55 protein-coding genes (2 of these 55 cut by a window edge) are annotated in these 57671 nt (G+C 50.7%); 28 read left to right on the plus strand and 27 right to left on the minus strand.

What is annotated here, in order from left to right:
• The 3 genes in view from ACO0LE_RS04955 to ACO0LE_RS04965 are tightly spaced (at most 34 nt apart) and all read left to right on the plus strand, a layout consistent with a single transcriptional unit that may run on beyond the window.
• Positions 1–270, plus strand: partial view of a TetR family transcriptional regulator gene (locus ACO0LE_RS04955; RefSeq protein WP_422959313.1) — the end only. It extends 480 nt beyond the left edge of the window; 270 of the gene's 750 nt are visible here — the last part of the coding sequence; the start codon falls outside the window, past its left edge; the stop codon is at positions 268–270.
• Positions 271–274: 4 nt separating this feature from the next.
• Positions 275–1606, plus strand: coding sequence for an ABC1 kinase family protein (locus tag ACO0LE_RS04960; RefSeq protein ID WP_422959314.1), 1332 nt, complete (start codon positions 275–277; stop codon positions 1604–1606).
• A gap of 34 nt (positions 1607–1640) precedes the next feature.
• The gene (locus tag ACO0LE_RS04965; protein WP_422959315.1) at positions 1641–2198 is read left to right on the plus strand and encodes a DUF2867 domain-containing protein; all 558 of its coding nucleotides are present in this window, start codon (positions 1641–1643) and stop codon (positions 2196–2198) included.
• Between the two features lie 202 nt (positions 2199–2400).
• On the opposite strand, the gene ACO0LE_RS04970 is transcribed toward ACO0LE_RS04965, so the two are convergent.
• Both ACO0LE_RS04970 and ACO0LE_RS04975 read right to left on the minus strand, forming a co-directional pair.
• Positions 2401–2934: a PaaI family thioesterase gene (locus tag ACO0LE_RS04970; protein ID WP_422959316.1), complete on the minus strand. Its 534-nt coding sequence runs from the start codon at positions 2932–2934 to the stop codon at positions 2401–2403.
• Positions 2931–3368, minus strand: coding sequence for a PaaI family thioesterase (locus ACO0LE_RS04975; RefSeq protein WP_422959317.1), 438 nt, complete (start codon positions 3366–3368; stop codon positions 2931–2933). The genes ACO0LE_RS04970 and ACO0LE_RS04975 overlap by 4 nt, the downstream gene beginning before the upstream one ends.
• 142 nt (positions 3369–3510) lie before the next feature.
• Between ACO0LE_RS04975 and ACO0LE_RS04980 the strand changes: the two genes are divergently transcribed.
• On the plus strand, positions 3511–4593 hold the full coding sequence (locus tag ACO0LE_RS04980; protein ID WP_422959318.1) for a GlxA family transcriptional regulator: 1083 nt from the start codon (positions 3511–3513) through the stop codon (positions 4591–4593).
• Here ACO0LE_RS04980 and ACO0LE_RS04985 read toward each other — a convergent pair.
• Positions 4549–5277, minus strand: a complete 729-nt coding sequence (locus tag ACO0LE_RS04985) for a glycine-rich domain-containing protein (RefSeq protein ID WP_422959319.1) — start codon at positions 5275–5277, stop codon at positions 4549–4551. The genes ACO0LE_RS04980 and ACO0LE_RS04985 overlap by 45 nt on opposite strands.
• 349 nt (positions 5278–5626) lie before the next feature.
• On the opposite strand from ACO0LE_RS04985, the gene ACO0LE_RS04990 reads away from it, so the two are divergent.
• The 3 genes from ACO0LE_RS04990 (at position 5627) to ACO0LE_RS05000 (ending at position 9352) form a co-directional block, all read left to right on the plus strand.
• Entirely contained in the window at positions 5627–7312 is a 1686-nt protein-coding gene (locus tag ACO0LE_RS04990) for a methyl-accepting chemotaxis protein (RefSeq protein ID WP_422959320.1), read from the plus strand.
• 77 nt (positions 7313–7389) lie between these two features.
• Positions 7390–8247 (plus strand): HDOD domain-containing protein, encoded by an 858-nt coding sequence (locus ACO0LE_RS04995; RefSeq protein WP_422959321.1) that lies wholly within the window; start codon positions 7390–7392, stop codon positions 8245–8247.
• 100 nt (positions 8248–8347) lie between these two features.
• The gene (locus ACO0LE_RS05000; RefSeq protein ID WP_422959322.1) at positions 8348–9352 is read left to right on the plus strand and encodes an MBL fold metallo-hydrolase; all 1005 of its coding nucleotides are present in this window, start codon (positions 8348–8350) and stop codon (positions 9350–9352) included.
• 98 nt (positions 9353–9450) lie between these two features.
• Here ACO0LE_RS05000 and ACO0LE_RS05005 read toward each other — a convergent pair whose 3' ends face one another.
• Positions 9451–9669, minus strand: a complete 219-nt coding sequence (locus ACO0LE_RS05005; RefSeq protein ID WP_422959323.1) for a SlyX family protein — start codon at positions 9667–9669, stop codon at positions 9451–9453.
• Between the two features lie 91 nt (positions 9670–9760).
• On the opposite strand from ACO0LE_RS05005, the gene ACO0LE_RS05010 reads away from it, so the two are divergent.
• The 3 genes from ACO0LE_RS05010 to ACO0LE_RS05020 all read left to right on the plus strand — a co-directional run bounded on the left by ACO0LE_RS05010 (position 9761) and on the right by ACO0LE_RS05020 (position 12762).
• On the plus strand, positions 9761–9967 hold the full coding sequence (locus tag ACO0LE_RS05010) for a hypothetical protein (protein WP_422959324.1): 207 nt from the start codon (positions 9761–9763) through the stop codon (positions 9965–9967).
• Positions 9945–11321, plus strand: coding sequence for a glycoside hydrolase family 18 protein (locus ACO0LE_RS05015; protein WP_422959325.1), 1377 nt, complete (start codon positions 9945–9947; stop codon positions 11319–11321). Before ACO0LE_RS05010 ends, ACO0LE_RS05015 begins: the two co-directional genes overlap by 23 nt.
• 139 nt (positions 11322–11460) lie before the next feature.
• Complete coding sequence (locus tag ACO0LE_RS05020; RefSeq protein WP_422959326.1) at positions 11461–12762, plus strand: GGDEF domain-containing protein; 1302 nt, start codon at positions 11461–11463, stop codon at positions 12760–12762.
• Positions 12763–12777: 15 nt separating this feature from the next.
• On the opposite strand, the gene ACO0LE_RS05025 is transcribed toward ACO0LE_RS05020, so the two are convergent.
• A complete protein-coding gene (locus tag ACO0LE_RS05025) occupies positions 12778–13761 on the minus strand; it encodes an alpha/beta hydrolase (protein ID WP_422959327.1) in 984 nt (327 codons plus the stop codon).
• 142 nt (positions 13762–13903) lie between these two features.
• Between ACO0LE_RS05025 and ACO0LE_RS05030 the strand changes: the two genes are divergently transcribed.
• A complete protein-coding gene (locus ACO0LE_RS05030) occupies positions 13904–15109 on the plus strand; it encodes an HDOD domain-containing protein (RefSeq protein ID WP_422959328.1) in 1206 nt (401 codons plus the stop codon).
• Between the two features lie 192 nt (positions 15110–15301).
• On the opposite strand, the gene ACO0LE_RS05035 is transcribed toward ACO0LE_RS05030, so the two are convergent.
• A complete protein-coding gene (locus ACO0LE_RS05035; RefSeq protein WP_422959329.1) occupies positions 15302–15619 on the minus strand; it encodes a hypothetical protein in 318 nt (105 codons plus the stop codon).
• A gap of 260 nt (positions 15620–15879) precedes the next feature.
• Between ACO0LE_RS05035 and ACO0LE_RS05040 the strand changes: the two genes are divergently transcribed.
• Entirely contained in the window at positions 15880–17442 is a 1563-nt protein-coding gene (locus ACO0LE_RS05040; RefSeq protein WP_422959330.1) for a DUF4080 domain-containing protein, read from the plus strand.
• 30 nt (positions 17443–17472) lie between these two features.
• On the opposite strand, the gene ACO0LE_RS05045 is transcribed toward ACO0LE_RS05040, so the two are convergent.
• From ACO0LE_RS05045 to ACO0LE_RS05075, 7 genes are all read right to left on the minus strand, one after another.
• A complete protein-coding gene (locus ACO0LE_RS05045; protein ID WP_422959331.1) occupies positions 17473–19134 on the minus strand; it encodes a M28 family peptidase in 1662 nt (553 codons plus the stop codon).
• Positions 19135–19405: 271 nt separating this feature from the next.
• Positions 19406–19720, minus strand: a complete 315-nt coding sequence (locus ACO0LE_RS05050) for a metal-sensitive transcriptional regulator (protein WP_422959332.1) — start codon at positions 19718–19720, stop codon at positions 19406–19408.
• Positions 19721–19822: 102 nt separating this feature from the next.
• Entirely contained in the window at positions 19823–21280 is a 1458-nt protein-coding gene (locus ACO0LE_RS05055) for a sensor histidine kinase (RefSeq protein ID WP_422959499.1), read from the minus strand.
• A 19-nt stretch (positions 21281–21299) separates the two neighbouring features.
• Entirely contained in the window at positions 21300–22376 is a 1077-nt protein-coding gene (locus ACO0LE_RS05060; protein WP_422959333.1) for a GNAT family N-acetyltransferase, read from the minus strand.
• 201 nt (positions 22377–22577) lie between these two features.
• A complete protein-coding gene (locus ACO0LE_RS05065; protein ID WP_422959334.1) occupies positions 22578–23027 on the minus strand; it encodes an STY0301 family protein in 450 nt (149 codons plus the stop codon).
• A gap of 7 nt (positions 23028–23034) precedes the next feature.
• Positions 23035–23421, minus strand: coding sequence for a BPSL0067 family protein (locus tag ACO0LE_RS05070; RefSeq protein WP_422959335.1), 387 nt, complete (start codon positions 23419–23421; stop codon positions 23035–23037).
• A gap of 313 nt (positions 23422–23734) precedes the next feature.
• Positions 23735–24409: a response regulator gene (locus ACO0LE_RS05075; RefSeq protein ID WP_422959336.1), complete on the minus strand. Its 675-nt coding sequence runs from the start codon at positions 24407–24409 to the stop codon at positions 23735–23737.
• A gap of 314 nt (positions 24410–24723) precedes the next feature.
• Between ACO0LE_RS05075 and ACO0LE_RS05080 the strand changes: the two genes are divergently transcribed.
• The 7 genes from ACO0LE_RS05080 to ACO0LE_RS05110 all read left to right on the plus strand — a co-directional run bounded on the left by ACO0LE_RS05080 (position 24724) and on the right by ACO0LE_RS05110 (position 35477).
• The gene (locus ACO0LE_RS05080; RefSeq protein ID WP_422959337.1) at positions 24724–25695 is read left to right on the plus strand and encodes a Bug family tripartite tricarboxylate transporter substrate binding protein; all 972 of its coding nucleotides are present in this window, start codon (positions 24724–24726) and stop codon (positions 25693–25695) included.
• A 119-nt stretch (positions 25696–25814) separates the two neighbouring features.
• Positions 25815–26915, plus strand: a complete 1101-nt coding sequence (locus ACO0LE_RS05085; RefSeq protein WP_422959338.1) for an ABC transporter substrate-binding protein — start codon at positions 25815–25817, stop codon at positions 26913–26915.
• 221 nt (positions 26916–27136) lie between these two features.
• The gene (locus ACO0LE_RS05090; RefSeq protein WP_422959339.1) at positions 27137–28915 is read left to right on the plus strand and encodes an ABC transporter permease; all 1779 of its coding nucleotides are present in this window, start codon (positions 27137–27139) and stop codon (positions 28913–28915) included.
• 78 nt (positions 28916–28993) lie between these two features.
• A complete protein-coding gene (locus ACO0LE_RS05095; RefSeq protein WP_422959340.1) occupies positions 28994–30064 on the plus strand; it encodes an ABC transporter ATP-binding protein in 1071 nt (356 codons plus the stop codon).
• 221 nt (positions 30065–30285) lie between these two features.
• Positions 30286–31326, plus strand: a complete 1041-nt coding sequence (locus ACO0LE_RS05100; protein WP_422959341.1) for an AbrB family transcriptional regulator — start codon at positions 30286–30288, stop codon at positions 31324–31326.
• A gap of 84 nt (positions 31327–31410) precedes the next feature.
• Positions 31411–34383 carry a bifunctional diguanylate cyclase/phosphodiesterase gene (locus ACO0LE_RS05105; protein WP_422959342.1) on the plus strand — a complete coding sequence of 991 codons (2973 nt, stop codon included), beginning with the start codon at positions 31411–31413 and terminating at the stop codon, positions 34381–34383.
• A gap of 14 nt (positions 34384–34397) precedes the next feature.
• The gene (locus tag ACO0LE_RS05110) at positions 34398–35477 is read left to right on the plus strand and encodes an HDOD domain-containing protein (RefSeq protein ID WP_422959343.1); all 1080 of its coding nucleotides are present in this window, start codon (positions 34398–34400) and stop codon (positions 35475–35477) included.
• Here ACO0LE_RS05110 and ACO0LE_RS05115 read toward each other — a convergent pair.
• From ACO0LE_RS05115 to ACO0LE_RS05130, 4 genes are all read right to left on the minus strand, one after another.
• Positions 35474–36358 (minus strand): Dyp-type peroxidase, encoded by an 885-nt coding sequence (locus tag ACO0LE_RS05115; protein WP_422959344.1) that lies wholly within the window; start codon positions 36356–36358, stop codon positions 35474–35476. The genes ACO0LE_RS05110 and ACO0LE_RS05115 overlap by 4 nt on opposite strands.
• 120 nt (positions 36359–36478) lie before the next feature.
• On the minus strand, positions 36479–37012 hold the full coding sequence (locus tag ACO0LE_RS05120) for a GNAT family N-acetyltransferase (protein WP_422959345.1): 534 nt from the start codon (positions 37010–37012) through the stop codon (positions 36479–36481).
• The gene (locus ACO0LE_RS05125) at positions 36939–37472 is read right to left on the minus strand and encodes a hypothetical protein (protein ID WP_422959346.1); all 534 of its coding nucleotides are present in this window, start codon (positions 37470–37472) and stop codon (positions 36939–36941) included. Before ACO0LE_RS05125 ends, ACO0LE_RS05120 begins: the two co-directional genes overlap by 74 nt.
• Positions 37473–37542: 70 nt before the next feature.
• Positions 37543–38034, minus strand: a complete 492-nt coding sequence (locus ACO0LE_RS05130) for an asparaginase domain-containing protein (RefSeq protein ID WP_422959347.1) — start codon at positions 38032–38034, stop codon at positions 37543–37545.
• Between the two features lie 248 nt (positions 38035–38282).
• Between ACO0LE_RS05130 and ACO0LE_RS05135 the strand changes: the two genes are divergently transcribed.
• From ACO0LE_RS05135 to ACO0LE_RS05145, 3 genes are all read left to right on the plus strand, one after another.
• On the plus strand, positions 38283–39059 hold the full coding sequence (locus ACO0LE_RS05135) for an L-asparaginase (protein WP_422959348.1): 777 nt from the start codon (positions 38283–38285) through the stop codon (positions 39057–39059).
• Positions 39060–39232: 173 nt separating this feature from the next.
• A complete protein-coding gene (locus tag ACO0LE_RS05140; protein WP_422959349.1) occupies positions 39233–40045 on the plus strand; it encodes a substrate-binding periplasmic protein in 813 nt (270 codons plus the stop codon).
• A 128-nt stretch (positions 40046–40173) separates the two neighbouring features.
• Positions 40174–41559 carry a M20/M25/M40 family metallo-hydrolase gene (locus tag ACO0LE_RS05145; protein ID WP_422959350.1) on the plus strand — a complete coding sequence of 462 codons (1386 nt, stop codon included), beginning with the start codon at positions 40174–40176 and terminating at the stop codon, positions 41557–41559.
• A gap of 143 nt (positions 41560–41702) precedes the next feature.
• Here the strand turns inward: ACO0LE_RS05145 and ACO0LE_RS05150 are convergent, their stop codons facing one another.
• Entirely contained in the window at positions 41703–42143 is a 441-nt protein-coding gene (locus ACO0LE_RS05150) for a DUF3592 domain-containing protein (RefSeq protein WP_422959351.1), read from the minus strand.
• A 150-nt stretch (positions 42144–42293) separates the two neighbouring features.
• Between ACO0LE_RS05150 and ACO0LE_RS05155 the strand changes: the two genes are divergently transcribed.
• Positions 42294–42416 carry a hypothetical protein gene (locus tag ACO0LE_RS05155; RefSeq protein WP_422959352.1) on the plus strand — a complete coding sequence of 41 codons (123 nt, stop codon included), beginning with the start codon at positions 42294–42296 and terminating at the stop codon, positions 42414–42416.
• 27 nt (positions 42417–42443) lie between these two features.
• Here the strand turns inward: ACO0LE_RS05155 and ACO0LE_RS05160 are convergent, their stop codons facing one another.
• Positions 42444–42710, minus strand: coding sequence for a hypothetical protein (locus ACO0LE_RS05160; RefSeq protein WP_422959353.1), 267 nt, complete (start codon positions 42708–42710; stop codon positions 42444–42446).
• Positions 42711–42876: 166 nt separating this feature from the next.
• A complete protein-coding gene (locus ACO0LE_RS05165; protein WP_422959354.1) occupies positions 42877–44001 on the minus strand; it encodes a serine hydrolase domain-containing protein in 1125 nt (374 codons plus the stop codon).
• Positions 44002–44188: 187 nt separating this feature from the next.
• On the opposite strand from ACO0LE_RS05165, the gene ACO0LE_RS05170 reads away from it, so the two are divergent.
• On the plus strand, positions 44189–44599 hold the full coding sequence (locus ACO0LE_RS05170; protein WP_422959355.1) for an IS110 family transposase: 411 nt from the start codon (positions 44189–44191) through the stop codon (positions 44597–44599).
• Positions 44600–45355: 756 nt separating this feature from the next.
• Here ACO0LE_RS05170 and ACO0LE_RS05175 read toward each other — a convergent pair.
• The 5 genes from ACO0LE_RS05175 to ACO0LE_RS05195 all read right to left on the minus strand — a co-directional run bounded on the left by ACO0LE_RS05175 (position 45356) and on the right by ACO0LE_RS05195 (position 50630).
• On the minus strand, positions 45356–46606 hold the full coding sequence (locus tag ACO0LE_RS05175; RefSeq protein ID WP_422959356.1) for an RCC1 domain-containing protein: 1251 nt from the start codon (positions 46604–46606) through the stop codon (positions 45356–45358).
• 461 nt (positions 46607–47067) lie between these two features.
• A complete protein-coding gene (locus tag ACO0LE_RS05180; protein WP_422959357.1) occupies positions 47068–47721 on the minus strand; it encodes a hypothetical protein in 654 nt (217 codons plus the stop codon).
• A gap of 125 nt (positions 47722–47846) precedes the next feature.
• The gene (locus tag ACO0LE_RS05185) at positions 47847–48527 is read right to left on the minus strand and encodes a hypothetical protein (RefSeq protein ID WP_422959358.1); all 681 of its coding nucleotides are present in this window, start codon (positions 48525–48527) and stop codon (positions 47847–47849) included.
• A gap of 239 nt (positions 48528–48766) precedes the next feature.
• On the minus strand, positions 48767–49450 hold the full coding sequence (locus tag ACO0LE_RS05190; RefSeq protein WP_422959359.1) for a hypothetical protein: 684 nt from the start codon (positions 49448–49450) through the stop codon (positions 48767–48769).
• 199 nt (positions 49451–49649) lie between these two features.
• A complete protein-coding gene (locus ACO0LE_RS05195) occupies positions 49650–50630 on the minus strand; it encodes a D-2-hydroxyacid dehydrogenase family protein (protein WP_422959360.1) in 981 nt (326 codons plus the stop codon).
• 409 nt (positions 50631–51039) lie between these two features.
• On the opposite strand from ACO0LE_RS05195, the gene ACO0LE_RS05200 reads away from it, so the two are divergent.
• Entirely contained in the window at positions 51040–52890 is a 1851-nt protein-coding gene (locus ACO0LE_RS05200; RefSeq protein ID WP_422959361.1) for a phosphoenolpyruvate carboxykinase (GTP), read from the plus strand.
• Between the two features lie 293 nt (positions 52891–53183).
• On the opposite strand, the gene ACO0LE_RS05205 is transcribed toward ACO0LE_RS05200, so the two are convergent.
• On the minus strand, positions 53184–53597 hold the full coding sequence (locus ACO0LE_RS05205; protein WP_422959362.1) for a DUF2798 domain-containing protein: 414 nt from the start codon (positions 53595–53597) through the stop codon (positions 53184–53186).
• Between the two features lie 52 nt (positions 53598–53649).
• The gene (locus ACO0LE_RS05210) at positions 53650–53967 is read right to left on the minus strand and encodes a hypothetical protein (protein ID WP_422959363.1); all 318 of its coding nucleotides are present in this window, start codon (positions 53965–53967) and stop codon (positions 53650–53652) included.
• Between the two features lie 288 nt (positions 53968–54255).
• Here ACO0LE_RS05210 and ACO0LE_RS05215 point away from each other — a divergent pair, with 288 nt between their 5' ends.
• The 3 genes from ACO0LE_RS05215 to ACO0LE_RS05225 form a co-directional block, all read left to right on the plus strand.
• Positions 54256–55230, plus strand: a complete 975-nt coding sequence (locus tag ACO0LE_RS05215; RefSeq protein ID WP_422959364.1) for a LysR family transcriptional regulator — start codon at positions 54256–54258, stop codon at positions 55228–55230.
• A gap of 25 nt (positions 55231–55255) precedes the next feature.
• Positions 55256–55783 carry a DinB family protein gene (locus ACO0LE_RS05220; protein WP_422959365.1) on the plus strand — a complete coding sequence of 176 codons (528 nt, stop codon included), beginning with the start codon at positions 55256–55258 and terminating at the stop codon, positions 55781–55783.
• Positions 55784–55947: 164 nt separating this feature from the next.
• Positions 55948–57671: the 5' portion of a sensor histidine kinase gene (locus ACO0LE_RS05225; protein ID WP_422959366.1), read on the plus strand. It continues 289 nt past the right edge of the window; 1724 of the gene's 2013 nt are visible here — the first part of the coding sequence; the start codon lies at positions 55948–55950; its stop codon lies off the right edge, out of view.

Genomic DNA, 57671 nt, shown 5'->3' on the forward strand with positions numbered 1-57671 from the left:
TTCGCGGACTATCTGTTTGCCGTGATCGCCTATTGGCTCAAGGATGAGTCCGAAGAATTTTCTGATACCACCCAGCTGGTAGATCTGACGCTGGCAGTACTGGTGCTGGCGCTGAAGAGCGGCGTGGTGAATAAACTATCGGAACTGGCCAGCTTCTTAATCCGGAATCAATTGTCGCGTGTGATGCAAAACGGCTCAGGTTTGTTGACTATGCTCAAACTTGCTAAACACGGCTTCAGTACTGAAGCGGGTGTCAAAACACGGATCTGATTTGATGAGCAAAAATCCTCCTTCCAGCAAACTCGGTCGCAGCGCAGTCAGCGGACTGGCACTCGCCCAGGTCGGCATCAGCCATGTCGGCCACAAAGCACGTCAGCTCACGCGCAGTGACGAGGCCAAAATCACGGCTCAGGATGAGCATGAAGCCGAGTTGGGGCGCATCTTGTTTCGCGCTCTCAATCAACTAAAAGGCACCGCGCTCAAGATCTCGCAATTGCTGAGCATGGAGGCAGATTTTCTTCCGGCTGGCATCCGGCGCGAATTAGCCAAAGGCTGTTATCAAGTGACGCCGCTGAACCGGGCACTGGTGCATAAAGTCTTCAGCCGCGAATTCGGACAAGCACCTGAGCATGTGTTTGCTCAATTTGATGCGACCTCGTTTGCGGCGGCTAGTCTGGGACAGGTCCATCACGCGAGTCTGGCCGACGGTACGCAACTCGCGGTCAAAATTCAATACCCCGGCATTGCTGCGTCGATCAGCAGCGATGTCCGTATGCTGCGCGGCTTGCTGCATACCATGTCACTTGGCTCTGATCTGATTCCGCGTAAAGAACTGGTGGATCGCAACATGAGCGAACTCGAACATAAGCTCGCCGAAGAACTCGATTACGAGCATGAAGCCGCGCAACTGCGCTGGTTCGCCAGACACGTACGCTTGCCGGGCATCGTGATTCCGGTACCAGTCGCAAGTCATTCCAGCCAGCGCATATTGAGCATGCAGCGGCTAGATGGATTGCATCTCGATGAATGGCTGGCGACCAATCCGGATCAGGCTACGCGCGATCATTTCGGGCAATTGCTCTTCGACTGGTTCTGGCACAGCGTCTGCGAACTTGGTCGTCTGCATGCCGACCCGCATCCCGGTAATTTTTTATTCATGGCGGATGGACAATTGGGTGTGCTGGATTTTGGTTGTACCAAATCGATCTCTAAGAGTTTTTGTACCTCAATGGCGAAAGCCTGGCGCGGATTATTGGACCAGAACAGAAGCTCGTTTGCTCCCGTGCGGCTTGCGTATATCGAACTCGGACTGATACGAGCCGATCTGAGTCTGGAGGATTTTGAAACGCAATTAATACCCGCCGCGACGGCGCTGGTTGAATGGCAGCTACAGCCTTTTACGATGCAGCGTTTCGACTTCCGGCATAAAACATCCTACCCGGCACCAGATACCGGTCATGGAAAAATCCTGGTCAAACTCGCGCTGAGCTATCACGAGGACATGCCATATTTTGATCGTGCCTACATGGGCATGATGCATATGCTGAAAAAAATTGGTGCCGTCGTTGATACCCGTAATCCCTGGTTGAATCCTGAGTTGCACTGATTAGATCACCGTCACCGTTATCAAGGGAGTACTCATGCGTCGCGTCTATCAATATGCTTACCACTATGCCATCGCCAGCGATTTGCCAGAGCATTCGCGCATCACCCATGTATACGACAAGCCGGATCTGGCCGATGCATACGCTGTGCGCCTGCCGGCAAACGCCATCGACGATCCGGAACTGCTGGCACGATTTATCTTTGCCCAGCAAGCACCCTGGGTCAAGTCGTTAATGGGATTGCGCGATGTGCTGGTGGCAGGTTTTGGGCTAAAGACCTCGCGCCAGCTAGAAGCTGCCGGTGCCAGAGATGGCCAGCATATTCAGATTTTCAGGATCATAGAAAAAAGTGCCGGTGAAATCGTCTTAGGCGAGAACGACAAACATCTGGATTTCAGGCTGTCGGTCATGTTGCATACGACAAGCACGAATAATGAACTGCAGCGGTATCTGACCTTATCGACCGTCGTACATTGTCATAACACGCTGGGGCATGCCTACATCCGCCTGATCGCACCATTTCACCGTGCAGTTGTGCAATCGTTCTTGCGCAGAGCGGCGTTAAAGGGATGGCCAGTAATTAAAACGGACTAGAACACTTCTCACCTTATTTTGATCAAAAAATTCTACCGTATCAGCCTCTTCAAACTTGGTAGTATTTTCAGCAAATTAGTTGACCAAATGTCAGGCGTTTTTCCTAGCAATTCGGTGCTTATGTTCCATGGTGTTGTTTCAGCGTCCTTCTGCAAATAAAATTATGGTGTACAGATCAAGAACGCCCAAAACCATACCTGACTTATGGCAGTGGAAACACCAGACATGTGGTGGTCGCATGCGCATAGATTTTGCCGCTGGCATCCACGATGCGGCCTTCGGCAGTACCGACCTGACGGCCGACCTGGATCACTTTGCCTTCGGCGCGCACGGGTCCGGTTTTATCGGTTAATGCACGGATCAGGTTGACCTTGATTTCCAGCGTTGTATAGCCCACGCCTTTTGGTAACATCGACTGCACCGCGCAACCCACAGCGGAATCGAGCAGGGTACAGAAATAGCCGCCGTGCACGCTGCCCAGCGGATTGTAATGCTGACGTCCTGGTGTGCCCTGAAACACGATGCGGCCAGCCTCCCCTTCAACTGGAAAAAAATCCAGCGTCTTGCCGATATGTGCCACCGGAAAATCGCCTCTCAGGATGCATTGTAAAAATTCCAAGCCGCTGAGCTCTTTCATTTTTTCCAGCGGAATCACGCCGGGCTCTTGCATCCGTGCGCGGACTTCCGCTTCTTTTGCCAGCCATTGTTCCAGGACTGTGGTGTGGGTGTCGCTCATTTTGCTTCCTTCGGAAATAAGACCATTTGCGTACAACGGAACAAAGCGATGGTTTTGCCTTTGTGAGTGACGGTGGCATCCCAGACCTGGGTCGTGCGCCCCAGATGAACCGCATGGGCTTTGACCTCGACCAAGCCCTCGCGGGCAGTGCCGAGATGATTAGATTTGAGTTCGATCGTGGTAAAGCTGCTGGCGCCTTCCGGGAGATTGCTGATGCAGCCATAACCGCAAGCGGTGTCGGCCAGCGTCACCACACTGCCTGCATGCAGGAAACCATTCGGTGCCAGCAATTGCGGCGTGACGGTGAGTTCGGCACTGACAGTATTGCCTTCCAGCGCAGTGATGCGTATGCCGAGATGTCCGGGCAAGAACTGGTTGCCGAATTGGTTTAAGCCTTCAGGTGTGAGGCTGCGTTTGGTGTGCGCTGTATCCATGGGGTTCCTGGCGATAATGTAATTGGGGGGTCATTGTAGATATTGCGGAAAGACTCGCATAGTGTCAGTATTGACGCAATTAGTGCAAATACTGACACGCATTCTGTAAGTCTCTGACCTTAACAACCCGAACAACCGCCAAATGACTCATATCGCCGTCTGGATTTACCCGCAATGTATGGCTTCGCCGGTGACTGCACCGCTGGATGTGTTCGCGATTGCGAATGCGATCTGGATCGCGCAGGGTCAGGCGAAGGAGCAACGCCAGCCTTTGTTTAGCTGGTCTATCCATTCTGCCGACGGAGCGGCGGTAAAGACACCGACCGGCGTGGTGCTGCAGGTGGATGGCGATTTCAGCTGCAATATCACCAACGATATTGCCAACGATATTCAGGCGGATGTGTTGATGCTGCCGGGTATTTTTCTTGGAAACGGCATGCAGGATCTGTGGCGCACGCTAGATGAGTTGCGTCCTTATTTTCCGCTGCTCAGGGAAAAACATGCGCAAGGCAGTTTGCTGGTCAGTAATTGCAGCGCGAGTTTTGTATTTGCCGAAGCCGGTCTGCTGGATCATGGTCATGCGACCACCGCCTGGTGGCTGGAACGGGTGTTTAAAGCACGCTATCCGCAGGTGGAGTTGCGTCTGGGTGAGGTGCTGGATGACTACCGTGACATCGTAACCAGCGGTGCCGCGAGTGCGTATATGAATCTGGCACTCGATATCGTGCGCCGCTTTGCCGGTCCGGAAGTCACCGCCAGTGTCGCAAAAACCATGCTGATTGATGCGAACCGGGCGACCCAGACACCGTATATGAACTTGTCCGGTATGACCCAGCAAGAGAGTCAGTCACACGCCGACGATCTGGTGATCCGGGCGCAAAAATGGTTGCGGCAACATCGGCATATGGCGTTCCGTTTGCCGGCGCTGGCCGATTATCTGGCGGTCAGTGAACGCACGGTGATACGGCATTTTCATCAGGCGCTCGGTACGACACCGGCGAGTTATGCGCAGTTACTGAAAATTGATCTGGCCAAGCGTTTAATGGAAACCACTACACTGACATTGGACGAAGTTGCAGAGCGCACCGGCTATACCGATCTGAGCTCGTTCCGGCGTCTGTTCAAACGGCATACCAGCCTGTCACCCGCGGCCTACCGCGAGCAATTTAAACCACAAAAATCAGTCGCCGCCGCAACCACCACTACAGCCGCCGCTACAACCTGAAGAGCCGCTGTCGCCGCCACTGTCGGCGCTGCCACCAAAATCATTGCTGTCGCTAAAGCTATAGGGGCTGTCACTACTATCTGGATTGCCCGAACTACCGCCGGTGCCAATGTCAGAAAAATCTCCGCCGCAATACACGGTGCCGTCACCGTTTTTACGCAAAGCGCTGCAATCAGGTTCATAGCGAAAGCCATCGGCGATATTCCATTTGCCATCGAGTGCAAACAACAAAGGCAGACGCGTCGCGCGACGTGGGTTGATGTTCTCTTCAAGACAGGCAAACCACCAAGTCCGGCGCAGGCCATCATTATTGCGCTGGCTGGCACCCAATACCGCTGCCGGCGTGTGATGCATATAACGGCCAAAGGCCTTATTGCAAAACTGTTCGTAATGCTTGGTGTACAGAATAAATTCATGCCACAGATCATCCACGACTTGCGAGGGCATGGACACATGCCGATAACCGCTCTTCAGGTACACCAGAAAATACTGCCGCAAGGCCCGCGCTACCAGTTGCCGGTCTTTCAGCGATAACTCTGGCCTTAGCTTGACCAGGCGCTCCAGCAAACCGGTGGGAAACATATACGTGCGGATATAGTCAGCTCTGGCGGCTGCACGCGATCTTAACCAGAGATAAAAAAGCGCAATTGATAAAACAATCGTTAAAGCGATAATAAAAACCATACGCAGTCAGGGGAAAGTGAAGGGTGTAAATACCGATAAATACAAACAACTAACCGACGGATCAATCGAATTAACAATGTATCTAAATTTCCAATCGGCTTATTAGCATGATCAGAATGATATGCACAATAATGCCACAAGTAAAAACCAGAATAATCAAAGCCTGGTGCACCGCAGTAAGAATTCACGTAACATAAGACTGCGTACCCTTACTAAACAACGCTCACCATAGCTTGTTTGCTGATTGGTTCCCGATTCGAGATTTTCTACGCTTTAAGTTCTGTTACGTTGTTGATACACCCGCCACCTGAGACGTGTTGGAGCGACATTCTTACATTAAGGAGCTGCTATGAATCTGCGCAATCTACGCATAGGTACTCGTCTCGCCGTTGGCTTCGGTGGGATTCTGGCGATGTTAATTCTCCTGCTGATTACTGACAGTTTTTTTAGTGCCAGTAATCGGCGCCAGATGATCGCAGGTCTCGAATATTCCAATAGCAAAACTTCACTCGCCGCTGCGATGAAAAGTGGTCTGCTTGAAGGTGGACTGGCATTGCGCAATATCGGCTTGCAATCCGATATTGCTGAAATCGATAAGCAAAAAGCCATCGTCAAAACCCACCGTACCCGCTTTCTGGAAGCCCGCGACAAACTCATTGCACTCGGCCTCAGCGACGAAGAAAAGAAGATCATTGATACGATCAATAAATTAGATCAACAAACCGACGAGCCAAATAAAGAGGCTTATAAAATGATTCTGAACTTCAACAGCGAAGAGGCCGTCAAGGTCATCGCGACGAAGATCGATCCTTTACAACAACAAGCGTTAATCGAGATCAACAAGCTTGTTGACGTACAAAGCAAAGCAGCGCATGAATTGTCCGGCGATATGGATAGCAAAGGCAAACGCTTGTCTACTCTCCTCTTTGGTATCGGCGCTGTGATGCTGGTGATGGGTGCGGCGTTTTCTATGCTGATGACACGCAGTATTACAACGCCTTTACAAGATGCCGTCGAAATAGCAAAACGCGTCGCTGCCGGTGAGTTGTCATTCCGCGAAACCACCAGCGGTTCGGACGAAATTAGTGAACTGCTGAATGCACTTAAAGAAATGAACGACAATCTGCATCATATCGTGAGCGAAGTACGTCACGGTACCGATGCAATTGCGATTGCATCGGCTGAGATTTCTACCGGTAACGCAGATCTTTCCTCACGTACTGAGACACAAGCCGGCGCACTGGAAGAAACGGCCAGTTCGATGGAAGAAATTACCGCCACCGTACGACATAACGCAGACAACGCCAGACAAGCGAACACCCTGGTGGTATCAGCGTCGAATTTTGCGGTCAAGGGTGGTCAGGAAGTCGGTCAGGTCGTCAGCACCATGAGTTCGATTAAAGAGAGCTCACGTAAGATTGTCGACATCATTGGCGTAATCGACGGCATTGCTTTCCAGACCAATATTCTGGCGCTAAATGCAGCAGTCGAAGCAGCGCGGGCTGGCGAGCAGGGACGTGGCTTTGCCGTAGTGGCATCTGAAGTGCGCAATCTCGCACAACGCAGTGCCAGCGCCGCGAAAGAAATCAAAACTTTGATCGGCGACTCGGTCGAGAAAGTAGATGCCGGTGGAAAGCTCGTCGATGCCGCAGGCAAGACCATGGGCGATATCGTCAATTCAGTGAAACAAGTTGCCGACATCATGGCAGAAATCACTGCAGCTGGTCAGGAACAAAGTTCTGGCATTGAGGAAGTGAACCGCGCGATTACTCAGATGGATGAGATGACGCAACAAAATGCGGCACTGGTCGAACAAGCGGCAGCAGCGGCAGAGAGTATGGAAGAACAGGCCGACGCGCTGGCTAAAACAGTATCCACATTCAAACTGGATACCAATGCACAGCCTGTACGCAAAACACCGATGGCGACGTCTTCTGTTGCCGCCGAGAACCGAAAACCGTCTTTGGTTGTCAGTACGGCAAATAAGCTGACAAATAAATTAACTAAAGCGTTGAAATTTGACAAGAACTACTAACAACTTTGCAGAGCTTTCTATTGATTTGAGTATTTTCCCTACGCTGAGCTAACCTGCACGAGAGTATAATTTCATGCATGAAAAAGTCCGAAGCACTCAAAAGTATCGTTGTAGAAGCAAATCAAGGTGAGTTAATTTTTCCCACCAACGTCAACGCATCTCTGAAAATTCAGCAGTTACTCGATGATCCTAATTGCAGCCTGGAAGATGCAGCAAAACTGACCTTAACCGAACCGCTGCTTGCATCACGCGTTGTGGCTATTGCCAACTCTGTTGCGTACTCGCGTTTTGGCGGCGGCGTAACCAACGTCAGAACTGCGGTCACAATTCTTGGTTTTAGCACCTTGCGCTCTATCGTCGCCTCGGTCGTCGTGAGGCAACTCAGTTGTGCGATTAGCGATCCGGTGCTACGTCAAAAAGCACATCAGTTATGGGAACATTCTGCGCATGTCGCCGCACTTGCACATCTGCTAGCGAGAAAGGTCAGCAACACTGACCCTGAGACGGCAATGTTTGCTGGTATTGTGCATGAAGTCAGCGGCTTTTATCTGTTATCACGCGCTGATCAATTACCCGCGCTGATGGAGCCAAATACCTCCGAAGACACGGATAATGAAGGTGAATTTTCTGAGCCAGATGAGGTTGTTATAGGTCGTGCCGTATTAAAAAAATTGATGCTGCCAAAACGCATCATCACCGCCGTAGAGGCACTCTGGTCAGGCGTCCGTGTCATGCCTCCGGAAACCCTCGGCGACACGCTGGTACTGGCTAACGATCTGGCATCTGTCCCATCACCGCTGGACATTCGTTCTGAAGCGACTATACGACATGCTGCATCGGAAATTGATTTTCTGGTCGGCGACGGCACTATTCATCATATCCTCGAAGAGTCGGACAAAGAGGTCAAAGCACTCACCATTTCCCTGATGACCTAGGAATCTCTCCTCGATCCAAAGAAACCGGTCGCGCAAAGCAGCAAATTCCGAAAGTCGGCATAATAACGCCACGCTATTTTGCGCATATCGGAGATTCAACGTGACTACAGTTCACCACACTAACCGTTTTTTGCGCGCCAGCAGTTTGGCGCTGATCACCGCTACAACCTCGTTCTCCCTCGCTGCATTTACAGCCGTCATCGCACCGGCAGCACACGCCGCCGCACCGATAGTCAAAACGTCGGCACCAGGCTATTACCGCGTCATGCTGGGCGATTTTGAAGTCACAGCCTTGTCTGATGGCACCGTGCAATTGCCGGTAGATAAACTGCTGACCAATTCTTCACCGGAAAAAATCGCCAAAGGCCTGAGCAAATTTCACCAGAAAAGTCCGCTGGATACCTCTGTCAACGGCTACCTGATTAATACTGGCACTAAGCTCATATTGGTCGATACGGGTGCCGCTGGTCTGTTCGGTCCAACCTTAGGCAAGCTTGCGAGTAACTTAAAAGCCTCAGGTTATCAGCCAGAGCAAGTTGATGAGATCTACATCACTCACATGCACCCAGATCATGTAGGTGGTCTGGTCGATGGCGACAAACTGGTATTTCCGAATGCGGTCGTTCGCGCCGATAAGCATGATGCCGATTTCTGGCTGAGTCAGGCAAATCTGGATAAGGCACCGGCAGAGTCCAAAGGCTTTTTCCAAGGAGCGATGGCCTCATTGAATCCTTACGTCAAAGCTGACAAGTTCAAGGCCTTTGAAGGAAATACCGACCTGGTGCCGGGAATCAAAGCGATTGCTAGTCATGGCCATACAGCAGGACACAGTATTTACCAAGTAGAAAGCAAGGGACAAAAACTCATGCTGTGGGGCGACCTGATGCATGTGGCAGCAGTTCAGTTTGATCATCCTGAAGTCACTATCCAGTTTGATTCTGATAGCAAATCAGCCGCGGCAGAGCGTAAAAAAGCGTATGCCGATGCAGCAAAGCAAGGCTATATGGTTGGCGCATCGCATTTGTCTTTTCCTGGCTTAGGCTATGTACGGAATGAAGGCAAAGCGTACGCGTGGACACCACTGAACTACGCACCTGCGCCGTAATCTGTATTTACACGAAATAAAAAAAGGAACCTTGCTGGTTCCTTTTTTTTACCAAACGAAATTGCCATATTCACTCGGATTAAATTTCCTTCAGTTTTTTAATAATGTGGTGGTCTTTCATCAATAATCCGCTGCTGACTAGCATTGATCGCCATTTCTTTCATACGTCCGACCAGGGCCGTACATAAGGCCTCCAGCTCAGCAATTTTTTTCTGCTGCTCATAAACGAGCTGGTTTAAGGTATCAACGATATCTTCCTGGCGCGATATTTTGATTTCTAATTCTTCTAAGCGATGATCAATTACCTTGACGTCCATGCTCTTACTTTCTGATGTAACAAACCACGCAGTATAAAGTAAATGCGATCCGTATCATGGATGTCATGGAACAACATACCAGATACCAGCATTGGAAAGAAATGATCTGGTATTGCCCGAAACGACATTGCAAGCACGGGAAATTGGCACTGGTATGCAGCTTTCGAACGCGATCAAAAAATCTGTTGACCGGCCTCCGCTGACACCGCATTCTCACCACCATGTCAAATATGCGCTGCAACCCGATTGCAGCGCCAGTCATGAGAATGAAACGTATGCGCCATCCATTTCTGTTTAATTTGTTGTTACTCTCAGCTATCCTGGTGCCGCTCAAAGGCATTGCTAACACCAGCACTCGCCAGCACGTGGTGATCGGCTATTACCTGCTCGAAAAAGAGCAGATTAATCACTATCCAGAGGCTGCCGAATTCCCGGTGTCGTACATTACGCCGCGCAAGGCAGCAATGCTGACACATATCAACTTTTCCTTTATCAATATTAATGCAAATGGCGAATGCGATCTACCTGAGGGAGTGGAGACAGACAGGGCGGCAAAGGTATTCAGCGAACTAATGGCATTAAAAAAAAATCACCCCAAGCTGCGTATTTTGTTCTCTCTGGGTGGCTGGACGTATAGTAATGACAGCAGCCCTACCGTGACACGCTATCGCGATGCCGTCAGCACGCCAGAGCAGCGGTTAAAGCTGGCAAACTCGTGTGTCGCATTCATGAAACATTACGGTTTCGATGGAATCGATATCGACTGGGAATATCCACGCCCGGAAGATGCCGATCAGTTCGTCGCCCTGCTGACAGAAATCCGTCATCAACTGACCCAAGAGAATCTGCAAAGGCAAAAAAAACCCTATCAGCTCACCGTTGCCGGGCCAGGCGACGTCGCGAATATGACACGCTATTACCCGCAACTACCTGCGATCGTAGCGCAACTCGACTACATCAATTTAATGACCTACGACCTGAACGGTGTCTGGCAACCACGCAGCAATCACAATGCCCCCCTATTTGGTCACCCGGATGAGCCGCTGATCTCCAATCCCTTACGCAGCTTGCCTTCTGTGTCGGGAGTCAGTCAGGCCAGTGTGGACAAACTATTTCCTTCTCCGATCGCCAGCACGATCGATGCGGCGGTGACGCACTATTTACGCACCGGTATTCCGGCGAAAAAGATGGTATTGGGCGTACCATTTTATGGCAGGGCATTTTTTCAGGTAACACCGGAGAACTCTGGTCTGTATCAGACATTTGTCACTGAATCTGCAGAAAATTATCAGGGTGATCCGGCCTTACTAATCGGTTGCGATAGTTGTACCAAGCGCAAAGAGCCCCGCATGGCAAGCTATGCAGAAATCCAGACGATGCTCAAAGCACCACTGGGCTACGTGCGCCATTTCAGTCATGAGACGAAAGTTCCCTGGCTCTGGCATCCGGAAAAACATATTTTTGTCAGTTATGACGATACGGTATCTCTGGAATACAAAATTGCCTACCTAAAACAACAAGGAATGGCGGGGGTCATGTTCTGGCACCTCGGTCAGGATGACCGGCAAGGCAGCCTGTTAGGTAGTTTGTATCGAGGTTTGGTGCAGCCGGTACCTCGTCGCATCAGTTTATATGGTGGTCTGCACTACTAAGTCTTGCCAAATAGCAATTCACGTCCTATTTACACATGACTTGTTAAATCACGAAAAATGAGGCTTGTGGTAAAAGCGGCATTGAGGAATACTTTGCTTTCTGCAATGAGATTTCTTTTGCAATACATCTGGCGCCACTATGACCTCATCTCTACCTGTTAGCTTCTACAAGAATAACGTCTTCATGCTCGCAGAACGGTTTTTCATCCAGGATGAAAGCACCACTTTAAAACTGCATGCACACAAATATAATTTTGACATTATTTTTTTCAGTCAGATAGATCCCTTTATTAAGGCAATCGCATCTGCAAATGATGAAGATTTGTTCGTCGTTGATTTAGATGTGCTGCATGATTTGCATGCGGTAAAAGATAAACGCAATATGTTCCTGCAAGATCTGCTGAAGCCTTTACCGGATAACCGTCAATACGTCTATCTGGAGACTGCAAAGCAAGGCAGCCGGTATCTGTTGCAAAAAATGTTGCTGGATACGAATTGTATGGCGTATGCAGAAAAGCCGTTCAGCAGCGAGGATCTGGTCGACAACCTGTTTAATCTTTTTGCCCAGCGCAAACGTGACGATCAAGGCAAGATCTTGTTCCATGGCATCTCCGAATGGCTGGACGAGCCGATGCTGGCAGAACACAAAATCAGCCTGATCCGGCACGATGATTATAAAACCTTACATACGCAGGTAAAATTTTCACTGCCGGATGTGGTGGTTATCGATAGCGAGAGTTATAAAAATGCTGAATCGATTGCCGAAATTATTCAAAAAAATATTGCTGCAGATCCGAGTTTGGAAATTGTCATGCTGCAGACAAGCAACGATAACGCGTTATCTGAACGTGGTGTCAAAGCAGGGTTTGATGTTGTGATGATGCATCAGACGAATCAGATTACGACTGCGCAACTGATCAACCGTATCAACAAAATCCGCACCAATAAAAACCTGATTTCCAGAGACCGCGCGACCGGTTTATTGAATAAAGTCGGCTACAAAAAACGCGCACAAGAAAGAATCTACGAAGCGGACAAAGCAAAAACGGCATTAGCTGTTGTCATCTTCGATATCGATAAATTTAAGACGATTAACGACACCTGGGGACATCATTTCGGTGACGTCGTCATCAAGCGGCTGTCCATGTATTTAGGGCAATTTTTAGAAGACAAATACTTACTAAGCCGTTTCGGTGGTGAAGAATTCGTGATGTTGTTCTGGAACGCCGATCATGATGCGGTGATGCGCACCTTAAACGACATCCGTGAAGGCTTTAATCAGATCGAATTTGAAATCGCGCCCGGCGAAATCAAGCGCTTTTCAATCAGCGGCGGGGTGGCTTTTTATCCTAAGCACAAAACTGAAAATGCCTTGTTTTTGCATGCAGACGAAGCACTCTACCGGGCAAAAACAGGCGGGCGTAATCAGATTTGTGAATAGGCGGGGGACGGCATTTTATTCAAGATGCCGCCTGATTGCCGGTGACAACGAGGCCATGAAATCTTCGACGGCCTGCGTGTAAGAATTCTCCAGACCAAGCTGCTGATTAATATCTCCATGACTGCGCGCCTGCGGCAATACACTGGCCCGCATGCCAATAGCGTTGGCACGCTTCACAAAATAATCGGCCTGATCGCAAGGATGATCCGGACGTTTGCTGGAGCAGACTGCCAGAAACGGCGCACCGGCAGTACTGAGGGCATGCAGAGGAGAGCTGCGTCGCCAATAGGCAGGATCGGTACCAAAGGCTTTGTCATAGAAGCCGTAATGCTTGGTCGCCATGATCGCCGGAATATCATACGCAGCGCTGTCCAGTGACACACTGCCCAACCAGGGGCGTACGCCGAACTGCGCGACAATATCCGGCGAGGTGCTCAGCAAAGAAATTAGATGCGCTCCCGCAGAATGCCCCATGACAATAAACTGATCTGGATCGCCGCCCCATTCGGCGGCCTTGGATTGCGCCATTGCCAGAGCGCGTGCAACATCCTCGGCCTGTTCTCTGGCCAATAACTGCGGCAACATCCGGTAATTAATCGAGACAAAAATAAAGCCTTTCGGAAGCCAGCGGGCAACTTTGTTTTCGACGACTTTATTATGGGTTTTACTACCGATGGCCCAAGCACCACCATGGACCATAAAAATAACCGGTAACCTGACAGCGCTGTGATCACCTGCACTGGCCGGTAGATAGACGTCCATTTTTTGTTTGGCGTCGCTGCCGTAAGCGACATCTTCGAGAACCCTCGCTCCCGGTGGCAACTTGAAACGAGGGCCGTTGGTTGCTGCCTCTTCTTCCTCCATCTCCGATTGCTGAGCGCGACGTTCCATGAGTTTGTCGCGGATCACTCCCGCCTGGCTTAACTGACAGACGAACTGACATGCGATGAATGCCGTACAGCAAATCAGCAGTCTGCTACTTTTACCGGGTCTGGACATGGTATCTCCCTTCAGGTTGGTAATGAAACGACACATTAGCCTCACAATAGCACCAGACTAACGCGAAAATTAAAGTTACACTGCACAAGACATCTCAGCAACACCTGGTAAGCCTGACTCATGACTAACTGAAAGGGATATTGTGCAGAATTTCCTGTCCAAGTTGTTCATTCAAGTATTCAGCAAAACACCCACGTCCAAAACGGTCCCCCGTGCAACTCCGGCAGCGGAAGCAGCAGAGGCGCCAGCAACACCCGCCACACTACCCACGCCGTCACAAGAGCTTATCGTAGCGCAAAGCACACCAGGGGTAGGTTCTTCTGTAACAGCCATTACACCTGTTACAACTGCGGCAACGGAAATCGTCCCTCCCGTATTGAAGGCATGGCGTCCGCAGATCGCAGTTGATCCCCTGTTTTTTTCCTGGCTCATGGGCAATCCCGGCGAAGGCAGCAGCATGGACATAGAGCAAAAAGTACTGCAAGCCTTATACGCTTTGCTGGCATCCGATCTGAACGACGCGGTGGTAGTTCCCCGTGTACCGACTGTGATCCCGCAATTGTTAGGTAGCCTGCGCAATAAAACCGTGTCGGCAGGGGAATTGTCTTCGCATATTGTCAAAGACGTTGTGCTAGTAGGCGAGGTCATCAACGCTGTGAACAGCGCGCTCTATAATCCGGCAGACCGCATTAATAGTTTGGAGAAAGCCGTCATGGTGCTGGGAGAGGATGGCTTGCGCCTGCTGATCGCAAAAGTCGCCTTCCGTCCCATCATTAACCTGAATGCCGGCAACTTCACCCGCAGGGCGGCACCGCATCTCTGGAACCAGTCTGAAAAATGTGCTCTGGCCTGCTATCAGCTCGCGACCGCGCTCGACCCTTTTCAGGCGTTTCTGACAGGTTTGATGAAAAACGTGGGATTGATCATTGCGTTCCGCTTACTCGATCAGCAATGTGATGAAGCAAAATTCAAATACTCCAGTAGCTTTTACCATGCGTTCACGTCCGTCGCCGCAACGCTGTCGTACCGGATAGCGCAACGCTGGGAATTTCCTGTGACGGTAATTCAGGCCTTGCAACAACAGGCGGGCGGCAGCAAAGCCCCTGTCTGGTCCCCTTTAGGGCATCTGCTGCACAGCGCCGACCTGCTTGCAAAAATGCGTGTGATGGTCAATCACGGTCAATTGAAATCGAGCGACGAGCGGCTATTCGCCGGACTTCCGGCTGATGCCATCGACTATTTTGCGATGTTGAACCATGCACAGTTATACGATACCGCGTCGGCACTACAAAAAACCATGCCACCTCAGGCGCATGAGCTACCCGGGCGGCATGGTTTGTCTCGTTAAAGAAGTAATCTGGACGGTCCTGGTTCATGTCCAAATCAAAATCATCTAGATAAAAATGGCTTTGACTTGGATACGAACTGGTCTTACTGTGCCGTCCCGCCAATGGCGGCTGTTTCTGCATTCTTCACCGCGATGGTAATGACGTTTTCGTTCACATTTTTCTGCATCTTGTGACTCTTGTGCAATCCGTGTTTACCCATTATTTTGGGAAGTACGGATCGCTTTAGCGGCAATACCGTGCAATACCTGGTCTTGCTGAGCCATTGCCATTTTTTGTTCTTCAGTCAAACGTTTTGCACTGATCACGACTGTTTGCACACCGGCGGCTTCTGTATCGAAAGCCAGCTTTTGATCAGCACTCATGCGTTGAGCAACGATAGTGACTGTCTGTATCTGTGCTACTGGAGCAGGTGCGCTGACGGCAACTGGCTGGAAGGCTGCACCGACGGCAAAGATACCGGCAACTAAAGCTGAGCTCAATATCGCGGATGTTTTAAAAGTTGTTTTCATTTGATTTACCTCTGTCATTTATGGTTAATTTGGATCGATAGTGCCTAGTGTGAATCTGTATTTGCTCTGTCGATGTATGCACTGTAGACAATGTGTTTGTCACTTGCGATGGCAATGCGACGAAATGCAAAAAGTGGAGGATGAAAGTCACGAATCTGCGGCCGAGCCGTTTTGACAACAATAGGATGTCGCCCGGATTTCGCGACAGAGCAGCGTACAATACGGACTTCCCCCTTACTGATCGCTGTACGCCCTGCCTCATGACCATATTGCTTTCCACCCTCAACGCCCGCTACGCCCACGCATCACTGGGTCTGCGTTATCTGCTCGCGAACATGGGTGCCTTACAAGAGCAAACCCGGTTGCAGGAATTTGTGACCGGTGCGAAAACCACCGAAATCGTAGAAAAACTTTTGTCGCACCGTCAGGCCGGACAAAAACTCGTTGTCGGCTTCGGCGTGTATATCTGGAATATCGAAGAAATCACCAAGGTCGTTGCCTTGCTGAAACGCGTTGCACCTGAGGTCGTCGTGATTCTCGGTGGACCAGAAGTCTCGTACGAAACCGCCGAACAAGACATCGTCAAATTAGCCGATTACGTCATCACAGGCTGGGGCGATGTGACGTTCCCGGAGATTTGTCGCCAGGTATTACATGGCCCGAAACCTTTGATGAAAATCCACGCCGGTGTGCAGCCGCCCATGGCCGACATTAACTTGCCCTACGATCTCTACAGCGATGAAGATATCAAGCACCGCACCTTGTATGTCGAGGCATCACGCGGCTGTCCGTTTAAATGCGAATTTTGTTTATCCGCGCTGGATAAAACTGCCTGGCCGTTTGAAATTGACCGGTTTCTGGCTGAAATGGAACAACTACATGCCCGCGGAGCACGGCTGTTCAAGTTTGTTGACCGCACCTTCAATCTGAACATCAAAACCAGCCTGAAGATCATGCAATTCTTCCTCGATAAACTGGAAGCACATCCGGAGGATCCGGTATTCGCGCATTTTGAAGTCGTGCCTGATCATCTGCCTGACGCCTTGAAAGAGGGCATTAAAAAATTCCCGCCAGGGACACTGCAATTTGAACTTGGCATCCAGAGCTTCAACCCGGAAGTACAGGCACGCATCAGCCGTAAACAGGATAATCAAAAAGCCGCCGATAACATCCGCTGGCTATGCGAGAACGCAGAAGCGCATTTACACGTCGACCTGATCGCCGGATTGCCCGGAGAGACGGTAGAAAGCTTCGCCGCAGGCTTTAACAAGCTGTACGCGCTCAAACCGCATGAGATCCAGTTCGGTATCCTGAAACGCCTGCGCGGCACACCGATCATCCGTCACACCGAAGAATGGGGCATGGTCTTCGATCCTTATCCGCCTTATACCATTCTGGCAAACAGCACGATTGACTTCAGCACGATGCAGCGCCTGGTGCGCTTTGCCCGCTACTGGGATCTGGTGGCGAACTCGGGGCGCTTTGGTCATACCTTGCCGTATGTGCTGGGCGAAACGCCGTTTGAACACTTTATGGATTTGTCCGACTGGCTATACCAGCGCACCGATGCTACTCACCGGATCGCGCTAGAACGCCTGGCGGCTCTGGTCGGAGAATGGTTACGCAGCGAACGCCATATGGACGATGCCTTGGTCGAACAGATTCTAGGCAGCGATTACGCCGGTCAGGCAAATCGTAAAAATGTCAGCGATAAGTCTGCCGCCAAATTGGACAAGGTAGATAAAGGCACGCAAAAAAGCGCAGAGAAAAAAACCGACGCCAAATCCCTGCCGCAACGACAGGCACGGCATCTGGCGGCCTGATCACGTTGATAAGGTAACTGCTCAGACGAATCAACGCCGGATCTTGCCAAACGCGTCGCCTGCCTTCCAGGTTGCCATGCGCGGCGCATTGGCAACGGCATAGCCTAGGTTCAGGGTAAATTGTGCCTGCTGCACCATGCCTGATAAATCCCATTTAGGATCATATCGATCCGTCTCCTGATGATAATGCCTTGTGAAACCGTGCATGATCGCATTCGAGGCGGCATCGTTTTGCTCAAATTCAAAATGACCGTCGCCCGAAAACACGGCGGAACCCACATTGAATGCCGGAATCCCTGCACGGGCAAAGTTAAAATGATCGGCACGGAAATAACTGCCGGACAAGTCTGGCACTTGCGGCGCCAGATGCATGCCCATCTGCTTTGCCACGAGAGCGGCGGTGGCATTGAGGCTGCTGCGCTCACTGCCTGCGACGCCGATATCACGGGTTTTGCCAACGAAATTCATGCTGTCGAGGTTGAGGTCGGCACTGGTTTTTGCCAGTGGCCAGAGCGGATTTTTCACATAGGCGGCGCTGCCGAGGAGATATTGCTCCTCCGCGCAAGGCCATAAAAATATCAGGCTGCGGCGGGCCGGATGCGCCACTGCAGCCTGCGCCATCGCCATGAGAGAAGCGGCACCCGAGGCGTTGTCGATCGCGCCGTTCCAGATGTGATCCGCCTTTTCACCGCTGGTAGCGGGCACTTTGCCCAAATGATCCCAGTGGGCGGAATAGATCACGGCCTCTTCTTTCAGCTTGGGATCGGTTCCCGGCACGATGCCCACCACGTTGAATTGCTCAACCTTGCGCACTGCGACTTTCAACTCTGCCTGTACCGTGGCATTCAGCAAAACCGGCTGAAAGTCGCGGCTCTCTGCCTTCGCGCGCAGCGCATCCAGATCCTGTCCGGCAGCGCTGAACAAGGCTTTGGCGGTATTCTCATGCAGCCAGCCTTCCAGCGCATTGCCCACACCATCAAGATGGAAGCGCTCATGGCTGAAACTATTTACCGGCACGCTCCAGCCATACGATGCTGAGGAGTTGGTATGAATCAGCAGAACGCCTGCCGCGCCCTCGCGCAACGCCTGTTCGTATTTGTAGGTCCAGCGTCCGTAGTAGGTCAGTGCCTTACCGCCAAAACGCTCCGGCTCAGCTACCGTCGGTTGCGGATCGTTGACCATCATGATCAGCAGCTTGCCTTTGACATCGGCATTTTTATAATCATTCCAGCGCTCGTCATCGGCACGGATACCGTAGCCGACAAACATGACCGGGGCATTGACGCTGACCTCCGCCTGATTTCCGCCCGTACCGTACACCGCCTCTGTGCCGAATTCTGTATTAATGCGCGTGCCGCCCTTACCGCTACTCCCACCGTTCCCTCCGACATCAAACCGCAGACTACTGGCAGGTAAAGTCTGCACGCCCGTCAGCACTACGGACTGCCGATAGGTATGTCCTGTCAACGGCTGCAATCCTATCGCTGCCGCCTGCGTCTCCAGATAGCGTACTGCCAGATCGCCGCCGCGCTGCCCCGTGCCGCGCCCTTCCAGCAAATCATCGGCGAGAAACGCAAGATGAGCGCGTAACGGCGCCTCCTTCACGGTTTGTGCATGCGCGGCAAATGCGGTCAGGAAAAACGCTGCAATCGCCGTGTGCAGGCTTGCCACGGAAATTTTAAAATCGTTCATAAAAACCTCGTGAGATCGTGAGAATGAGTCGTGAGAGCGACACTAGCGATGTGTTGATGAGTGATGTTGGCATATCACACAGTTGTAGACAGAGGACCAGCAGGATTACTGAGAGAGAACCGGTCTGGCAATATCCAGGCACTCGCAGGATGGGATGCACGGAATAGTCCACACATCTGACGTCGCACGGCATAAGGGTAATCAGACCGGCTTATTCTGTCTCAGATCTGGCGATCACGCCTGCAAGCCTGAGCAGACTACAAAGAATAAATCAGGCGAATTTATCCAAAAATGCAGACAAATGTTTCGCGCGCTCGACTGCGTCTTCGACGCTGGCGGATTTTTCCGCATGCGTGACCATGGAACTGGTGAGCAAAGTAACGAAAGAACGATCCAGCGCCTTGCGTGCCGCTGACATTTGCTGAGCAATGCCATCGCAGTCAGCCGGTTCCGCGGCCTTGGCAATCAATTTCTGAATGCCACGCAACTGGCCCTCTACCCGCGCCAGCCGGTGCAGCAAATCTTTCTTCTGTTGCTCGGTTAATGCGGTGCCCTGAACGATCTTAAGTGGGGGAGTATCTGCCATGGTAGTGCTCCTGCGGTTAGTTGATGTGCGGAAAGAAGGTAATCTAAGTCATACTCTACTGAGTATCGTACCGCATTTAAAAGCAGAACAGCAAACTAAGATTTAGCTGGCGATGTACAGAGGCATCATCACAGTCAGGCGTAAACCTACCCCCTGCGCCGCCCCCTGCGTGCCATCATCGAGATGCAATTGCCCCTGATGAAGCGCCACAATATCCCGCACGATACTCAGGCCCAATCCCGCACCACCCGGGTTAATCTGACTCGACGAAGCAGCGCGGTAAAACGGTTCAAACACCTTGTCGCGCTCGCTCATGGCGATGCCCGGTCCGCTGTCCTCAATCTCCAGAACGGCATAATGTGAGCGGGACTTCATTTCGGTCCTTACCTGTATCGCAATACGTCCATATTCCGGTGTATAACGAATGGCGTTATCAAGCAGGTTTGTCACCATTTCATGCAGCAATAATTCCTGTCCTGGCAAGACAATATCCTGATCGGCATCGAGCGACAAATCGATATGTTTTTTTACGGCGGGCAGGGCAAGCTCGACACAAACCTGCCGCACCACTTGATTCAGAGCCACCGGACTCATCGCCGCTTCTGCCGCGCCATGACCGGTACGGGCCAGACTCAGCAAGCGGTTTGCCAAGTGGACGGTTGCATCGGTAGTGTTGGCAATACTTTGTACGATGTGTCGCATAGCGACTACGTCATTTTCACGTAATGCCAGTTCCGCCTGTGTTTTCAGCACGGTCAGCGGCGTGCGCAACTGATGGGAGGCGTCGGCAATAAAGCGTTTTTGTCCGCTGATCAGAGCTTGCAAGCGCGCCATATAACCGTTCATGGCATTAATCAGCGGCCGTATTTCCTTATGTACCAGACTTGCATCAAAGTCGGATAAATCCGTAGGCTCACGGGTTTCAACCTCTTCTTTCAACTGCATCAGCGGATGCAGAACAAAACGCACCGCAACCCAGACCATCAGCGCTACCGCCAGTACCAGCGCCGCCTGTCTCAGCAGGGTATCAATTAAAATAGTACGGGACAACCCACGTCGTGCATCCAGAGTTTCGCCAACCTCGATCAAGGCAATGCCACGCATCTGATCGTCATACACAGGCTGCAACAATGCCGCAATACGGATAGGCTGGCCCTGATAATCGGCATGAAAAAAATGCACCAGCGCCGGATAAATATCTGAGCGCGGTACATTCTTTGGCAGGGTCGGCAAATCTTCGTAACCCGAGACGAACTCTCCATTGACGCCGGTGACTTTGTAGTAAAGCCGTCCTAATGTGTCAGTCTCAAAACTATCCAGAGCCACATAGGGCACATTGGCTACGACTTTGCCATCCACAATAGCAACCCGCTCAGCCAGTGCCCGTGCGGACGAGAGCAAAGAACGGTCATAGGCAAGATCGGCAGCATCCAGTGCATTGCGATAAACAGAAAAGGCATTCAGCGCGACCAGAATGACCAGAGGTATGAGTAGCCAGCGCAGAAACTGGCCACGCAAACTGCCTACGGTATCGGTCTTTCCCGGGAAGAGCCAGCGCATCAAAATGGATACTCCCGGTTCAGGATTTATTGTGGTGGGAATTATTTTTATAAGACTTGATCTTCTGACCAAGGCTCGAATCACGCAATGCCCAGCGCGTTCGCAGATAGGCGTGCTTCGCCTGCCGGAGCAGGTCGGGATTACTAATCGCGCCTTCACATAAAGCAACAGTACTGGTCGCAAATCGCGTCTTATACGGCTGCTCACCACGACCGAGATCAATCACGTTCAAACCGGCTTCCTGCGCATGACTGGCGCACTCTTTCAGCAAGATCAGACCCGCTGAATACACCGCATAATCAAGCCGGTACCACGGAAACCAAAAATGCAGCACCTTCCCCGCGCGCATACCAAAATGCGCCGCGACTAATTCGTCGCCGACATGCAACGTCGATAGCATACCGCTGAAATCTGCCGTACCACGGGCACGAATCTGATCCAGCATTTGCCTGACCCAAGGAATCGCAAAAGTATCGCGCCCCTCACCGAGGGTGCGAATATATTGCGCCGACTTACCTTGCAAAAGCTGCTCATAGTCCTGATCGCTGAAACTTTGCAGCGTAAAGCGTAACTCGCCGCGTTCCCGTAAAAGCTTTCTCTCCATCTGCTTGATGGTTTTCAAGACACCAGCCTGCTTCACGTTTTGCAAGCTTGCCAGTCGCCCGGCGTATGCCTCAAAACCACCGTCGAGATCAAGCACTTGCGAACGGCTGTGCTGCCAAGCATACGAACTAAAGTCCTGACGCGTTTGCGGCATATGATCAAAGCCCATATAACGCACCCCCATCGCCCGCAATAATGGCCCGGCTAGCAGCCGTACACCTGATGCCGTAACTGGTCCCTGATAATCAGCCAGGAATAAACCCAGCGGGCGGGCATACAAGGCGTCTAAGCGGTGAAACGGTAAAAATCCCACCACATGTCCACCATCTTCACACACCACAACCCGCGTATCGTCCCGGACGTCCGCAGCAATCTGGGTAAAAGCAGGATGATAATAAGGACTCTGATATTGTTCGGTCGCCATCCGCAGCTCATGCCAGCGAGCAATCAGCGTTGTGTCAAGTTCTTTACCGTGGATCAGGCTGTATTTCATTGATGAGATGGGCGATAAGGGTACGCAAATGTGACGAAGTGTAGCATTGCTTACACTGTTTTTTTTGCCTGTTAAGGATAGAGACTTGTCCTAACTTGTTCCTATTATCGCGTTTGCAGCAACGTTAGTGCTATAAGAAATATTTTTGCAGAATGCACTTGCCTCTTTTAATTAAGATGACATCCGTTATTGGTGCCGAAGTTATTGGCACCCGATCTCAAAAATTTTGTTACCGTATTTTTTTTCAATGATTGTAGTCACATTACATACGGTATAGCTGTTCTCAATTTTTTTTGACAGCGAAATACTGTTCTCATAGCTACAGGACAGCCATTTCCCGTAAGGATAATCACCTTCAAATTGCCATTTGTCGGTATCATTTTTTTTATATTTTGAAATTATGACCGGCTTCAGATGGGCAAGTTTTTCGGGAGGTGCCTGCATAAAACCAACGCCAGTCAGTTTGAGATGCGACTCGACAAAGGGAGTCCAGCCGCCTTCTGTATTGGTCACGTTGACATGCGATGCATCAATCGTTGGCGGGCATATCAGTTGCGAGTCCGCCGCACAAGTATCTAAGGGGAGTTCGATCAAACAAAGCAAAGATACCATCGCGAAGAACGGGAAGGCTCTAGCGGTTTTTTTGTTCATAAGATGTTTATTCAATGATGGAAAACGCATCAGCATTATCACTGGACTGACGGTAAGTACCATCCTTATTTTGCCCCATGGAGAGGATATATCTTTTTGATATCCGGGGCTTATTTGCGCCATTCCATTGGTCTAAAACAAAAATGCCGCCAGTGTCCTGACTCAAATAAAAAGCAGCGTGATTACCGTGGCTGTGGCTAGGATATTTTCCATCGACAAAGGTAGCGATGGCAGTGCCTTTTTTTAATTGCAAATTACCCTTTACCGGCTTACCTTCTTTCCATAATGAGGTCTTAGGTGCTCCTGCATAGTGTTTAACCAAATCAACACATTCACCCGTTCCCACTTTATCTGTTTTATCCAGCGCATCAACATCGGTATAAATATAGGGCATACCACTTTTCCTGATTAAAATAAATGTGAATTAAACAATTTTATTGTGTTAATTATATGACATTTAATTTATACAAGGTTTCAAAAAAACAATGAAGTTGCAATCAAATGTAACTACGCGATCCGGCACACAACTAACGATATCACCCGCTGTCGGTATACAGAAAGCAGAAAACCAATTGCTCTTGTCATGCGTCTTTTACATCTCTGGAATAAGTTCGTTTTTTACTTAAGAAGAGCGATTTTTTACTACAATTCTATTGATTAAAACACATCTGCCCGGTAATCAATATTGTTGACGTATGCAAATCAATTCAACGCACTTCAAGCAAATATCCTATCCCGCGTAAAGTTGTGATTGCCACACTACCGGCACTAACTGCTTCTAGTTTTTTTCGTAGGCGATGGATATAGATTTCTATCGCATCTAGGTTCGCTTCATCGTCTAAAGCGAATACTTCATCGAATAATTTTTCCTTAGAGACGGCTTGTCCACGGCGTGTGATCAGCGCCTCCAGCACCGCATGCTCTCTTGGTGTCAGGGAAAACGAGGCTGCATCATACGAGAATAGACGGGTGACGGTGTCAAAACTCAGTGCGCCACAGGTCAGGGTCACGGCTTCGTTACCCTGAGAACGGCGCAGCAAGGCCTTAACACGGGCCTCGAGTTCTTCGAGTTCAAACGGCTTCGCCATGTAATCGTCGGCACCCAGATTCAGTCCCTGTACACGATCATGCAAACCACCACGTGCTGTGAGTATCAGCACCGGCGTTTTGCTGCCGCGCGCGCGCATACGCTTGAGTACGTCGAGTCCGTCCATTTTAGGTAAAGTCAGATCGAGTATCACCAGGGCATATTCCTGCGTGTGCAATAAGGCATCCGCATCTGCGCCATTCATCGCGCACTCGACGGTCAGATGCGCGTCGCGCAGTGCTTTAGCAAGCCAGCGGGACAGTTCTACATGGTCTTCGACGAGCAGGATGCGCATGTTGATTACTAAAAACGGGTGGAAGAAAGTCATTTCTGTTCTGCATTATGCAACGCCCGGACGACAGAGCGCGGGCAACAACACGAATGACAAGAACTGGAATTAGAGCGACGGCGTCTTTTTTATGATACAGAACTTCTGCGCCGTAATTCCACTGAAATTTATCTCCGATACGCTTTGTTGATGCTGCATTGCACCCACTTGCCACAGATTTCAGATGAAAGCTTACTGAAAGACTGGAACGCGTACACTCTGCTGCGAACTTGAAAATTGCCTTTGCTGTGACTAGTGTGATCCAACTTACGTCTGCCAACATGCCTCTACCAGCATCAAAATTTGTAGTATCACTGACCGGTTGCGTGCTCGCCCTGCTGGCGGTACAGGCAGTTGCGGGTGTGCCAGCGCCTGCGCAATGCATCGTGCCGGCAAAACCTGGCGGCGGCATGGATCAGACCTGCAAACTCGCACAAAAAGCGCTGGGCGCGCATGCGCTGCAGGTCAGCTATATGCCCGGCGGCGTCGGCGCCGTTGCGTGGACTTCGATCATCACTCAGCGCAGTGCCGAAGCCAATACTCTGGTCGCCTACTCTGGCGGCTCCCTGCTGAATCTGGCGGAAGGCAAATTCGGCAAATCGACGACCGGAAATGTACGCTGGGTGGCGGGCGTCGGTACCGACTACGGCATGATCGCGGTACGTAGCGATTCTCCGTACAAAAATCTGCGCGAGCTGATGGCCGCCATTAAAGATAAGCCGTCACAAGTTTCCATCGGCGCAGGCGGCACTATCGGTAGCCAGGACTGGCTGAAAATGGCGCAAATTGCCAAACAATCGAATGTAGATCCTAAATCGCTACGCCTGGTGGCATTTGAAGGCGGCGGCGAATCCTTTACCGCGCTGCTGGCCGGACATGTTCAAGCGGTATCTGGTGATGCCTCAGAAGCGAGTCTGCATGCGGTCGGCGACAAAATCCGGGTACTCGCCGTGCTCTCCGATGCACGCCTGCCAGGTACGCTGGCGAACGTGCCGACAGCGCATGAACAAGGCTACGATGTGACCTGGCCTATCATTCGCGGCGTGTATATGGGACCGCAGGTCAGCGACGCTGACTACAAAAAATGGGTCAACGTATTTCAACATGCCATGGCACAGCCGGGCTTTGATGAAGACCGTAAATTACACGGCCTTTATCCGTTTGCGATGACAGGTCAGGATTTGACGAATTATATTGATAAGGCAGTCATCAATTATCGCCAACAGGCGAAAGAATTTGGTTTAGTGCGTTGATTTAGTAAATCGGATCATCAGATAGCGTCGTATGAGGTAATTGCGTACGGAAAAATCTTACAGGTACCGAGTTAATTTGTTTCATCAGTTTTTATAAAAAACAACATTGGAGAAGACACATGATGTCAAAAAAATGGATTGTCGCCAGCATCGCGAGTATCGGTCTGGGCTTAGCGGGTTTCAGTATTGCGCAGGTACCGGCAGGTTATCCGGCGGATTACAGCAAGATCATTGATGCGGCAAAAAAAGAAGGCAAAATCGTTATCTACAGCGCGACGGATACCAAAGCGGTCGAACCTCTGATTAAAGATTTCAAAAGTATGTATCCTGAAGTTCAGGTCGAGTACAACGACATGAATTCGACTGAGGTTTACAACCGCTATATTTCCGAAATGGCTGCTGGCGGTAATAGCGCTGACGTAATGTGGTCGTCCGCCATGGATTTACAAACCAAACTGGTCTCCGACGGCTATGGCTTGCAATACAAATCGCCAGAAGTCAGCGGTATTCCGCAATGGGCTGTATGGAACGACTCTGCTTACGGCACCACATTTGAACCAGCCGTCTTTGTGTATAACAAGCGCCTTGTCAGTGCCGATGAAGTACCGAAAACGCATGCTGAATTTGCCAAACTGATCAATTCCAAACTGGACAAATTCAAGAACAAAGTCACCACCTATGACATCGAAAAATCCGGCGTCGGTTTTATGTTTATTACGCAGGACAGCCGTGAGAACAAAGATTTTTGGGAATTGGCTAAAGCCTTCGGCGCTGCCAGCGTCCGTGTACAGTCATCCACAGGCACGATGCTGGAACGTATTTCTTCAGGCGAAAATCTGATTGGCTACAACATTCTCGGCTCATACGCGCTGGTTCGTGCAGCGAAAGATCCATCGATCGGTGTTCAAATACCAAAAGATTACACACTGGTGTTATCGCGCGTCATGTTCATCAGCAAAGCCTCCAAACATGCTAATGCAGCCAAGCTCTGGCTCGATTACACCTTGTCTAAACGCGGTCAGACACTCATCGCCAATGAAGCCAAACTGTATGCGATCCGTGCCGATGTGAAAGGTGAAACGACCTCATCCGATCTGGCAAAACAAATTGGTATTGGCCTGAAACCTTTGCCGGTCAATCCTATGCTGCTGCAATATCTGGATCAGGCAAAACGTCTGGCGTTCCTGAAACAGTGGAAAGACACTGCAGGTAAAAAATAATCCTGGTTCTTATTCGCAGCAGTCTTCCGTAGGAATTCATCCATCAGGACTGCTGCGAATCGATGTGACATTGATACCTTACCCCATCGCGCTAATCGTACTCATTTCCTACTCATCTCAGGCATCCACACTCAAAGCAGGATGCCGACTTTGAGTTGATGGTACGGCGCTGGTACAGTCTCTATGCCGTCCACAGGACAGCTGATATCCATAAGGTCATTATGCAAACCCTCTCCCTCCCGCGCCAAAGTAAGTGGTCGCAACTAAACTGGCCACGCGGTGTGGTCGTTGTGCTGACCTTGCTGGCGATTTTTACGCCTCTCTCTTTAATTTTATTCCAGAGTTTTTTATCAGCGCCCTTCTTTGCACCGATCAAAACCTTAGGTCTGGATTCCTACCGTTTTATTTTTGACGATTCCGATTTTCGTGATGCATTCTGGAACGGCCTAATCCTAGCAACCGGTCTGGCAGTAATCGCCGTACCGCTGGGTGGCTTGCTGGCTTTTCTGATGATACGTACCGATCTGCCTGGCCGTAGCTGGATAGAGCCGGTATTGCTGGTGCCGATTTTCGTGTCACCGATGGTGATGGCGTTTGGTTATGTCGTGTCGATGGGGCCGGTTGGTTTTTATACCTTGTGGATCAAGCAGCTGACTGGTGTGGAGCCCTGGAATATTTACTCATTTATCAGCATTGTGATCATTGCCGGTTTGACCCACGTACCCCATGTTTATCTGTACTCGTCTGCCGCACTGAAAAGCCTGGGTTCCGATGTGGAAGAGGCTGCGCGTATCGCGGGCGCCTCGCCCTTTCAGGTGGCTCTGCATGTATCCCTGCCGATGATCATGCCTGCACTGGCATTTGCTGCCGTGCTGGTATTCTTCCTCGGTTTTGAAGTGTTCGGTCTGGTGCTGGTCTTGGGCGACCCTGAAGGTCATTTGGTGCTGGCAACATATCTGTATAAACTGACTAACAAGCTCGGTACACCGTCTTACCACCTGATGGCAGCTGCGGCTGTCTGTCTGGTTGCCGTTACGATGCCGCTGGTAATGGTACAGCGCTGGATGCTGAAATCAGCAAATAAATATGTATCGATTAAAGGTAAAGGTTCACGCCAGAAACCTCTGCCGCTCGGCAAATGGAAATGGCTGGCATTTGCGGTACTCGCAGCCTGGCTGATCTTCACAGTTGTGATTCCTTTGTCAGGTATCGTCTTGCGTGCGTTCGTCTCCTATTGGGGCGAAGGTGTGAAACTTGCGGATGTGATTACACTGCAACATTTCCGCGATATTCTTGAACAACCGTCCCTGATGCGCGGCATCCTGAATACCGTATTAATCGGCATCATCGGTGGTGGTCTGGCAGTAATTTGTTATGCCGCGATTGCTCTGGCAATGCATCGCAAACCCGACGGCATTACTCGCGTTCTCGATTACAGCGTGCTGGTTCCGCGAGCGATTCCCGGTTTGCTGGCTGGCCTCTCCTTCCTCTGGGTATTTTTGTTCGTCCCCTCATGGCTGGAAGGTGGTTTGCAGCACTTTGATAACGTTGTCGCGACCTGGTTGATCGATAATCTGATCCCGCAATTACGTGCCTTACGTTCGACCATTTTCTCGGTCTGGCTTGCTTACTCAGTGGTCTGGATGGCATACGGTCTGCGTCTGATCTCTACCGCCTTGTTGCAAGTTGGCCCGGAACTGGAAGAAGCCGCCCGCGCCGTCGGTGCGAATCGCGGCCAGGTGACCCGTGATGTGACACTGCCGCTGGTCAAGTTCGGTCTGCTGGGTGCCTGGCTGATGGTGTTCTTGATTTTTGAACGTGAATATTCGACCGGCGTGTATTTGCTCTCACCAGGTACGGAAGTGATTGGCGCTCTGATCGTATCGCTTTGGGCGGGCGGTTCGGTTGATCTGGTAGCGGCTTTGTCCTTCATCAATATTGCGCTGGTCGCAATAGGACTGGGGCTGGCACTACGCTTTGGTGTGAAGTTAAGTCACTGATGGTGAGCTAATTTTACCGATCATCACAAACCATCAAAAAATTATTTAGAAAAATATTGAGACTACTGAGAGAACACTATGTCCGAATTAAGCGTAAATGAATTGACTCTGGAATACGGCTCAGGCGCCACTGCAAACCCGATTCTCAAAGGCGTATCGATGGAGTTAAAGCGGGGTGAAGTGGTTGCCTTGCTTGGTCCGTCCGGCAGCGGAAAAACGACCTTGCTGCGCGCCGTCGCCGGCCTGGAATCACCAAAGACCGGCACCATCCATATCGGTGAGCGCAATGTCTTTGACGGTAGTAAAAACTGGGAGATGCCAGCCGAGCAGCGCAATCTGGGACTGGTGTTTCAATCCTACGCGTTGTGGCCGCACAAGACCGTGACCGACAACGTCGGTTACGGCCTGAAGCTGCGTAAAATGAATTCCAGCGACATTGCTGCCAAGGTCAAGGATGTGCTGTCACAACTCGGCCTGGGGCATCTGGGCGAACGTTTCCCGCATCAGTTGTCCGGCGGTCAGCAGCAACGCGTAGCGATTGCACGTGCGCTGGTCTACAACCCGCCAGTGATTTTGCTGGACGAACCGCTGTCAAATCTGGACGCCAAGCTGCGCGAAGAAGCCCGTGCTTTTTTACGCGAGCTGATCGTCAGGCTGAATCTGTCCGCGCTGATGGTGACGCATGATCAGGGTGAGGCAATGGCCATCTCTGACCGCATTCTCTTGCTCAACAACGGTGTCATCGAGCAGCAAGGCACGCCGCAAAGCATGTACGAAACGCCGAACACCTTGTTCACCGCTGAATTCATGGGTAGTAACAACAAGCTGCGCGGCAAGATCGTCAGCCGCGATGGCGACTTCGTCACGCTCGATGTCAATGGCAGTCAGCTCAAGGCCAGCCTGCGCGGCAAAAACGTGGCCGACGATGCCACAGCAATTATCCGTCTCGAAAAAGTCCGGCTGTCCAATACCCAAACCGATAACGCCATCAAGCTGCCGCTGACTACCTGTATGTATCTGGGCGACCGCTGGGAATGCCTGTTCGGGCATGCCGGTAGCGAAGGCAGCTTACGCGCTTACTCACCGTATAAGCTGGAGCAAGGTGAGTATTGGTTACAACTGGATGCCGATAAGTTGTGGGTATATTGAGTTCTTGCTTCAGCCTCAATATCTGAAATCTCAGGCGGATCAAAGCGCTGCAAATATGACTGATTTTGAGGCTGCTGCTGACCTTAATCCGCTGCGGTGCTACAGTTCGTGTCAGATATATCAGACGTGTCAGAACAGAAAATAGAAAAAGTGCGGAGCCGCCGGTTCACCACCGGCCGGTAATCTCAACAACAACGTACTACGTTATTTAAAGATCCGTGATGCTACTCGCCTTCAGCAAAACCTTACTGCTAGGCCTTGTTGCAGCCCTGATCTGCGTATGGCTCAAGTCTCCTTTACCCTGGATGATCGGCCCGCTGCTGGCAACCGCACTATGTCGTATGAGCGGCGCCGATTTGCGCAGCCCGCCAGCGGCACGTGCAGCAGGGCAGTGGGTGATCGGTACGGCGCTTGGTCTGTATTTCACACCGGCGGTCGCCCACATCGTCAACTCATTTGCAGCGTACATTTTGCTCGCGGTTCTGGTCTCCATCCTGATTGGCATCGTGTGTGGATGGCTGCTGCATCGGCTTAGTGGTATCGATACTTGTACCAGTTTTTTTGCCATGGCAATGGGTGGCGCATCAGAGATGGCAAATCAGGGCGAACGCCACGGCGCTCAGGTAGACAAGGTCGCGGCAGCACATAGTTTGCGTATTATGCTCGTGGTTCTGGTGATTCCATTCGGCTTTCGCTTGTGGGAGGTACATGGTCAGGATCCTTATGTACAGGGTGCTGCAACCGTGATGTTGGGTGGTCTGCTTTTGTTGATCGCCGCAACGTTATGTGGGGCTTTGCTGATGCAGCGATTCGATTTGCCAAATGCCTGGGTCATGGGACCTTTGCTGGTGGCAACCGGATTGAGCTATGCTGAGATTAACCTGTCCGCGTTACCACAGTCGGTCATCAATGCGGGGCAAATCCTGATCGGCATATCGCTCGGTACCCGCTTCCAACCCAGCTTTTTAAAAGCTGCGCCGCGTTATCTTGCCAGCGTCGCACTTTGCAGCACGGTGGCTTTATTACTGGCAGCGCTCAGCGGTATGACGCTTGCTGCCTGGTCTGGAATCCATGCCGCCACAGCGATACTTGCTACCGCACCGGGCGGCATTGCTGAAATGTCACTAACGGCGAAAACCTTGCAACTAGGCGTGCCGATTGTGACAGCCTTCCATGTCACGCGAATGGTGGTTTTGGTGTTGATTATCGGGCCCTTGTTTGTATTCGTACAACGATGGACGAAACGAAGTGCCATCAAGTGAACATGAAACTCCAAAATTTGCTAGCTTAGACAAAGTTTGTCGCATAATGGGTCTGCGCCGTCTCACACACCGCCAGCATATTTCATGTCCAAGCCTTCAGCATTCCAGCCGACGATTAACAACAAAAAGCCTCATGCGTTCACCGGACGCTTTTTGTTGTTAATCGTCGCGTACTTTTTTGCCGGGCGGCTAGGCTTTTTGATCCAATATATCAATCCTAATGTCAGTTTGTTATGGCTACCGGCCGGTATCGCTGTCGCTGCGCTTATACGTTATGGCAATCGTATGGTGTTGCCGATCTATCTCGCTTCTGTCGTACTGGAACTGAGTGCCGGGTTCAGCATTCCTATCGCTCTGACCATGTCACTGGGGAACACCCTCGGCCCTTTGTTGTGCTCACTAGTCCTGCGCCACCTGAAATTCAACCGCCAATTTATCCGTCGCAAAGACGTCGTCTGGTTCACCGTGGGGACAATGGCGGGCATGATGCTATCAGCGACTGGCGGTAGCCTCACGTTGTGGCAACGTGGTCTGATTACGGAAGTGTCACCTGTGTGGCTGACATGGTGGGCTGGCGACGTCGTAGGCAGTTTGCTCATCGCTCCTCTTTTGCTCTCCGTGTCATTGGAATCGCTCGCCTTATTGCGCAGCCGCAGTAAAGAGGTGCTAGCTTTTCTCGCTGTCCTGTTTGCAATCAACTGGTCGATTTTTTTAATGCCACATTACCAGCTACAGTTGACGTTTGTTGCCGTCGCTGCGATCGTCTGGCCCGCCCTACGCTTTGGCGTAACAGGCGCGTCACTGACCGCACTAGCGTCCGCGGTGTTTGCTGCATGGGCAACGTCAACAGGCCATGGCCCATTTACCAATCCTGAACTGCGAGCAAATCTCCTGATACTCTGGGTCTACATGACGACCATGGCACTTCTGGCGCTGCTGATCACAGCGCTGCAAGCAGAGAGTGCCAAGGCCGCACAAGAGGTCAAAGAAGCATTTGAGCGTATCAATAAAGTTGCATCTCGCTTGCCGGGTCTCGTAATGCAATACCGCATCCGGCCTGACCGTAGCACCTGCATTCCCTTTGCCAGCGATGCAATATTGAGTATCTTTGAAGTCTCCCAGGATCAGGTTGCCGAAAACGCCTTATTTCTCCTCGATCGTGTTGATCAGCGAGACATGGAGAATGGAAAAAACGCCATTCGGGAAGCTGCCAGAACAAAATCAGCATGGCAAAGTGAATTTCGCTTTAGCCGTCTGGACGGGTCTGTACGCTGGCTGTATATCGATGGCCTACCGGAGTCAGAAGAAGATGGCTCTATGTTATGGCATTGCTTCGTCACCGATATCACGGAACGTAAGCAGGCGGAAAAAGATTTACGTATTGCCGCCTTTACCTTCGAATCCCAGGAAGGAATTTTTGTTACGAACGCCGAATGGACAATCCTGCGCGTCAATCATGCGTTCACACATATTACGGGATACGACAACAGAGAATTACTCGGTCACAATCTGGAACATCACACCACCAAACAACAAGACCACATGTTCTACGACAACATAGAACGTTCACTGAAACAGCACCATTTCTGGCAAGGTGAATTGTGGAGCAAACGTAAAAACGGTGAAATCTATCCTCAAATGATTACGCTCACTGCGATCACAGATAGCCGTGGTGAAGTCAGTAATTATATTGGCTCATTCACCGACATCAGTCGCCACAAGGACTACGAAGCAGAGATCCGCAATCTGGCGTTTTATGATCCGCTGACGCAATTACCAAACCGTCGTCTGCTGCTGGACCGTCTGCAACATCTCATCTCTCGAGGTAACCGAAGCGATACGCATAGCGCCATTCTATTCATCGATCTGGATAATTTTAAAACGCTGAATGACACACGCGGCCATGATGCCGGCGATATTTTGTTAGTAGAAACCGCCAGCCGCCTCCAAACCTGCATGCGCGAAAGCGATACGGTCGCGCGTCTGGGCGGGGACGAATTTGTCGTCGTACTCGAAGAACTCAGTACCAGCCGCGATGAAGCAATTCAGCAAACCGACCGCATCGCTGAAAAAATCCGTCAGCTATTAAGCCTGCCTTACCAGATCATGGATTTTGAACATCACGGCTCCAGCAGCATCGGCGTCTGTCTGTTCCAGGGCAATGACATCACGGTCAAGGATTTGTTCAAGCGCGCCGACACCGCCATGTATGAGGCCAAAACATCAGGGCGAAATGCCGTGCGCTTCTTCGATCCCGCGATGCAAGCCGTGCTGGTCGTGCGCATGATGCTCGAATCCAATCTGCGTCTGGCGCTGGCAAATAATCAGTTTGAATTGTATTACCAGGTGCAGGTGAATTCTGACGGCAATCTGATCGGCGCAGAAGCGCTGCTGCGCTGGATCCATCCTGACCGCGGCTTTATCTCACCAGCAGATTTCATCCCCCTCGCAGAAGAAACCGGCCTGATTATCCCAATCGGTTTGTGGGTACTGGAAACTGCCTGCGCCCAGCTCAAACAATGGGAAAACAATGAAGACACCCGCCACCTGAGCCTGGCCGTCAACGTCAGCGCCAAGCAATTTAAGCAAGCTGATTTTGTCGATACTTTTAGCGAGATCGTATCGCGGCACGATATCGACCCGACTCGCCTGAAAATCGAACTGACCGAAAGCACCGTGCTCGACAACGTGGATGCCACAACGGAAAAAATGCATGAACTGAAAAAGCTCGGCATCTCATTCTCCATGGATGACTTTGGCACCGGCTATTCCTCACTCGCCTATCTGCAACGTCTGCCGCTGAACCAGCTCAAGATCGATCAGTCGTTTGTACGCGATTTAAGCGATGACGAAAACGACGCAACGATTGTCCGCGCCATCATCTCACTCGGAACCAATCTGGGACTGAACGTAATCGCAGAAGGCGTAGAAACCTCAGCCCAGCGCAGCTTTTTGATCGAACACAACTGCTATGCATTTCAAGGCTATCTGTTCTCTAAACCCGTACCGATGGACGGCTTCCTGAAACTGCTGAAACGTCCTGAACTCTTGAAATAAAGGATCGTATTTTGGTGAGTCTGACACACTGGATCAGGCGCTTCTTTGCGAAGGACAACGCTGCCGTCCCATCCAGAACCACGTCGGCAGACAATTCCATTGCCTCTGAACAAAATCAGGATCGAACGCATGCCCCATCAGACGCAGACTGGCATGCGCGCTACCTGGCATGGCTGTTATCTGAGCTACCCGTTGCATCCGGCATTCCCGCGCCATCGCCAAATCTCAGCACACTAAAACTCCGTTTCCAGCAGGAAGAATTGCTAGAGCAATTGCAAGAACTGCGACGTAGTAAATTTGCCGGTCAGGACTTAATTCCACGGGTGCCCGCCGTATTGCCAGAGCTATTTAAAAGCCTGCGTGACGAAAACACTTCAGGTAAATATCTCGCCGACACCATCGCCAAAGATGTCGTGCTGGTCGCCGAAGTGCTGCAAGAGGTCAATAGTTCCTATTACAACCCAACCAGCAAGATCAACAATCTGGAAAGTGCCGTCATGCTGCTAGGTCAAAATGGACTGCGCATGCTATTGGCCAAGGTATCGTTTCGCCCGATTATTCAGGTACAAACCGGAACACTGACCAAACTCCTGGCCCCCGTCATCTGGGAACAGTCCGAGCTATGCGCCAACGCAGCACGTCTGTTTGCTATCGAACACGGCAAAGATCCTTTTCCGGCTTTTCTGGCGGGCTTGCTACAAAACGTCGGTTTGATCGTCGCGCTACGCATAACCGACCGCTCCGGTCGCCAGCAAGCCTTACCAAACGATACATGGTTTCATGCCAGACTACTCAGCGAGGCACATATTTTGTCCGGCATGATAGGTCAATATTGGGGGTTTCCAGACCAAGTCATCACCGCAATCACTGACCAGACCGACGACCAGCAAAATACCTCAACTGACCAACAAACAAACTCTCTGGGAAAACTGTTACGCGACGCAGATGAACTCAGCCAGATTTGTCTCTTACAAAAATCCGGCATCGTAGAAGACGACGATGATCGTATCAGTGAGAGTTTATCGGTCAGCGCTAAACGGTGTTTACAGGCTTTAAAAAAACGGAGTGCGGCGAATGCCCCTGTAGATTTTTAAGCGATGCCCAGCAATGACAAATCAACCCGTCCGCCTTTCATCGCAGGGCACCAGAAATAGCTACCGCTTACCGGATGGCTGAATTTGAACAGGGCGTCGACGATGCCATCTTCTGCGCCGGACATGCGGCGTAATTGCGCTTCAAATGCATAGAACGAATTGCCGAATGAGACGAAGTTCAGGCCTGCTTTGCCTTGTTCCGTCCATGGCATCGAGCGGCGCAGTGAGAATGCTTCCGGGGCAAAATCTTCTTGTGCTGTGCGTTTGACGTGGGCGGATTCGGGCGCGTCGTCTAGTTCTTCGTTATCGCTTTTGCGGCGGCCGATGGCCTTGTCCTGATCCTCGCCGGGCATGGCATCAAATTTCTCGAACTGGTGCACCCATTGTTGTACAGCGACCATGCTGCTGCCGTCTAGCCCTGCGCCTTGCTCTTGCACGATGGCGGCGGCGAAAGCGGCGTCGTCATGGGTATTTTCTGTGCCGTCTTCGTAGCCGGTCAGATCGCGTCCGGTGTCGTATTTAAAGGCATCTAATTGATGCTGTAACTCAAAGGCGTCTTGCAATGCGGTCTGAATGTGGCGAGCATGTTGGACCAGCGCACCGCGTTCAGAGGCGCGCAGCCAGCACCAGAGGTCAGCGGGGGTGGATGGCAGGCGGACACGGCTGCCTTGTATGCCATCAAAGTTACGTAATCCATTGATCACGACACCGAGTTTATCGGCCAGATTGGCACCGATACCCAGAACGATCTGTTCACCGTCAACGAGTTTTGTCAAAGCGGCTAATGCCTCGCGTATCGCGGCGGCATCGGCGTTCGCTTTGATGTGAAATATGAGATAGGACGCATGGGCTGGTAGCGCTTGTAGTATGCCTTTTTGCATAAAAATATTCCGTAAAAATAGATGTGGTTTTCTGGTGTGAGCAGCTGGCGGTTAGCGATTAGTAATTGGCTATTGGTAGTTGGCGACTGGTATTTAGCGTTGACGACGGCAAGCGTAAATTTATGTACGAAGTGATTGGGGGAACCGCTGGTAATACAGGTCCCATTCGGTCTCGTGACTGAAGATAAAACCGTGCTTGCGATAGAACTGGTTTGCCTCGCTATCGCGCAAAGCACTGACATGCAAGATTGCCCCTTGCTGATCGATGTCGCTGAAAATCTGCTGTAGCACCTGAGTGCCGATTCCGCGTCCGTGAAATGCTGGATCGATGTAGAGATGGTCGAGCAAGATGCCGCCTTCACAGGGTTTTAACGCAACAAAACCGACGCGTTGCTCATCGTGGATGATATGCCGGGTCGCTGCCGGACTATAGCTGGCACGCAGGCGCTCGCGTGCACGCTGCGGGTCAAAGCGACCCAGACGTTCCAGACTCTTTTGCATGGCGCGGATACGCAGGGCGAGCAGGTCTTCAAAATCCTCTTCGCTAGCAGCGACTAATTTCACGATGCCGGGCATGGGTTTATTCTTCGGGCCAGGCTGCGTTGACGATGTCTTCAATGTTGTCGGTGTTGCCGATTTTTTTGATTGCGTCATCCCAGGCCTGCGGCGCGGGCTTTTGGCGTGTGGTTTGTTGCGGCGGGACTTTATTAAATTGCAGGTCGTACCATTTCGGTGACTCTAGCGTCATCTTGATCGCGAATACAACGGTGCCACGGGCGACAGAGAAGGCCTGGATTTTTTTCGCGGCGGTCAGTATGTCGTTCTCGACCGCCTCGCCTACCGCTGGCTCCATATCGAGCCAGGCAGCGGTTTTGCCATCGTCACGGACTGCCATCACGAGGTAGCCGCTGGTGGTGTCGACATTGGCTTTTTTTAATGCCTTCCAGATGAAAGACTGAACCTTGTTCGAGTAGCGGGCGATTTCGTCGTTCTTGATTTGTTTGGCTTGCAGCACATCTCCTGGCTGAAAAAAATAAAGCTGACCAAAACGTACTTCTGCCGCCTGCGCCAGGGCAGCACAGGTCAGCAATACAGAGGCGAGGAGTAGTTTCATAGCGGTTCAGACGGGCTTTGGCAATTTTGATAAATGCTTAATTAGTGATTAATCAGTGACTAGTAAGTGACTAAGCAGGATTGGTGACGAACACTCCGGCAGTGCGATTTTTCTGTACGTTGTTCCAGTTAAATACCTGTCCGTTCATGGCGACATACACGCCTGCCGGCAACAACTGTGCGACGCCGCAGGCAAAGCCGAGATTGAACAAGGCATCAGAATTGGCGATCTCGTAAGGGATCATTGCGCCGGTGAATACAATCGCTTTGTCGAGGTTGGCCGCGCCTAATACTTCAGCGGTTTCGCGCATGGTGTCGGTACCGTGAATGATCACGATGGCACGCTCAGCCGCTTGCTGGCAAGAGTTCAGAATACGCTGACGGTCTGCATCAACCATATCGAGCGAATCCATAAGATGGTCGGCTTCCAGAGCCACAGGTACGGTGATCCGTGCGCGCTTGAGCACGTCGGGCAAATGGCTTTCGGCAAACCCGAGTTTGCCAGCCAGTTCATCATAATGTTTGTCGAAGGTCCCGCCGGTGGCAATGATGCGTAATGTCATGATGGTAGTTAAAAAGAATGAAGTATAAATAAAGAATACGTCGATAAAAAGTTCGTGCGCTGCTTGGTGTCGATCAGTTGTAACATCAGTTAGACCAATTAGCTGTTTCAATCAATCGTGTCAATCAACACAGCCAGCAGAGATTGGTCATATTGTAGCTCTGAAGTTTGCTGTCGGCGACTTGGATTTGGATTAGACTAAGACCTTATTATTTGTTTGACCGTTTAATTTTCATCATTCGCCGTCCCATGAAACCGATCGCTCCAGGTACTGTTATTTTTCATCGTCATCGCGGCTATGGCGTGCTGACTGCTGTTAATTTGTTGACGGGCTGGGTGGCGGCGCGCTTTGGTAATGAGTCGCGTACGCTGGACCTGAATTTGTCGACGGATGAGATTCAACATGCCGATGGCGAGGCGATTCTGTTCCGCCGGCAGCCGCCAGAGCGTATGCCGCATGCGCGTCTGATGGCGATGGTGCGTGAGCTGCATGGCGCCGGTTATCAAAAACTGTATCTGTATAGCTGGCCGAAACCGTCGGGGCTGCACTGGCGCTGGCAATTATTTACCGGACCGCGGCACTGGATGCAAAGACCGTGGCGCGAGGGCTGGTATGGCTCAGGAGCTGATTATAATTTTAATCCCGTGATGGGCTGGGGTGATGCGCCGGGTGCCAGTACGGCAGAGCTGATCGCTACGCTGGCAAAGTTCGATCCAGCTGGTCTGGCGCAGGCTCTGGGACGGGATGAAGATCATACGCAGTGGTTCGCCCAAATCTGTGATGCCTTGCTGCCGAATTATGCCTACAGCCTGGGCGCCGATACGCCTGATGCGCCTTTGCCCTTGCACTTGCCGGTGTTTGCCGTGCGTCAGCGCGTGCCGGATTATGCGGGTGAGCCACTGACCTGGCCTCCGGGATGGGAGCGCATCTGGGGACCAAATGCTTTGTCCGGCAAGACCTCGCGCTACCCGGTCGTGCGGCACGATGTGCTGCCTGCAGGAATGAATCTATCATTATTGCCTTAGCGGCTGTTGACATATACTCCCCTTAATTGTCATTAAAACAGGGCTGATTCCGCATATTTTATAAGGACATTGGAAATATACCTAGGGGCAGTATATTAATTCCCTTCAAGCGCCGGAGCAGATCATCAGGATCTGTCTTCGTTTTTTCTTAGAAAAATCGGGCAAGCCAGTCCATGACGACGACGCTAATTTCGCTACATCACCTCCGTACGTTACAGCTGTGCTGGCTGGCAATCACACTAAGCTTGTCCGCCAGCATTCACGCGCAAACTCTGGACATTTATACCGAAGACTGGCCACCGGTCAGCTATGCCAATGCAGGCAAGGCGGAGGGTATGGCCGTCGATGTGGTACAAGCCTTGCAGGCGCGCCTAGGCAGCAACCAGCCTATTCAGGTCGTGCCATGGGCAAGAGGCTATAAAGCCGTGCTCGAAGAACCGAATGTCATGCTGTTCACCATGGGCCGCTCTGAGGAACGTGAAAAACTGGTCGTCATGCTGGGACCGATCGCGATCTCCAATACCGCGCTATTTACCCGCAAAGGCAATGCCGCCGCGTTGCGCAGACTGCTCAGTAACGACTTACGCAAATACACGGTGGGCGCCTATCGCTCCAGTATCTTTGCCGATACTGCCAGAAAAAAAGGCTACTTAAATATTGATCAGGCTGCCACGCCGCATGTCATTGCAACCATGCTATTTGCAAAACGTTTTGACCTATGGGTAGAAGGAAGCCTAGTAGTGCCATCAATCATGAAAGAAATCGGTAGATCACCGGACGAGGTCGAACAGGTGCTGGTGCTCGATAGTCTTGAATTGTATTTAGCCTTCTCCAAAAAAACACCCGCCAGTGTGGTCAAAGCCTGGGAAGACGCGTTGCGCTGGCTGAAAAAAGAAGGGAGCTATGCCAAAATTCATCAAAAGTGGCTGCCGAACGATACGCCGCCAATGGACGTGATCCGTTTAGGCACATCGGATTTGCCTTAATGCAGGCACCGCGTTGGTTTTGTGGTGAATTGAAGTGAAATTTGTCGTCACTCCATGTCCACGCAATCGTCTGCCTGCTTTATCCTTAACCCAGATGGCCTATTACTGACCCTCACTCCGGAGCTTCCATGTTGCGTTTTGCCTTACGTCCTGCCGTTATCGCCAGCCTTCTGGCCTTCCCTTTATTGTCCGCCCACGCTGATAGCGGCGCGCTAACACCCGTTGTTCGTCAGCCAGCGATTGAACAGATCGTCAAAGAAATTTCTCCAGCGCGGATTAATGCATACATCAACAAGCTCGTCAGTTTTGAAACCCGCCACACCATGTCCGATACCGTATCCGACACTCGTGGTATCGGCGCAGCACGGCGCTGGATCAAAACCGAACTGGAACGCTGCGGTACGGTAAAAGGCAGCCCCGGACTGGCGGTCCGTTTTGACAGTTATATCGAACCCGCAGGCCGCCGCCTGACACAGCCAACTGAGATCGTGAATGTCGTCGCCGAATTAAAAAGCGCCGTACCAAGCGACCGCTACTACGTGGTCAGCGGTCACTACGATTCACGGGCCACTGACGTCATGGACGCCAGCTCGTTTGCACCGGGCGCTAACGATGACGCCTCTGGCACGGCTGCTGTGATGGAAATGGCCTGTGTCATCGCGCAGGCAAATTATCCGCTTAACGCCAATCTGATCTTTATGGCTGTTGCGGGCGAAGAACAAGGTCTGTTCGGCGCGGCACATTTCGCCAAGACCGCCCGCGCCAGCAAGATGAATATCGCCGGTATGTTCACCAACGACATCATCGGCAACTCACGCGCGGACGACGGCCATCTCGATAACACCCAGGTACGCCTGTTCGCCGAGGGCATCCCGGCGCTCGCAGATATGCCCGAAGCCCTGCGCACTCTGATCAGCACAGGTGGCGAAAACGATTCGCCATCACGCCAGCTCGCGCGCCACGTCAAAGCCGTCGGCGAAGCCTATGTACAAGGCTTTAAAGTCACCATCGTCAACCGCCGTGACCGCTACCTGCGCGGCGGCGATCATATTCCATTTCTCGAACAAGGCTACGCCGCATTACGCTTTACCGAACCGAACGAAGACTTCAACCATCAGCACCAAAATGTACGGGTAGAAAACGGCATAAAAATCGGTGATCTGCCTGAGTATGTCGACGTCAATTACACCGCCCAAGTCACCAGGATCAACGCCGCCGCCTTAGCATCGCTGGCAACCGGACCAGCAGCACCAGCGCAAGTAAAAATACAAACCGCCCAACTAGAAAACAGCACCAGCCTGGTATGGCAAGCCAATCCCGAACCAGACCTGGGAGGTTACCGCATCCTCTGGCGCGAAACCACCGCAGCGAACTGGCAACACAGCCTAGACGTCGGCAACGTCACTAGTTACACGATGAAAAATGTATCCAAGGACAATGTGTTTTTTGCGGTGCAAGCTGTAGATAAAAAGGGAAACGCCAGCGTTGCCAGTTATCCGCTGCCCTTGCGTTGAGGTTATTGGGATTTATCGGAATTTGTTGTAGGGGGAGGAGCGTTGCGTGGATAGAACTGCGACGCCCTTTTTTTCTGGCGGGCGTTTGGATCGATATTCGCAAGCTAAATCAGCCTATTTATATGCCTGTACCGAGCGACTTATTAGACAAAACGGATGCTTACAATCAGACAGGCCACTGTTACAGTACCGATAACTACTGTTTTAATCAAACTAGAGCGATTAATCCCTTTGCGAAGAACGGCTATGGATGGCTGCGAAGGGTTGTAGAAAGCATTGGTCTCGATACCCACCCTCAATCCGTTAGTCAGTGCTAATGCTTCGTCATGGCTAAGCTGCGCCGATTCGGAGCAGGTAAAACGATTCGATGTGTAATTCTTACCATTGACAAGATAGCTATATTCAACGTTAGCATTGTAGGCAATATCACCATCCCCTTGATCGCGCCCCTCAATCGAAACACTCTTGATTACCGCACCAGTTGCAGGCCACGACAGGCTTGTAAGTCCGCGAGACAGCTTAAAGAGTTGCCAGAGAAATGCCATTGCACAAAACACACTTAGCCAAAAAATTGGATTTTTCATTGGACCGCCTGACTTGTTTTAAATGACAACAACCAACGCTAACATATTTACGCAAAATAGCCACATTATTGTAATCGGACTTATGTTGAGCACCACCACACCCATCGTTTTCCCCCGCTGCAGAGTGGGAGTACCCGGCGATAGCATAGCATGATGCTAGGTTTAGGTTTAGGTTTAGGTTTAGGTTTAGGTTTAGGTTTAGGTTTAGGTTTAGGTTTAGGTTTAGGTTTAGGTTTAGGTTTAGGTTTAGGTTTAGGTTTAGGTTTAGGTTGAAGTAATTGAGTAGTTTGCATGCGACGATTACACTAATCGCACGCGAACTACATACTCTGCTGTCCATCCCGCACTTCCCTCTGAAGTCACATACATCACTCTCTGCGTGGAATTCCCAACTAAAAAAACGCCGCCAGCGCCTTCAGAAGCAAAAGGAATAAATTTCTCCTTGGTAGATAGATTTAGCCAATCGGGGAGGTCTATTTCAGATTCTGACCAGACTTCAAAATCAAAATATTCCCCGAGCAGTTGCACTGCATGTGAGTTTTTCCTTATTTGGTGAATCGTAAGCATTGAGTACCTCCCCCAGGTTAAACGACAAAATATGGTGCATACATAATCAACACCATTGATCGCAACGGTCATTTCCTCCCGAGCACGCGTTCTAGCGTTAAATGTTCTCAACTAGTTTTCGATAGTCATCAGAATATCGCTAGCACTGTCATGAAGAGCCTGAGGTCTACTTTGTTTTACCCGGTATCGACTTGTAGAGTTCAGCGATCTTCGGAATGAATCTCTCGGGATTGCCGCCGACCAAGTTCGTCAATACGATAATGGCTAGCCCATTATCGGGATAGAGAATGAACGCAGCCCGGTTGCCACCGATTCCGGCTACTTCTCTTTGGGAGCCCGATGCGAGCACCGGCCACCCAGCTGCCCAGGCACCGTTTGAACCGTTGTTGAGTCTCTCAGGAGTCCACATGCTCCGCATACTGGCTTCACTGATGAATCGGCCACTTGATAGCGCAATGACCCAATGCGCGAGTTCGGTGGCTGTTGTTTGGATGCCGCCGCCGGCACGGAGGCTGTGTGGGATATCGTAGATCCAGTGAGACAAGCGACTAGCATCATTTGGCGCAAGCGTTCCGCGCGGGAAATAGCTGTAGATAGTTGCCGCGTTCGGGACCGGGTCGTAACTGTCCCCGAATGTTGTTAAGGGCATACTTGCTACTGCAAACTGGCGGTCAGCGAGATACTCCTCATAGGGCACCTTTGACTGCTTGGCGATGATCTGTGCGAGCAGGCCATAGTTGGTTTGGTTGTAAGAAAAACTCTCGCCACTCGGACTATTGAGGGGCTGCATCTTCACAGACTTCCACATGCTTGCCTCGGTGGCACCGGTAGTTGGGCCGGGTTGATCGACAACATCGGGTAGCCCGGATGTATGCGCCAGCAGTTGCCTCACGCGGATTTGCCGCCACGCTTTTGGCAAATCCTCGAGGTAGATCGAGGCGGGCGCGTTGAGATCCACGAGCCCAGCCTCAGCGAGCTGCATGATGGCGACACCCGTGAGTGACTTCGTGGCGGAGTTCAGTGGAAACAGCGTCTGACCAGTGACAGGCACGCGATTCTCCACGTTGGCGAATCCATAGTTCTCTGACAGAACAAGCTGACCATCTTTGATGACCGCCACCTGCAGACCCGGAATTCGCCGCGCCTCCATGGTCGTCTGGATCAACTGACGGGCCTGCTCGTTCGCCTCGACCAAAGTAGTTGCGGCAATCCCGAATCCTGGTATTAAGACCAGAGTAGCGGCGATGACTGCGCAGATGCGATTTTTTCCAATCAACATGAATCGTCCCATGACTAAGTTTCCTGCATTTAAACACTCTCGATGAGAGCGCCACTTTCTGCAAAAGGCAGCTAATGACCCGCCCTGTTCGTGACACATAAGGTTTGAGTTAAGCTGCTCCGTTAAGAGTCCGTTTGAATGATGGAATGGACTCCCCCGCCTTTTTGCGCGATATTAAGCGCACTGGTTCACATTGGGGATGGGGATCATATTTCAACGCGAGGAGTCCACTACGAATGCTACTACCGTGGCCGTTGATTTGGTCAAATCTGTGTTTCAACTTACTGTTGCCGATACGCAATGGCGTGTAATCGAACATCATCGTTTGACGCGAGCGCAATTTGAACGATGGTTTATTAACCGCAATGTCTCGCTGGTGATCATGGAGGCTTGTGGCTCGGCTCATCATTGGGCGCGTTCTTTGAATGCTCTGGGCATCGACGTTAAGTTACTTCCAGCAGCATACATTAGAGCTTATGTAAAACGCAACAAAACCGATGCAGCAGATGCTTGTGCTTTGTTAGAGGCTGCCCGTTGCGCCGACATTCGCCCAGTCAAAATAAAATCAATTGAGCAGCAAGCTCTGCAAGGCTTGCACCGGCACAGGTAAAAATACAAACCACCCAGCTGGAAAACAGCGCCGGCCTGGTCTGGCAAGCCAATCTCGAACAAGACCTGGCAGGCTACCGCATCCTCTGGCGCGAAACCACCGCAGCGGACTGGCAACACAGCGTAGACGTCGGCAACGTCACTAGTTACACGATGAAAAATGTGTCGAAGGACAATGTGTTTTTGGCGGTGCAAGCTATGGATTAAAAGGGGAACGCCAGCGTTGCCAGTTATCCGTTACCACTGCGTTGAGGTTGTTTGGATTTGTTGTGGGGCAGGATGTTGGTTTGATCTACCGGATCATCTTCAGAGCGCGGTACAACTGATTTTACGTATGCCATGAACCATGAGGATACTGGCTCACTACACTTACCAAACTAATCAATATCAACTTGTTTTTCGATGAGATACAGAATCAAAAGGCAACCACGCTAATATGCAACCACCGTGCGGGTTACAGGCCAGATAGGTTCAAAATCCTCATGGATGTCGCGTGGTATAGCATCCTGTTTTTATTTTTCGCTCTACGTAAGTTGACTTTGCTGCCTGTCGATCGAATAAGCGCAATAGATTGCGTCGCATGGGAACCTCTCGCATGCTGCGATTAACATGAACAACGCCCGTCATCAAAGAAATTGATAACGAAAAAGGAAGAGTAGGTTGTAGTCATCGGCTGCCCTCTACTCTTCTCAACTTTCTGCCGCTTTGAATTTTTCTCGCAGAATTACTTCGGTTGAGACATTCGTAACAACTAATCCTATTTTGGAAAGACTACTTGCGCCGGAGTATTGGCAGGCTGGGTATAGTGAGACGATTGACCATCGCCGAAATAACATAAACCCCAAGCCAATAAACTGCCATCGGTCTTTAATGCCATCGTGCAGTTATCCCCTGGCCACACTGCGATATATTCACCGCTCTGTGCAGCCACGTTTCCACCGGGATACCATAGTGTGTTGTCGGATTTGATGATCATGGCGTTGCCGCTGGAAATTGAACGTACATCACTGCTGACTAAATAATGCGTGTTTAAATCGCCGCTGCTGCCCGCAGGCCTGATCGCATAATTTCCCCAGTTCCACAAGCTGCCATCCGGCTTAAGGCCGAACGTTACATTGAAACCACCCGAAACAACAGAATAGCCAGTTCCAATTTGTTTGACGACAAATGAATTATCCGGGGCATCACTATCGCTGAGTATCATCGTGTTCACCGACCATTCCCAGACGCTGCCATCGGCTTTGAGTGCAGTGTCGTTTGCACCCAAATCACTAAAGCCAGATGCAAACATGCGCGGCGTGTATTGAAAACCGTATTGCCCAGTGGGCAGGGAGCGTGCGCCCCAAACCCACAAGCTGCCATCAGTTTTTAAACCAATGGCATGTTCGCCGCTCGTCGTGTTTTTCCATTCAATGCTTACTTTGGCAAAGCCGCTACCAATTTGTACTGGCGCGAGCACACTGGATTGGTTTGCCGTGCCGAGAACTTCGCCGAAGCCCCACGACCACAGCGAGCCGTCTTTCTTTATTGCCAGCACCGCAAATTCACCGTCTACCGTAGAAATAAAATCACTACCGATTTTTTTTGCTACCAGACTCTCGTTATTGGTTCCATCTCCAACGGCGCGGCCCCATCCCCACAAAGTCCCATCCGCGGTCACAACCAGCATTCGGCCAGATGCTACTGACGCACTCAATATTGGGGACCTAAAATTGACTGAGAAATCCAACGAGGTGCTTGCCGTTGTAGCACTGGTGCTGACTTGTCCCCTGTATGCTGCCACTGCGCCGACAGGAGTGCAGGTAAATTGACGTTTGCTTGGTGAGCCACCGGCTTTTTCGGTGATGCCATTGCAGCCTGCCAGGGTAAAGCGCATCCCTTCGGTCAAGTTCGATCCGGTGACATCGAATGTCGTCTGAGTTCCGATCAGTGCGGTCCTCGGTGAAACATCAGTTACAGCAGGCAATGGTGGACTGGAATCCTTACCCCCACCGCCACAAGCAGTCATGGTTAGCAGCAAGCATAGGTATAAATATCGCTTCATTCTATTGTTTTCAATTAAGTGGGTTTAGTTCGGTGATTTAGTCGCCTAGGCGGCAACCATATAAGGAGTTTTTAAACAAACAACCTGAATCTCCCATCGAATTTGGGGATTGGTTTTTTTGCATCGCTCGACACTTTATCCTATTAATGCATCAGATTGTTGGATAGCGCGTGTTTTGTAATGTTGCTCGCTATAAAAGGCCTCAACGCACATTCGTTGGGCGGCGCGTCGATCTTTGTTACCCCGATGTCTTTGGGAAATCCCGGGAAACCGAAAATCTGAATAGCCATGGCCTGAGAGCTTTAACGTTGAGCTAAGCGACAGTTTTTAAGTTGTGGTTTTGTGGAATACTTTTGCGCAGCAAAACCACAAAACTGCGACTTAAAAACTGTCCAGCCACGAAGTGGCGGTGCTTGAGCGATTTGTTATATTTGTTTTGAAAGCCACTCACTAACTTTCTCTTTGCCTATTGGCGAATAGCGGCTTAAATGCGGTAGACCTGCAATGTATACCGAATGACCATTTATTTGGCAATTGAAACCTTTTAGAGACCAACTGCCATGACCTGAAGGTAAATATTCCTCTTTACCACCAAACATAGAGTGCATAAAACCATATGGTGAAACGCCTGAATTACCAAAAGCAATTATAAGTTTTGGTTTTACGACGTTTAATATTGCTTCATGAACAGGCCAACATTTTTCGGCTAGCGAATAGCTTATGTCACCAGCGCCTCGACTTTGGAGGAATATTAAATTACTTGCGCAGACATTTCTTGCATTAAGGCCAACACTCTCAAGAACCCACTGAACTCGTTTTTGAAGAGGAGCTTCTCCGTTAGCCCAAACACCATTGCGATTTTCCCAACTTTCGTCAAGATAAGCATTAGTTGTATTAAGAAGCATTGAATCAATGTTTTTTTCGAATGGATTACCGCCAGCGCCGCCGGGGTTAAAGCCTAACAAATACACTTCGCCTAATTTTAGTGTTTCGTGGCTGCTATATAAAATGCTCCCTGATTCGCCTAAAAAATCAGTAAGAATTTCCTTTGCGATATTAGGGATTGTTTCCTTGCTCATTTAAATCTCTGAAAATATAACGCCCTAGTTAACCGGCGCCGGAGCACGAAGTGCGGAGGGTACCAATACAGGCCATGAAAATGGCAAAGCCATGGCCTGTATTGGCGTCCGCGTTGAACGACCAGTTAGGCATTTGCACGCGCTTTCTCCTTTTTGGACGCCTCAATGCACCAACGGATTTCGGGGTGCAACTCTTTGGGAACAGTGGCTACCCAATACTCGTCCTTCTTGAAGGATGGAAGAATTCGGAGCTCTTCAAAAATGTTGCCGTCAAAGTACAGCGACGTTAGTACAAGTGCTTTGAGCGAGTTGTCGATTCCATCGAGCGTTTTCTGATGGGACTTTCCAGCCTTCTTCATAAGCGCCCCAATTTCACCTAGGTCACCGTCGAGAGACTTGCTGTGCACCAAAAGATTGCGTGCAGTGACAACCGCTTGGATTGCGTTAGTGCTTACGCCGCCTTGAGGGGGGTCTTGGCGATCTATGTACCGTGCGATGACTTGAAACTTTGACACTGGGTCTAGCTTGTCGATGCGGTCGGCGAAGTCCTCGCCAAAGATGCATGCTGCCAAGTCATAGAGCGTAGCTTCCAGGCACATGCCGGAGAAGATCACCGGCAATACCGACAGTTCATCGGCTTTGTCGTTTAAGCCGTCAAAGGTCGGATGCATAGGATCGAGTCCGCTGCCCTTGGACGTGATTGCTCGATATGCGACTAGTGATTCCGCGCACATTTTGAAATACATGAACGCGCGCGAGTTGGCTCGTCCTGATGCATGAAATGGCACGCGTAGAGGGTGGCTCATATGGAATGCCTAACGTGATTTAATTTTCATTTTGCAATGATAACCGACGATGCAAAAATAACAAGCTTGCTCGACATCTCTTGAAACCCTCATGAGCGCGAGCTGAATTTGGTTATACTGATTAAAAATACAGTATAACCAAATGGACAAAAACATCACCCCGTAAAACCGCGTTTGCTCGACCAAGCGCGCAAAGGTCTACTCCATACACCTGACACCTTTGCGGCAACAAACTAGGTCTATTTGGCGTTTTCAAAACGGGTCAATTGCTGATTGGTTCTGGTTTGTGGTGAACCGTCTGCACCGAAGGATTCGAAGGTGGTCTGTACGCTTGATTTGGTGTCGGGGCTATACCAGACTATGTTTTGTGTGGTGCCGGATGACGTTGGGTTGTCCATGGTCCAGCTGTTTTTGTAGACGATCTTGAGGGCTTTAAATTTGCCTGCGGGGACTTCAACGGTTTCCCAGCCAATGACTTCTGCTTTGGTGTTGGTGACCGATACCTGGATCTGCGCGCTGTTGGTCGCGGACGGGAATTCTTGTTTGTACTGGAACTCCCATTTTTTGCCTGGCTCCAGCGGCCATTTGTACCAAATCTGTTCCATCTTATCGTTCTTGAACATGACGGTCATGTTGAGGTCGGTGCGTACGGTGCCTTCTGATACTTGTGGTTTGACGAATTCTTCGCCTTTACCCAATGTACGAGTTTCGTAAAACATACGAGCGTATTCACCGGAGATGCCGATGGTTTTTTTGCTGAACTGGGAGATTGGTTTGGACGACCACATGTTGATCGTTCTGAATTCCCAGGTGTCGCCTTCGACAATCGCGGGTGCACGCACGCTCTGCGCCTGCACTGGCTGTGCAGCTAAGGAGGCGATGGAAAATAGAGCAGAGACTACGGACAAGTGAATGAGTCGCATGGATGACATATGTGTTCTCAAAAAATTAGTGGGGTTAAGAATTGGGCTTAATAATTCGGCTTAATAATCGTGCTAACAACTGACGTTAATAACAAATATTCAGCCGCCATCGATGCCGCAGCATGTGCTGATACTGATATCGCTTTGGCACCGATACCAGACAGCGATGAGTGTAATGCCAATAATGATGCTTGATTGCTCAGGGATTAAAAATATTCTTTGGCGTACCGCTGGCAAAGTCGACGACGTTCTGAAAAGCAGCACGGAAATATAATTCATAACTGTCGCGCTCTACATAGCCGAGATGCGGTGTGGCGAGGACATTTTCCAGACGTAGCAGAGGATGCTGGGGAGCGAGTGGTTCGCTTTCAAACACATCCAGTGCGGCAAAGCCCGGGCGTGGTTGAGATGCGGCGAGAGCGGCTTCCAGCGCGCCACTTGCGACGAGTTCTGCGCGGCTGGTGTTGACGAAGAGGGCGTCTGTTTTCATCAGTGCGAGATCGGCTGCGGTAACGCTGCCGCGGGTTGCATCATTCAGGCGGAGATGCAGGCTGAGAATGTCGCTCTGGGCGAAAAACTCTTCTTTTGAATTGGCAGCCTGATAACCATCCTGTAATGCCTGTGTGCGGCTCGCTTCGCGTCCCCAGATCAGCACGTTCATACCAAATGCTTTGCCATAAGCGGCGATCATTTTGCCTATTTTGCCGTATCCCCAGATGCCGAGCGTCCTGCGTTTTAATACCCGTCCGAGAGAATTAGCTGCGGGATGAATTGAGGCGGTCTGCCATAAGCCTTGCTGGAGGTTGTTGGCGTAGTGCGGGATTTTGCGTGAGGCGGCCATGATCAGCGCCCAGGTCAGCTCGGCGGGTGCGGTGGGATCACCGATGCCTTCGGCGATCTTGATTCCATACTCGCTGGCGGCGGCGATATCGACATGACCAGCGAGTTTGCCGGTTTGAGAAATGAGTTTGAGATTCGGCAATTTGCTGAGCAAGGCGCGCGGGAAAGCGGTGCGCTCGCGTATCAGTACTAGGGCATCAAAAGGCGCAAGACGGATCGCTAACTGGCCCAGACCGACGGCGGTGTTGTTAAAGACTTTGACCTCATGGCCTTGCAATAAATCGAAGCAGGCGAGTTGGCGTACGGCATCTTGATAATCATCGAGAATTGCGATTTTCATAGGAATTCCTTGGTGGTTTTGGCTACTTTTCGTATTAATTCAGGCCAAGCTTGCAATTCGCTTTCAAATATCATGCATGAGTAATAACAGTTTTGAAGCAAAATTCGCTCTGATCGAGTTGCGAGTGTACAATTACTGCCCACGTAGCTTTTTGATTCTTCCGCCTGCAACATCATGTCGGGCGTAAGTCTGAATGCAATATTACATTGTTGCTTTCGTAAGAGTGAGTCCGGCGTCAAAAACGATTAGCCAGATCAATTCTTCATCCGACAGAACCGCCGTCATCGAGCCTGTCCGCGCTGTGCTTGAGCCCGCTTTTTAGCTGTTGCTCGCACTGCCCGACACCCCTAACGACGATCCTGCCGTGCCGCTACACAGATTTCTATTAAATGGCATTGGAGGTAGTATCGTGAATCAACCTATCATGCGTGGTGTGGCGACATTGAATGTCCCTGCCTACGTCAAGCAGCAAAAGCTTATCAACTGGGTCGCCGACATGGCGGCGCTAACTAAGCCAGACAATATCTACTGGTGTGACGGCAGCGAAGAAGAATACGACCGTCTGTGCGCACAAATGGTTGCCGCTGGCACCATGAAAAAACTCAATGAGGCAAAACGTCCGAACAGCTATCTGGCTTGCTCTGATCCGTCTGACGTGGCGCGTGTTGAAGACCGTACTTATATCTGCTCCGCCAAGCAGGAAGATGCAGGCCCGACGAATAACTGGATGGCACCGGCAGAAATGCGTACCACGTTGAATCCTTTATTTGACGGCTGTATGCAGGGTCGCACTATGTATGTGGTGCCATTTTCCATGGGTCCGCTGGGTTCGCCAATCGCTCACATCGGCGTGGAATTGTCTGATTCACCTTACGTCGCGGTGAACATGCGCATCATGACGCGCATGGGTAAAGCGGTATTCGATGTGCTTGGCACAGACGGTGAATTCGTTCCTTGCGTACACACGGTTGGTGCGCCATTGGCTGAAGGTCAGGCAGATGTTGCATGGCCTTGCAATGCAACGAAATATATCGTGCATTATCCTGAGACGCGCGAGATCTGGTCCTATGGTTCCGGCTACGGCGGCAACGCCTTGTTAGGTAAAAAATGCTTTGCGTTACGCATCGCATCAACCATGGGTCGTGACCAGGGCTGGCTGGCTGAGCATATGCTGATTCTGGGCGTTGAATCTCCTGAAGGTAAAAAGCATTATGTAGCAGCGGCGTTCCCGTCCGCATGCGGCAAAACCAACTTCGCCATGCTCATCCCGGCGATCAAAGGCTGGAAAGTCACCACCATCGGCGACGATATCGCTTGGATCAAACCTGGTGCAGATGGCCGCTTGTATGCGATTAATCCAGAGGCCGGTTACTTCGGTGTCGCACCTGGCACAAACACCGCGACCAATTCCAACTGCATGTCTTCGCTGACACACAACACGATTTTCACCAACGTTGCATTGACGGACGATGGCGATGTCTGGTGGGAAGGCATGACCAAAGAAGCACCGGCGCATGTCATCGACTGGCAAGGCAAGGACTGGACTCCGGCAATCGCTAAAGAAACCGGTCGTAAAGCAGCGCACCCGAATGCCCGCTTCACCGTTGCGGCAACACAGAATCCGGTGATCGATGCGGCTTGGGATGATCCTGCCGGTGTACCAATCTCTGCGTTCATTTTTGGCGGTCGCCGCTCAACGACGGTGCCGCTGGTGACGGAAGCACGTGACTGGGTCGAAGGCGTCTACATGGCGGCGACCATGGGTTCCGAAACCACGGCTGCCGCAGTCGGACAGCAAGGCGTGGTGCGTCGCGATCCGTTTGCGATGCTGCCATTCATGGGTTACAACATGAGCGATTATTTCCAGCACTGGCTGGATATGGGCAAAAAAATCGCGGCGATTGGCGCAAAGCAACCGGCAATTTTCTGCGTCAACTGGTTCCGTACTGATGCGAACGGCAAATTTGTCTGGCCAGGTTTTGGCGACAATATGCGGGTGTTGAAATGGATGCTGGAACGTATCGAAGGTAAAGCTAACGGTGTTGAAAACATTTTCGGTATCACGCCAACTTTTGATGATCTGACGTGGGACGGCCTGGATTTTACACAAGCACAATTCGACACCATTACCTCAATCGACCGCGCGGCATGGCAAGCGGAACTGGCTTTGCATACCGAGCTGTTTGATAAGCTGAACTACCATTTACCAGCCGAACTGGCGGCAACGAAGGCGACGCTGGAGCAACGTTTGTCGGCGTAATCGCTTGAGTACAATCCGATCACCATGTGATCTGGTAGTTTGTTTCATATAAAAAGCGCGGCTATTAAGCTGCGCTTTTTTTTATGTCTTATAGTGTTGATACTTCGGAAAAATTTGTTGATGTAGTCGTTGGAGATCCGTTGTCGACGCCGCCGTTTTTCACAAGGACATTGCGTCAACTAACACCAAAGACGCATAAAAAAACCGCACAAAAATGCGGCTTGTTCTGGTGGAGTGCAAAAAATTGGTGACGCTAATTCGCTTTGCTATTAACTTTCAGTGTCAGTATTGCCTCAACGGTGAATAAAAGGTTGTTGTAGTAACTTTAACGGGGCTGTCTGGGTCGCGCGTTGAGATGCTGACTGTACGTCATTAAGCGACAAACCTTTAGCCTGAATGACATCAAACCTCGGCTCTGAGACCTGAGTTACACCATGGCTCAGTCGGTAAACGGCGGGTTTCAACATATAGGCAATCGGAAAAGCGATAGGCCAAGTAGTCAGCCACGCTTCCATCCAAGCGCCGAAGAAGTCATTATTAAACCCTAGCCACAATAAGCGCATCACCGCAGTCGCCACCAGAGTGATGACACCTGTAGTCAAGATAGTCGGCAACATCGACGCCAGACTTTTGGATCCGGCGACAGCCCGCACTGGCTGATTTTTACGATAACGTAACAACGCATCTGTGGAGTAAGTCGATTGCATGATTGTTTCCGTTGAACTCTGGATTGGCTGCTAGATCAAGACTGAGACCGGATTAGCCGCGTGCGGCTAAAGCACGCAACTCAGCGGCCATATTTGGCGATGTCGCATCCAGATCGCTGGCGATGCGACGAATCGTCAGAATGTTACGCAAATTGCGGCTGGCGCTTTTTTGCTCACGGGTCATTCTAGGCTTCAGCACAACTAGAGCAGCGCGTAGCATGCCAGCGATCATTGGCTTGAATACAACCAGCATTGTTGCCAAAATACCTACGCCTAGCAAAGGACGCGCAGCGGCGATCACGGTGCTGACAGCCATTTCGGCAACAGGGATGGCACTTGTCACTGGGAAAGCGATATTGAGGAAGGTCATAATGTTCTCACTATTTCTGTCTATTTATTTGATGATGCAATAATATTGCAGTGCAATATATAAATCTAATTTTGATTTCTCATATCTACTATGCAGTTTGTGAATAATTGTGCAAAGATTAGGTTTACTTATTTAGCGGACTTACACAACATCGCTGCAGTAACCGGCAGCGACGAGGACGCTAGCGATGCGAACAATAAATGCTCAGAGCATTGTAGTAAGCTTGAATTAACGCTGGATCAATACCTAGTAAGCCCTAACTTATAAAAGCTGCCTGGAGCATCGTCAATGAATTTTCTGACACTTGATTTGAATTTGTTACGGGTTTTTGATGCCGTAATGATTGAACAAAACCTGACCCGTGCCGCAGATAAGTTGGCGATGACGCAGCCTGCCGTCTCAAATGCACTCAAGCGCCTGCGTCACTCACTCGGCGATGAACTCCTGATACGCACGGCATATGGCGTCAAGCCGACACCGCGTGCGGAGACGCTATGGCCATCGATACGGCTCGCGCTGTCAAATCTGGAGGCAGCGATTGCGCCGACCAGCTTTGACGTATCAAAAGCACAGGCAACATTCAGGATGGCAATGGCAGACGCGACAGCCGCACTCTGGATGCCGACCTTGGTGCGCGCTATTGAGCGCGATGCGCCAGGACTCAATGCACGCATGGTACCGCTGACGACACGTGAGCCCCGCCCTATGCTGATACGCGGCGATATTGATATTGCGGTCGGATTTTTCCCGGGCGTGGTCGCCCAACTCGCTGGCGGGCAGGGTGCGTCCAGCAGTCCGATACGCCATGAGCGCCTGTACTCAGGCCATTATGTCTGCGTGATGCGCAAAGATCATCCTCTGGCAGATAAGGAATTGACGATGGACGGCTATTGCGACGCAAACCATTTGCTCGTGAGTTTCTCTGGCCGTGCGCACGGGCTGGTGGATGAGGCATTAGCCCATATCGGACGTGAGCGTCGTATTTTACTGACGGTGAACCAGTTTTTCACCGGTGGCAAAGTTGTCGCTAATTCCGATCTGATTACGGTATTACCGCGCCACCTGATTGAGTCTACCGGGATGACCGATGCGCTGGTCTGGAAAGAACTGCCGTTTGATCTGCCCGAAGTTCACATAGATATGTTGTGGCATGAGCGCGACGGGCGTAATCCTGCACATAAATGGTTGCGCGATAATCTGATCACCATGACCCAGTCAAACCTAATCCCAGCTTTGGAACATGACACACGCCTCGATACCTGAACTGTAAAAACACAAGGAGGACATCATGAGTAGCGGAACACTTCTGACATCATTATTCAGTTACAAAGCATGGGCGAATAAAGAATTATTCGCCAGTGTTGCCAGCATTGACGCATCGTCAAGCAAGGATGCCACAGATACCGCGCAGGCATCGGCACGACACGCGGCACTTCGCCTGCTGAATCACATTTACGTCGTAGACTGTATTTTCTTCGCCAACCTCCAGCAACAAACACACTCCTACACGGCGACCAATACACCGGAAACACCTCTGCTGAATGATCTGCGACAAGCCGTAGAGCAACTGGACACAGAATATAAGCGCTTTATTGAGAACATCAGTCCTGCCATGCTGGAAGAAAACATCATGTTCACTTTTACCGACGGCGACAAAGGGTGCATGTCGCGTGAAGAAATGCTGATGCATGTCATTGCACACGGCACTTATCATCGCGGCGCAGTTGGCCGTATCCTGTCGCAAATTTCTATTGCACCGCCACGCGATCTCTATACCAAGTTTTTACATACCTCTGAACCTCAGCGCCGTCGTTAAATACAGGCAGGCACCTCATGCTGATCAAGCGTAATCATGACCAGACGGTTCAAAACAGATCGTGGTTGAAGTGAGTCTGCTCCAATACCAGTCACGCTTTTAGGTTGCACATCGATATAAATCTTGTTAGTCTGGTTTTTTTCTTTTGCCACGATATCAAGCGCATGCGCATATCCAGCAAACTCTTGCTCTGCCTGACCACGCTAGTTGCCTGTTGCCTGATGGCGAGTCCGGCTTTTTCTGCCAATCTGGAAATAAAAGCCGATACCCGGCGGCTTTCTCTCGACTCCCAATTCGATGTACTGGAAGACAAGTCAGGGCAGTTGTCTATTCAGGATATGGTGCAGCCCGGCACAGCACATAATTTCAAAGCGCTTAAAGGCAATTTGAACGTTTCTTATACACGCTCAGTATATTGGCTGCGCTTTAGCCTGCAAAAAACTGATACCAGCAGCGCCGCTGAGTGGTGGCTCGAAATAAGCCCGGTCATGCTGGATGACATACAGTTATACCAAGTCAGTAGCAACGGGCAGATAGAAGCGAGCAGAGCCGGTGACCAGCAGCATTTTTCGGCGCAGGAAATGCAGCTTCGCCTGCCTACTTTCCGGCTGCAACTGAACGATCATCAAAGCAAATTCGTTTATCTGCGCATACAAACTACCAGTTCTTTATTCCTGCGCGCCAAACTATTCACGCCACAAGGCTATGCAGAAGAGTCGAATTTCATCTCGAACCTGATGGGTGTGTACTACGGCGCCATGCTGGCAATGATTGCCTACAACCTGATACTGATGCTGTCGTTTCGCGATAGAACCATGTTTTATTACCTGCTGTTGTCACTTAGCATTTTGTTTGCAGGCCTGAGCGTCAACGGGCATATCGGACAATACTTTGCGCAGGACTGGCCGTGGCTTGTGGACATTAGTCCGGGTCTATGCGTGCCGCTGATTATTCTGTTTGATTCACTTTTCATTACTCATTTTTTGCAGTTACCCAAGCGCATGCCGCGCATTGCGATGGTATTCCGGGTCATTCAGGCTTTATCGGTATTGGCAGCAATTGTTGTACTCATTGGCTATAACCACGTGGTGGCGCCATTTCTGCAATTACTTGGTTTTTTACAGATTTTGCTAATACTGCCGATTTGCGTACTGAGTGGAAGACGTGGCTACCGGCCAGGTTGGATTGTTTTTTTTGCGACGATCGCATGGATCGCTGGCGCAATGATGGTCACATTGCGAAATTTGGGTATTATCGAAAGTAGCTGGTTCGCTGATTTTGGATTCCAGATCGGATCGGCGATAGAAATTATTTTGCTGGCACTGGCGCAGGCAGACAAGATCAATATCATCAAACAAGAGCGAGCATTGGCACAACACCAGCTACTCAGTATGGCGCAAAAAGCCGAGCAGGAACTAGAATCAAAAGTCTTGCTGCGCACGGGTGAATTGGCTGATGCCGTACAGCGTCTGAAGCTGCTCGATAAAGAAAAGAACGAATTTCTCGGCATCGCATCCCACGACCTGAAAAATCCGTTGACCTCTATTATCGGCATGAGCGATTTGCTTCGTAAACTCGATCAGCAAATAGAGCCTGCGTTGCGTCACAGCTACCTTGAGCGTATTAGCAAAAGCGGGCATCGTATGATGCATATCATCACCAATTTGCTTGATGTCAACGCAATTGAAACTGGTTACTCCCCTGTTGCATTACAAACGGTGAACCTGAACAAAATGCTGCAAGAAATCGTGCCACAGTTTGAGGCTCACTTAAAAGAGAAGAACCTTGAGCTACTTATTACAGCAGACGAGACCGTCAATGTCATGGCGGATGCCAATGCCACCGTACAGATTATTGATAACCTCTTATCCAACGCAATTAAATACTC

Source organism: Undibacterium sp. Xuan67W (genome assembly GCF_049340165.1).
GTDB lineage: Bacteria > Pseudomonadota > Gammaproteobacteria > Burkholderiales > Burkholderiaceae_D > Undibacterium.

What these genes read in the sequence shown, in the direction of transcription:
- ACO0LE_RS04960 (WP_422959314.1), top strand. Translation starts at nt 275, where the DNA reads ATGAGCAAAAATCCTCCTTCCAGCAAACTCGGTCGCAGCGCAGTCAGC.
- ACO0LE_RS04965 (WP_422959315.1), top strand. Translation starts at nt 1,641, where the DNA reads ATGCGTCGCGTCTATCAATATGCTTACCACTATGCCATCGCCAGCGAT.
- ACO0LE_RS04970 (WP_422959316.1), bottom strand. Translation starts at nt 2,934, where the DNA reads ATGAGCGACACCCACACCACAGTCCTGGAACAATGGCTGGCAAAAGAA.
- ACO0LE_RS04975 (WP_422959317.1), bottom strand. Translation starts at nt 3,368, where the DNA reads ATGGATACAGCGCACACCAAACGCAGCCTCACACCTGAAGGCTTAAAC.
- ACO0LE_RS04980 (WP_422959318.1), top strand. Translation starts at nt 3,511, where the DNA reads ATGACTCATATCGCCGTCTGGATTTACCCGCAATGTATGGCTTCGCCG.
- ACO0LE_RS04985 (WP_422959319.1), bottom strand. Translation starts at nt 5,277, where the DNA reads ATGGTTTTTATTATCGCTTTAACGATTGTTTTATCAATTGCGCTTTTT.
- ACO0LE_RS04990 (WP_422959320.1), top strand. Translation starts at nt 5,627, where the DNA reads ATGAATCTGCGCAATCTACGCATAGGTACTCGTCTCGCCGTTGGCTTC.
- ACO0LE_RS04995 (WP_422959321.1), top strand. Translation starts at nt 7,390, where the DNA reads ATGAAAAAGTCCGAAGCACTCAAAAGTATCGTTGTAGAAGCAAATCAA.
- ACO0LE_RS05005 (WP_422959323.1), bottom strand. Translation starts at nt 9,669, where the DNA reads ATGGACGTCAAGGTAATTGATCATCGCTTAGAAGAATTAGAAATCAAA.
- ACO0LE_RS05015 (WP_422959325.1), top strand. Translation starts at nt 9,945, where the DNA reads ATGCGCCATCCATTTCTGTTTAATTTGTTGTTACTCTCAGCTATCCTG.
- ACO0LE_RS05020 (WP_422959326.1), top strand. Translation starts at nt 11,461, where the DNA reads ATGACCTCATCTCTACCTGTTAGCTTCTACAAGAATAACGTCTTCATG.
- ACO0LE_RS05025 (WP_422959327.1), bottom strand. Translation starts at nt 13,761, where the DNA reads ATGTCCAGACCCGGTAAAAGTAGCAGACTGCTGATTTGCTGTACGGCA.
- ACO0LE_RS05035 (WP_422959329.1), bottom strand. Translation starts at nt 15,619, where the DNA reads ATGAAAACAACTTTTAAAACATCCGCGATATTGAGCTCAGCTTTAGTT.
- ACO0LE_RS05040 (WP_422959330.1), top strand. Translation starts at nt 15,880, where the DNA reads ATGACCATATTGCTTTCCACCCTCAACGCCCGCTACGCCCACGCATCA.
- ACO0LE_RS05045 (WP_422959331.1), bottom strand. Translation starts at nt 19,134, where the DNA reads ATGAACGATTTTAAAATTTCCGTGGCAAGCCTGCACACGGCGATTGCA.
- ACO0LE_RS05050 (WP_422959332.1), bottom strand. Translation starts at nt 19,720, where the DNA reads ATGGCAGATACTCCCCCACTTAAGATCGTTCAGGGCACCGCATTAACC.
- ACO0LE_RS05055 (WP_422959499.1), bottom strand. Translation starts at nt 21,280, where the DNA reads ATGCGCTGGCTCTTCCCGGGAAAGACCGATACCGTAGGCAGTTTGCGT.
- ACO0LE_RS05060 (WP_422959333.1), bottom strand. Translation starts at nt 22,376, where the DNA reads ATGAAATACAGCCTGATCCACGGTAAAGAACTTGACACAACGCTGATT.
- ACO0LE_RS05065 (WP_422959334.1), bottom strand. Translation starts at nt 23,027, where the DNA reads ATGAACAAAAAAACCGCTAGAGCCTTCCCGTTCTTCGCGATGGTATCT.
- ACO0LE_RS05070 (WP_422959335.1), bottom strand. Translation starts at nt 23,421, where the DNA reads ATGCCCTATATTTATACCGATGTTGATGCGCTGGATAAAACAGATAAA.
- ACO0LE_RS05075 (WP_422959336.1), bottom strand. Translation starts at nt 24,409, where the DNA reads ATGCGCATCCTGCTCGTCGAAGACCATGTAGAACTGTCCCGCTGGCTT.
- ACO0LE_RS05080 (WP_422959337.1), top strand. Translation starts at nt 24,724, where the DNA reads ATGCCTCTACCAGCATCAAAATTTGTAGTATCACTGACCGGTTGCGTG.
- ACO0LE_RS05085 (WP_422959338.1), top strand. Translation starts at nt 25,815, where the DNA reads ATGATGTCAAAAAAATGGATTGTCGCCAGCATCGCGAGTATCGGTCTG.
- ACO0LE_RS05090 (WP_422959339.1), top strand. Translation starts at nt 27,137, where the DNA reads ATGCAAACCCTCTCCCTCCCGCGCCAAAGTAAGTGGTCGCAACTAAAC.
- ACO0LE_RS05095 (WP_422959340.1), top strand. Translation starts at nt 28,994, where the DNA reads ATGTCCGAATTAAGCGTAAATGAATTGACTCTGGAATACGGCTCAGGC.
- ACO0LE_RS05100 (WP_422959341.1), top strand. Translation starts at nt 30,286, where the DNA reads ATGCTACTCGCCTTCAGCAAAACCTTACTGCTAGGCCTTGTTGCAGCC.
- ACO0LE_RS05105 (WP_422959342.1), top strand. Translation starts at nt 31,411, where the DNA reads ATGTCCAAGCCTTCAGCATTCCAGCCGACGATTAACAACAAAAAGCCT.
- ACO0LE_RS05115 (WP_422959344.1), bottom strand. Translation starts at nt 36,358, where the DNA reads ATGCAAAAAGGCATACTACAAGCGCTACCAGCCCATGCGTCCTATCTC.
- ACO0LE_RS05120 (WP_422959345.1), bottom strand. Translation starts at nt 37,012, where the DNA reads ATGACGCAATCAAAAAAATCGGCAACACCGACAACATTGAAGACATCG.
- ACO0LE_RS05125 (WP_422959346.1), bottom strand. Translation starts at nt 37,472, where the DNA reads ATGAAACTACTCCTCGCCTCTGTATTGCTGACCTGTGCTGCCCTGGCG.
- ACO0LE_RS05130 (WP_422959347.1), bottom strand. Translation starts at nt 38,034, where the DNA reads ATGACATTACGCATCATTGCCACCGGCGGGACCTTCGACAAACATTAT.
- ACO0LE_RS05135 (WP_422959348.1), top strand. Translation starts at nt 38,283, where the DNA reads ATGAAACCGATCGCTCCAGGTACTGTTATTTTTCATCGTCATCGCGGC.
- ACO0LE_RS05140 (WP_422959349.1), top strand. Translation starts at nt 39,233, where the DNA reads ATGACGACGACGCTAATTTCGCTACATCACCTCCGTACGTTACAGCTG.
- ACO0LE_RS05145 (WP_422959350.1), top strand. Translation starts at nt 40,174, where the DNA reads ATGTTGCGTTTTGCCTTACGTCCTGCCGTTATCGCCAGCCTTCTGGCC.
- ACO0LE_RS05150 (WP_422959351.1), bottom strand. Translation starts at nt 42,143, where the DNA reads ATGAAAAATCCAATTTTTTGGCTAAGTGTGTTTTGTGCAATGGCATTT.
- ACO0LE_RS05155 (WP_422959352.1), top strand. Translation starts at nt 42,294, where the DNA reads ATGATGCTAGGTTTAGGTTTAGGTTTAGGTTTAGGTTTAGGTTTAGGT.
- ACO0LE_RS05160 (WP_422959353.1), bottom strand. Translation starts at nt 42,710, where the DNA reads ATGCTTACGATTCACCAAATAAGGAAAAACTCACATGCAGTGCAACTG.
- ACO0LE_RS05165 (WP_422959354.1), bottom strand. Translation starts at nt 44,001, where the DNA reads ATGGGACGATTCATGTTGATTGGAAAAAATCGCATCTGCGCAGTCATC.
- ACO0LE_RS05170 (WP_422959355.1), top strand. Translation starts at nt 44,189, where the DNA reads ATGGGGATCATATTTCAACGCGAGGAGTCCACTACGAATGCTACTACC.
- ACO0LE_RS05175 (WP_422959356.1), bottom strand. Translation starts at nt 46,606, where the DNA reads ATGACTGCTTGTGGCGGTGGGGGTAAGGATTCCAGTCCACCATTGCCT.
- ACO0LE_RS05180 (WP_422959357.1), bottom strand. Translation starts at nt 47,721, where the DNA reads ATGAGCAAGGAAACAATCCCTAATATCGCAAAGGAAATTCTTACTGAT.
- ACO0LE_RS05185 (WP_422959358.1), bottom strand. Translation starts at nt 48,527, where the DNA reads ATGAGCCACCCTCTACGCGTGCCATTTCATGCATCAGGACGAGCCAAC.
- ACO0LE_RS05190 (WP_422959359.1), bottom strand. Translation starts at nt 49,450, where the DNA reads ATGCGACTCATTCACTTGTCCGTAGTCTCTGCTCTATTTTCCATCGCC.
- ACO0LE_RS05195 (WP_422959360.1), bottom strand. Translation starts at nt 50,630, where the DNA reads ATGAAAATCGCAATTCTCGATGATTATCAAGATGCCGTACGCCAACTC.
- ACO0LE_RS05205 (WP_422959362.1), bottom strand. Translation starts at nt 53,597, where the DNA reads ATGCAATCGACTTACTCCACAGATGCGTTGTTACGTTATCGTAAAAAT.
- ACO0LE_RS05210 (WP_422959363.1), bottom strand. Translation starts at nt 53,967, where the DNA reads ATGACCTTCCTCAATATCGCTTTCCCAGTGACAAGTGCCATCCCTGTT.
- ACO0LE_RS05215 (WP_422959364.1), top strand. Translation starts at nt 54,256, where the DNA reads ATGAATTTTCTGACACTTGATTTGAATTTGTTACGGGTTTTTGATGCC.
- ACO0LE_RS05220 (WP_422959365.1), top strand. Translation starts at nt 55,256, where the DNA reads ATGAGTAGCGGAACACTTCTGACATCATTATTCAGTTACAAAGCATGG.